This window comes from Stenotrophomonas indicatrix (assembly GCF_050573115.1).
Classification (GTDB): domain Bacteria; phylum Pseudomonadota; class Gammaproteobacteria; order Xanthomonadales; family Xanthomonadaceae; genus Stenotrophomonas; species Stenotrophomonas lactitubi_A.
This window is the reverse complement of sequence record NZ_JBNYZT010000001.1, coordinates 629620-686673: the sequence shown is the minus strand read 5'-3', so window position 1 is coordinate 686673 and position 57054 is coordinate 629620. Positions and strand designations below refer to the sequence as shown.

The following is a 57054-nucleotide window of genomic DNA, read 5'->3' as shown; positions in this document are numbered from 1 at the left end:
TTGCCGTTGCACCGCTGTCGGCGTCTGCGGCAGAACGCGCCGATCTGCTGATCCGCAACGCCACGGTGGTCGATGTCGAACACGCGCGCAGCGTGCCGGGGCAGAGCGTTGTCATCCGTGGCGAGGACATCGTCGCAGTCGGCCCCGATGCGCAGGTGCGCAGCCAGTGGAGCACCAGCCGCCAGATCGACGCCAAGGGCAAGTACCTGATTCCGGGCCTGTGGGACATGCACGTGCACTTCGGCGGCGGCCCGGCGCTGGTGGAAGAGAACAAGGCGTTGCTGCCGCTGTACATCGCCCACGGCATCACCACCATCCGAGACTGCTCCGGTGACCTTCCGCAGCAGGTACTGCAGTGGCGCGGCGAAATCGCCAACGGCACGCTGTTCGGTCCGCGCCTGCTGACGTCCGGTGCGAAGATCGAAGGCATCAAGCCGGTCTGGAAGGGCACGATCGAGGTGGGCAGCAAGGCCGACGCGGACAAGGCGATCGAGCGCCTGCAGCACGACAAGGTCGACTTCGTGAAGATCACCGACAGCACGCTGACCCCGGAGCTGTTCCTGTACTCGGCCAGCGCCGCCCGCAAGGCGGGTTTCAAGGCTTCAGGCCATATTCCGATGGCGTTGACGGTGGAGCAGGCAGTGGATGCAGGCCTGGCCTCGATCGAACATCTGGACTATGCCTTCAAGGCGGGCAGCAAGGATGAAGCGCAGATCGCCGCCGATTTCGGCGCCGGGCGCATCGACCGCGCCGAAGCCAACCGCCGGCTTGACGCCAGCTTCGATCGCGAAACCGCGCTGCATGCTTATCGTGATTTCGCCAAGCGCGGCGTATTCGTGACGCCGACCCTCAACGGCGGTCGTATCCTCGACTTCCTCGACCAGGACGACCATGCCAACGATCCGTATCTGGCCTATATCGGCCCGGGCCTGCGCGCGACGTACGCCTGGCGGGTGGAGCGCGCTGCCAAGGCGACACCTGCGCAGATCGAGGCGCGCCATGCGCAGTACCACCAGGTGGCCGCAGTGCTGCCGCTGCTGCAGGAAGCAGGGGTGACGATCATCGCCGGTACCGACGCGGGCTTCCTCAATTCGTTCAACTACCCGGGTATCGGCCTGCACCAGGAGTTGCAGCTGTTCGTGAAGGAAGGCCTGAGCGCACCGCAGGCGCTGTCGGCCGCGACCCGCTCCGGCCCGGCCTGGTTCGGCCAGATGCAGCGCTATGGCGGTGTCGCCACGGGCAAGGCGGCCGATCTGGTGCTGCTGACCGCCAACCCGCTGCAGGACATCGCCGCCACCGAAAAGATCGACAGCGTGATCCTGCGTGGCGATGTGTACGATCGCGCGGCGCTGGACAGGATGCTGGCCGACACCAAGGCCAAGGTCGCTGGCTGGAATGCCGCTGCGAAGTAGAGTCACGCCCGCGTTGATGTGACCGGCAGCGCCTGGCGCGGTGCCGGCCGCATGCCATGCAGTTGCGGCAGCGCGGCCTTCATGGCGTCGATGAAGGCGCGCAGGCGAAGGGGTTGCTGTCGCGCAGCAGGGAACACAAGGTGCACCGGCAGCGGCGGCGCCTGCCAGTCCGGCAGCAGCTGCACCAATCGCCCTTCGGCCAGGTCTTCGGCCACCAGCCAGGCCGAAACCACCGCCGCGCCCAATCCAGCACGTGCGGCCTGCTGCACCACGAACAGGTTGTCGCTGAGCAGGCGTGGCGTGATGGACAGGGTGTGTGCGCGGCCTTGCGCGTCGTGCAGCAGCAGACGTTCGCGGTAGTAGGTGACCAGCGAGATCCACGGCAGTGCCTGCGCCTGTTCGGGCGTGGTGATCGAATCCGCATCGGCCAGCGAGGGTGCGGCCACCACGATGCGTGGTACTTCGGCCAGCGGCAGGGCGACCATGCGCGGTTCGTCGACCGTGCCGACCCGCACCGCGCAGTCGATGCCTTCGGCGATGAAGTCCGGGCGGCGGTCCTCAAGAATCCACTCCAGGCTCAACTGTGGATGCTGGGCCAGGAAATCGAGCATGGTCGGCAGCAGCTGCGCCTGGCCGAATGCATGCGGCACCATCACCCGCAGGCGACCGCTGAGCATCTGGGCCTGGCCGTGCAGCTCGGCCTGCAGCGCTTCCCATTCGTCCACCACCCGCTGCGCATGGCGTTGGCAGCGCTGGCCGTCCTCGGTCAGCAGCAGGCCGTGGGTGGACCGTTGCAGCAGGCGCAGGCCCAGTTGCCGCTCCAGGGCTTGCAGCCGACGGCTGACGGTGGGCTGGGTGGTGCCCAGCTGCAGGGCAGCAGCAGAAAGGCTGCCGCTGTCCACGATACGCAGGAAGGTACGCAGCAGATCCAGGCGGTCGCCACCCGAGGCAAGGTCGTTCATGCGTATGACGTATGGCAAGTATGTGGCTGAGCCTACTACAGACGCACTGCGAATATCGGCACGCTACGCTCCACTTCTTTCCCTGATGCCCCCATGTCCACCCCCTCGCTCTCAACCATCACCACTGCGCCCAGCGCTGCGCCCGCCCCATCATTGGTGCTGGCCATGGCCGCCGGCGCGGGCTTCTCGGTGGCCTCGCTCTACTACAGCCAGCCGATGCTGGGCCTGATCGCCCAGGATCTCGGTGCGGGCGAGCGCGCCGTGGGCCTGGTGCCGACCCTGACCCAGCTGGGCTACGCACTGGGCATCCTGCTGCTGGCTCCGCTGGGCGACCGCTTCGACCGGCGCAACCTGATCCTGCTGAAGTCGGTGCTGTTAGCGTTGGCCCTGGGTGCGGCGGCCTTGGCCGGCCAGTTGCCCGGGCTTCTTGTTGCCAGCCTGCTGGTGGGGCTGATGGCCACGCTGGCTCAGGACATCGTGCCGGCCGCTGCGGTGCTGGCGCCGGATGCGCAGCGCGGGCAGGTAGTGGGCCGGGTGATGACCGGCCTGCTGCTGGGCATCCTGCTGTCGCGCGTGGTCAGCGGCGTGGTGGCCGAAGCCTGGGGCTGGCGCGTGCAGTTCGGCCTCGCGGCACTCTCGGTGCTGGCGATGGGCGCGGTGATGGCACGGGCACTGCCACACTTCCCCGCGACCAGCACGCTGCGCTACCCCGCGCTGTTGGGCTCGTTGCTGGCGCTCTGGCGCGAGCAGCCGCAGTTGCGTCGCGCCGTCGCCAGCCAGTCGCTGCTGGCGGTGGGCTTCAGTGCGTTCTGGTCGACGCTGGCGCTGATGCTGCACGCACGGCTGGGTCTGGGCAGTGCTGCTGCGGGTGCGTTCGGCATTGCCGGTGCTGCCGGTGCGTTGGCTGCGCCCGTTGCTGGCCGCTTCGCCGATCGCTTGGGCAGCCCCGCGGTAGCGCGGTTGGCGATTGCGGTTGCGCTGGCAGGCTTTGCCCTGTTGTTGGCCGAGTCGTGGCTGCCGGCTGCCGCGCTGCTGCCGTTGCTGGTGGTCAGCGCGTTGCTGTTCGATTTCGGTTTCCAGTCGGCGCTGGTCGCGCACCAGACCCTGGTCTACGGCCTGGTGCCGCCGGCACGCAGCCGTCTCAACGCGTTGCTGTTCACCGGCATGTTCGTCGGCATGGCCAGCGGCGGCGCATTTGGCAGCCTGGCGTTGGCGCAGTGGGGTTGGCAGGGCGTGGCGTGGCTGGCGACGATCTGTGCCGGTGGCAGCCTGTTGATCCGCCTGCGTTGAAGGTGTGTTCGGCAGGGCTGCGCCCTGCACCCGCCGAAACAACGGCAACGGCAACGGCAACGGCAACGGCAACGGCAGAAGCTGGATTCCGTGGGAGGGCGGGGCGGTGTCGGAGTGCGGGGACGCCGCAAGTACGTCCTTGTAGGCTTGGCAGCCGCATCCATGCGGCTGACACCCCGCACTCCGACACCGCCCCACCTTTGACAGTTTTCCGGTGTCTGATGGATCCATCCCATGCTGGATGAATCTCCATCGAAATCTAATATTTCGACAATTGAACGAAGAGCATCCACGCATGGCGTGGATCTACGTGTCGACCAAGGTCGACACCTACCAAGAGCAGGTGATGTCACCCGGGCAGATCGCGGAGATCTGTCGAAGGCGGGGTGGGTCCGGTGGCAGGGGCGTGAGCCGCATGGATGCGGCGACCGAGCTTACATGGACGTACTTGCAGCGGCCCCTGCCACCGGATCCACCCTGCCATCCCGCAGCAAACCCGCTGTTGCTGTTGCAGTTGCAGTTGCCGTTGCTTCGGCCGTTGATTCGGCGGGTGCCGGGCGCAGCCCGGCCGAACCCCCTTCAATCCTGACCGGTGTCATCCAGGCTGATGATTCCGCGGCGCAGTGCCTGGGTGACCGCGTGGGTCCGGTCGCCAACGCCCAGCTTGTCCATCAGGCTTTTCATGTGCGCCTTCACCGTCTGCTCGGAAATCTGCATGCGTTCGCCGATGCGTTTGTTCGACAGGCCGCCGGCCACGTGGCGCAATACTTCGGTTTCGCGCGGCGACAACCGGTCTTCCACCACATGCGCGGCGATGCTGGCTGCCACTTCCGCTGGTATCGGTGCGCGACGACCGCTGGCCACCGTGCGGATGGTGTCCACCAGTTCGTGGCGCAGCGTGTCCTTCAACAGATAGGCGCTGGCGCCGGCCTGCAGGGCACGCACCGCACGCACATCGCCGCGGTAGGTCGTCAGCACGATGATGCGTGCACGGGGATCAAGCGCGCGGATCCGCACGATCGCTTCCACGCCGTCCATGCGTGGCATCTGCAGGTCCATCAGCACCACATCCGGTTGCAGCTGCTGGTAGCGGGCAAGCGCTTCTTCGCCATCTGCGGCTTCGCCGAGCAGACGCAGGTCTGCGTGCGTGCTCAGCAGTGCCGCCAGGCCATCGCGCAGCAGGGGATGGTCATCAACCACCAGCACGCCGATGGGAGGAAGGGATTCAGTCATGGGTGGGTCTGCTCCAGGGCCAGCGCCAGCGCGATGGGCGGCGGTGATACAGGCGACGGGCCGGCACGGACAGCGCAACTTCGGTGCCCAGGCCCGGTCGGGTCCACAACTGCAGTTCCGCGCCCAGCCGCTGTGCGCGCTCGCGCATGCCCTGCATGCCCCAATGACCGCGGCCGGCATCCTCGTCGGCAATGCCGACACCATCATCGCGTACGTGCAGCAGGAAGCAGCGGGTGCCGTAGGACAGTTCCACTTCGATGGCACTGGCCTGCGCATGCCGCAACGCGTTGCGGATCGCCTCGCGTCCGATCAGGAACACTTCTTCGGCGGCATCGGTCTGCAGGGGCGGGGGACTGCCTTCCACGGTCAGGCGCAGCGGGTTGGTGCCATGGCCCGCGTACTCGGCGTGCACATCGGCCAGCGCCGAGGCGAGGTCGCGACCGGCGAACGGTCCGTCGCGGAGTGCGTTGACCCGTTCCCGGCCTTCGGCAAGATTCTGCTCGGCCAACTGCATCGCCGCCTCCAGCTGGGTGCGCACCGGTTCAGGCGTCTGCGCGGACTGGCTGATGGCGTGCAGCCGCAGGATTAGCCCCTGGCTGCCCTGCAGCAGGGTGTCGTGCAGGTCGCGGGCGATGCGTTCGCGCTCGCCGTTGCGCTCCTGCAGGCGCGCGCGGAACAGCATCGCGAGCTGGCCACTGCGGATGCGGATGGCCAGCATCAGCACGGCCAGCACCAGCACCACGCACAACAGCTTGAACCAGATGCTCTGCAGGAACGTGGGCGCGATCCGGAAGTTGCGAATGGCTGGCGCGCGGCTCCAGATGCCGTCCTCATTGGCAGCCTCCACCTCGAAACGGTAATGACCCGGCGCCAGATTGGTGTAGTAGGCGCGCGTGCTGCCACCAGCGTCCTGCCAGCCGTCGTCCACGCCGGACAGGCGGTAGCGGTAGCGATTGCGCTCGGGCCGCGCCAGCGACAGCGCGACATAGTCGATCTGCAGCTGGGAGGTTCCGGCCGGCAGGCGCAAGCCTTCTTGCAACGGCGTCTGGGTGGTGCCATACAGCACGTCGCCGATGCGCACCCCGGGCGCCATGCTGTTGATGTGCGGCTGCAGGGTGTCCAGCCACGCCAGGCCCTGGTTGGTGGCCAGCCACAGCAGGCCGTCGGCGGCCAGTACGGCGGTCGGGATGGGGCCGCTTTGCAGAGCAATGCCGGGCATGCCATCGACGGCATCGAACAGGCGCGGAGCAACCGGCTGGCCGTCGCGCAGTGCGCTGCGCAGGGTAGCGACTTCAAGCCGCACCAGGCCGCGGCTGCCGTTGAGCCAGAGTCGCCCCTGCGCATCGGCGACCATGCCGGTAATGCCTTCGAGGATGCCGGTGGTGTTGGTGCGTACGGGCAGGAACCGGCCGTTGCCGAGGCGCGCGGCCAGGCCCGCCTCACCGGCAACCAGCAGTAGATCGTCATGCTGCAGCAGCGCGGTTATCGGGCCGACTGACAGCCCCTGTGCCGCGCCGAACGTGGTGATCGATGCGCCATCCAGGCGGCGCAGCGTGCCGTCGGAATAACCAAGCAGCAGCGCGCCGTTGCTGGCAAGCGCCAGCGACGAGCAGGCCTGTTCGGGCAGCCGCGTCTCGCGTCGCCAGCGGTCATCCGCGTACTGCAGCACCGCCTGCTCGCCGGCGCAGACCCAAGCCTGGTCATCATCGGCAAACAGCAGGGCATGCAGGGGCTGGCCGGTGAACGGTGCGGGCAGTGGAATGCGCGTGGTGTGCCCGTCCACCGTGCGTGCGAGGTTGATCCAGTCGAACTGCCAGACCGGCGTGGGCACCCGCTGCGCGGCGGCCTGCAACTGCGCCGCGCTTTCGGAAAGCAGCGGGCGCTGCAGGTCGAACAGCTTGAGGTCTTCGCCATAGCCGTACACGCGGCCATCGCTGCCGCGTACCAGCGAGCGGTAAGGATCGCTGGGGCCGACGGCCAGCGTCTGCACGCTGCGGGCGCGGAAGCGGTTGAGGCCTAGATTGGTGCCGACCCACAGGTTGCCTTCGCGGTCGGCGATGACCGGCACCGCCGAGGTCGCGGTGAGGCCCTGCGGTGTGTCGAAGCGCTCGATGCGCATGGCCTGCTGGCCATCGAAGGTGACGCGGGCGACGCCACCGTGCGGGCTCAGCGTGGCCCACAGTGCGCCATCGGCGGTGAACTGCAGCCGCGCGGCGACCAGGTCCGGCATGCGCCGCGCTTCACGTTCGCTGGGGGGCAGCAGCCCCTGCGCGTTGGCCAGTGGCGAGGTGCCGCGGATACGGTCAGCCAGCCAGATCTCGCCTTGCGGGCTTTCCACCAGGGTCGCCATCTGCGAGACGGCGATGCCGGTGTTTTCAAATGCGGTCTTTCCCGCCGGGCGCTTCCAGATGTGCAGGTCGGCCAGCACCCAGAAGGTGCCGTGGCTGTCCTGCAGCAGCCATTGCACACGACGTTGTGGCACGCCTTCATCGGCAGACGGAGCCTGCCAGCGTTGCCCGTCGAACCAGCGCAGGCCACCATTGACTGCGGCCCACAGGCGTCCGTTGTGGTCATGCGCGAAGCGCGGGGCCACGCCCACCGGCACGCCCTGTGCTCGCCCGAAACTGCGCAGCCGCTGCGGCGAGAACTGGCTGATGCCGGCCTGGAAATAGCCGATCCACAGGCCGTCGCCCTCGCCGTCGAGGCCGAGCGTGACCATGTTGGTGGAGGGGAAGCTGGCGCCCGCCGGTGCCGCCTGGCGTTCGAAACGACGACCGTCGAAGCGGTACAGGCCCGAGCCGGTCGCCAGCCACAGCATGCCTTCACGATCCTGGGCGATGTCCCAGATATCGCCGGGTGCCCCTTGGCCCACCCGCCACGCGGTGTGCTGGTAGCCGGGCATGCCGTCGCTGATCACCGGATGCTGTGCAGCGAGCACGGGCAGGGCGATCAGCAACAGCAGGCACGACAGCAGCGCCGGCAGGCGACGCGGGAGAGGGAAGATGTGGCCACGCATGACGCGCATTCTGGCAGGTGCGGGGCAGGCGCAGGTGACCCGAATGGGGTAGGCGCGATGCAGCCGGGTCGGCTATCACGCCGACATGGAAGATGGAGCCCGGCGATGCAGCGCTTGTATGTGATGTTTCCCGATCGCGGCCCGGGCCTGGGATTGTTGTGGCTGAGAGTGTGCGTGGCCAGCGCGCTGTTGCTGCCAAGCACTGCTGCAGGCGGGATCTGGTGGCTGTGCCTGGCAGCAACGGGCTTGCTGTTGCCCGGCCTGTTCACGCCGTTGGCGGTCGCGCTGGCGGTGCCGGGGCTCTTTTGGCAGGGCGCGGCGTTGCCATGGTCGCTGCTGCCGTTGGCACTGTTGCTACTGGGGCCGGGCGCCTATTCGCTGGACGCGCGCCTGTTCGGCCGGCGACGGTTGCGACGGCCGCCTCCCCCGATCGGGTGAGTGTTGACCTCGACCGTTGGGGGTAGGGCGCCAACGGCTGGCGCCGCACCATGGGCCACCCCCGCTGCGGCGCCCGAACATGGCTACCGTCCTTTCGCCCGCCGAGCCCACGCCCACGCTGGCGCCCCAGCAGTCGGCCGGCCTGCAGCGCGCGCTGCGCTACATCGATGAGCACCTGTCGCAGCCGCTGCGTGTCACCGAACTGGCCGAAGCCGCCTGCGTGAGCCGTTTCCATCTGGTGCGCCTGTTCCGTAGTGGCACCGGTGCCAGCCCGCTGCGTTACGTGCGTCGACGGCGCATTGAACGTGCGCGGCAGCTGCTGGCGACCCACGGGCAGTCGATGACCTGCCTGGCCCAGCATCTGGGTTTTTTCGACCAAAGCCATTTCGTCCGCAGCTTTCGCGCTGAGACCGGCTGCAGCCCCGGCCAGTATCTGGCCGGCGATGCGGCGCTCGCGCTTCCCCTTGTTGTTTCCTCCACTGGAGTCCACCCATGAGCCTCGCCACCGCCACCCCCGCCAACGCACTGCTGTCACCCATCGACCACGCCCTGATCCTGATCGACTACCAGTCGCAGATGGCGTTCGCCACCCACACCATCGACATCTCCGCGCTGCGCAACAACGTGTCGTTGATCAGCAAGGGTGCAAAGGGCTTCAACGTGCCGGTGCTGCTGACCACGGTGGCCGAGAAGTCGTTCTCCGGCCCGATGTTCCCGGAGCTGCCGGCGATCTTCCCGGGCCAGATGGTGTTCGATCGCACGTCGATGAACACCTGGGAAGACCAGCCGGTGATCGATGAGGTGAACCGTATCGGCAAGCGTCGGCTGGTGTTGGCCGGGCTGTGGACCAGCGTCTGCATCGTCGGCCCGACGCTGTCGGCGCTGGAGCAGGGGTTCGAGGTCTATGTGATCACCGATGCCTGCGGCGATGTGAGCGAAGAGGCGCACGAACGCGCGATCACCCGCATGGTGCAGGCCGGCGCAGTGCCGATCACCAGCGTGCAGTACCTGCTGGAACTGCAGCGCGACTGGGCGCGCGGTGAAACCTACGACCTGACCACCGGCATCGCCCGCGACCATGCGGGCGGCTATGGCGTCGGCATCCAGTACGCCAAGACCATGTTCGGCGCGCAGGAAGGCGGGCACTGAGCGTGCGCGATGGCCATGGCCTCGACCTGGCCTTGCTGATCCTGCGGGTAGCGGCGGGAGGATTCCTGCTGCCGCACGCGCTGGGAAAACTGTTCGGCTGGTTCAACGGGCCTGGCCTGGCGGGTTTTGCCGACGAACTGCGTGGCTTCGGTCTGCCTGCGGCGGCCCCGTTGCCATTGCTGCTGGCGCTGCTGCAGGTGGTGGCCGGCACCGCCGTGATGCTGGGCTGGCAGGCCCGGATCGCCGCGCTTGTCGCTGCTGCGTTCATCGCCTTCACCGCATTGCTGGCGCTGCCAAAAGGGTGGTTCTGGATGCGCGGTGGTGCCGAATATCCGTTCTTGTGGACGCTGGCATTGCTGGCCATCGCCCTGGCCGGGCCCGGCGCGTGGGCGGTGGATGGCCTGGTTCTTTCTGGAGACATCGCATGAGCAACGAACCTCTCGATCCTGGCCGCCGCACCGTGGTGCTGGCCACCGGTGCCGCGCTGGCGCTGGGCCTGGCTGGCGGCACCGCCGCGGCCATCCAATCCCCTTCCAAGGAGCGTCGCATGAGCACGCTGGTCATCCGCAACGCACGCATCACCACCCTCGATCCGCAGCAACCGCATGCGCAGGCATTGGCCGTGCAGGAGGGGCGTATCGTCGCTGTCGGCAGCGATGAACAGATCATGCGTGACTGGGGCAACGAAGCCACTCTGATCGATGCCCAGGGACGGCGCCTGGTTCCGGGCCTCAATGACAGTCACACCCACCTGATCCGCGGCGGCTTGAACTACAACCTGGAGCTGCGCTGGGACGGCGTGCGCTCGCTGGCCGATGCGATGGCCATGCTGAAGGCGCAGGTGGACCGCACGCCCGCACCGCAGTGGGTGCGGGTGGTAGGGGGATTCACCGCCACCCAGTTCACCGAGAAGCGCCTGCCGACCCTGCAGGAACTGAACGACATCGCCCCGGATACGCCGGTGTTCCTGCTGCACCTGTACGACCGCGCGCTGCTCAACCGCGCCGCGCTGCGTGCCTGCGGCTATACCAAGGAAACGCCTGATCCGCCCGGTGGGCAGATCGTGCGTGATTCGCTGGGCAACCCGACCGGCCTGCTGCTGGCCAAGCCGAATGCACTGATCCTGTATGCGACCCTGGCCAAGGGGCCGAAACTGCCGATCGAATACCAGGCCAATTCAACCCGCCATTTCATGCGCGAGTTGAACCGCCTGGGCATCACCTCGGTGATCGACGCCGGCGGTGGCTTCCAGAACTACCCCGAGGACTACCAGGTCATCGAACAGCTGCACCGCGACCAGCAGCTGACCGTGCGCATCGCCTACAACTTGTTCACCCAGAACAAGGGCAGCGAGGTCAGCGATTTCCGCGGCTGGAGCGAAATGCTGCAGCCACGCCAGGGCGACGACCTGCTGCGCCACAATGGTGCCGGCGAGATGCTGGTGTTCTCCGCAGCCGACTTCGAACTGTTCAACGAGCCGCGCCCGGAACTGCCGCCGGAGCTGGAGCCGGAACTGCACGACGTGGTGAAGCTGCTGGTGGAGAAGCGCTGGCCGTTCCGCATCCACGCGACCTACGACGAGAGCATCAGCCGCATTCTCGACGTCTACGAACAGGTCAACCGCGAGGTGCCGTTCGATGGCCTGCACTGGTTCATCGACCACGCCGAGACCATCACCCCGCGCAACATCGAGCGTATCCGCGCATTGAACGGCGGCATCGCCGTGCAGCACCGCATGGCCTACCAGGGTGAGGCCTTCGTGCAGCGCTATGGCGTGCAGGCGGCGCGGCACACGCCACCGGTGAAGCGGATGCTGGCCGAGGGTGTGCCGGTCGGTGCCGGTACCGACGCCACGCGCGTGGCCAGCTACAACCCCTGGGTGGCGCTGTCGTGGCTGGTGACCGGGCGCACCGTCGGTGGCCTGGCCTTGTACGGTGATGAAAACCTGCTGGAACGTGAGCAGGCTTTGCGCCTGTGGACGCAGGGCAGTGCCTGGTTCTCCGGCGACGAAGCGGTGAAGGGCACGCTGAAGGCAGGCCAGCTGGCCGACTTCATCCTGTTGTCGGCCGACTTCTTCCGTGTCGACGAGCAGCAGATCGCCGACATCACCAGCTTGTTGACCGTGGTGGGTGGCCGCATCGTGCATGGCGACGGCGACTACGCCGGATTGGCGCCGCAGCTGCCTCCAGCGATGCCGGACTGGTCGCCGGTGAACCGGTTCGGTGGCTACCACGTCGGCGGCGCCGCCACCGGCCTGGCGGCGGCCCATCATCACCATCATGGCGCCGCCTGCAGCACCCATGGTGCGCACGGCCATGCGGCCCGCCATGCCGCGCCAACCGATGATCTGACCGCGTTCTGGGGCGCGATGGGATGTTCGTGCTTCGCGTTCTGACCCTGGCATCACTGGCATTGCCGTCGTTGGCACTGGCCTGCGACGGTGGCGCCTGTACCGCAGTTGGCGATGGCCAGTTGCAGTGGGATGCATCGCTGCGCTTGCGTGGCATGTACTACGACCCGACCCGGTTCGGCGTTGGTGGCGGCGAGGATGGCTACGGCCTGCTGCGTGCGCTGGCGTCGGCGACCTTCGCCCGCGATGACTGGCAGGCGAAGCTGCAGCTGGGTGCACATGCCGAGCGCGGCAAGGCCGGCGGTCCAGGGCGTACCGATCGCGGTGCGTTGGACGTACAGCAGGCGTACTGGCGCTGGGCTGCTGGTGGCATGCACGTGCAGCTGGGCAGGCAGGAAGCGGGCTATGGCAGCTCGCGCCTGCTGTCGGTGCGCGATGGGCCGAACATCCGCTTGGCGTTTGATGGTGCACGGGTAGGTTGGCAGGGCCGGCTGGGCGCGCTGGACCTGATGGCGCTGCGCCCGGTGGAGAACCGCGCGGGTGCGTTCGATGACCGCGGTGAGCGCGGTGCACACCTGATCGGCGTGTATGCCACGACGGCGAAGGGTGCAGGCAGCAGCCAGTGGGATCTCTATCTGCTGGACTATCGTCGCGAGGGCGCGCGCTTCGCCGCAGGCAGCGGTACCGAGCGGCGGCAGACCCTGGGCGCGCGCTGGTTCGGTCAGTCCGGTGCGCTGGACTGGAATACCGAACTGGTGATGCAGGGCGGTGAACTGCGGGCAGAGACCGGCGATCTGGATATCCGCGCATGGACCCTCGCCACCGATACCGGCTGGCGCTGGGTAGCGCTGCCGCTGCAACCACGCGTGGGCCTGAAGGCCGATATCGCCAGCGGCGATGGCGATCCGCGAGATGGTCGACTCAGTACGTTCAATGCGTTGTTTCCCAAGTCCGCCTATTTCAGCGAAGCCAGCCTGTTGGCACCGGCCAACCTGATGGATCTGCAGCCGACACTGACGCTGCGCCTGCATGACGCGGTGACCACCGAGCTGGGTGTACAGCTGGCCTGGAAGCAGCGGCGCGCCGATGCGGTCTACACCACGCCGGCACCGTTGGCAGCGCTGCCCGGCAGTGCCGGAGGCGCACGCCGCATCGGTACCCAATACAAATCCGAAACCCGCTGGCAGGTCAATGACCGCTGGCAATGGCAGCTGCAGCTGGCCTGGGTCGACGCGGGCCCTGCACTGAAGCAGGCCGGTGGCCAGGACACGCTGTTCGCCTCAATCGTTGGAGCATGGCAATGGTGAACGCATCCGCGTCACAACACTCCCCACAGGCCGATGGCGCCTGGTCGCCGCTGAAGATCCGCATGTTCCGTTCGATCTGGCTGGCGATCCTGGCCAGCAACATCGGCACCTGGGTCAACGACGTGGCTGCGGCCTGGGTGATGGCCGAACGCACCGGCTCGGCACTGATGGTGGCGCTGGTGCAGTCGGCCACCACCGTGCCGATCGTGCTGCTGGCGCTGGCTGCCGGCACCCTGGCCGACATCGTCGACCGCCGCAGGTACCTGCTGTTCACCCAGGGCTGGATGCTGTTGGTGGCTGCAGTGACGGCGGTGCTTACGGCGATGGACCTGCTGACGCCGCAGCTGCTGGTGCTGCTGACCTTCTGCATGGGCTGCGGCGCGGCGATGGCGATGCCGGCGCAGGCCGCGATCGTCTCCGAGCTGGTGCCGCAACCGATGCTGGCGTCGGCGGTGGCACTCAATTCCATCGGCATCAACATCGCCCGTTCGATCGGTCCAGCCATCGGCGGCGTGATCGTGGCCCAGCTTGGTGCGGTGTGGGCCTTCGGGTTCAACGCCATCACTTTTGCAGCAATGCTGTTCGTGGTGTGGGGCTGGAAGCGCGATCCGAAGGCATCCAGCCTGCCTCCGGAAGGATTCGGTGCTGGCCTGAAGGCCGGCCTGCGCTATGCAAGCCGCGCCGGACGCCTGCAGGCGGTACTGATCAAATCGGCCGGCTTCTTCTTCTTTGCCGCAGCGATGAACGCGATGCTGCCGGTGGTGGTGCGCGGGCAGATGCACGGTGGGGCGGGGCAGTACGGCGTGCTGCTGGGCTGCATCGGCATTGGCGCGGTGGGCGGTGCACTGCTGCTGCCGAAGCTGCGGGCCAGGCTCGACCGCGACCTGCTGGTGCTGCTGGCCACCCTGTCGCTGGCTGCAAGCCTGGCCGGTCTGGCGCTGACCCGCAGCTGGTACGTGTTGCCGCCGGTGATGCTGGTCAATGGCTTTGCGTGGATCACCGTGTTGTCTTCGTTGCAGATTGCGGCGCAGACCGCGGTGCCGGCCTGGGTGAGGGCGCGGGCGCTTGCCCTGTACATCATGGTGTTCTCGGCCGGCATGGCAGCGGGTGGCCTGAGCTGGGGCGCCCTGGCGCAACGCACATCGCCGGAACTGGCATTGCTGGTGGCCGCAGCAGGCGCGGTCATCGGCGGCCTGCTGGTGTGGCGCGTGCGTATTGCCGGCGCCGAGGATCTGAACCTGAGTCCTGCCGGCCACTGGCCAGCGCCGGAGCTGTCGGTGCCGGTGTCGAATGATCGTGGACCGGTGCTGGTGACCATCGAATATCGCATCGATGCCGCCGACCGTGCCGCGTTCCAGGCGCAGATGCGCACGCTGGGGACGATCCGTCGACGCGATGGCGCCGTGGTCTGGGGCGTGGTCGAGGATGTGGCGACCCCGGGCACCCATCTTGAATATTTCGTGGCGGCGTCGTGGTTGGAGCACTTGCGCCAGCACGAGCGCATCACCGCCGACGACAAGGCGATCCAGGAGGCGCTGCGCGCGCTGCATCGCGGTGAGCGCGCCCCGGTGGTGCGTCATTTCGTCGGCGGCCATGATCCGCTGCCGGCGGCAGCGCCCCATCACCACAGCGACATCTGATGGCCCCGTGGTAGAGCCGGCCGCTGGCCGGCTGATCGCGACTTTGATCGAGGTTGATGGGGTTGCCGGCCAGCGGCCGGCACTACCGCAGGCACGGCGGCGCCGGAGCGCCGCCGCGATACGTCATTTACGTGCGAACGCCAGCAGGTCGGCGTTGAACTGATCCGCATGGGTAAGGGTGAGGCCGTGCGGTGCACCGGCATACACCTTCAGTTCGGCGTCCTTGATGATCTGCGAGGACAGCTTGGCCGAGGCGTCGAACGGTACGATCTGGTCGTCATCGCCGTGCACGACCAGGGCTGGCACGTCGATCTTCTTCAGGTCTTCGGTGTAGTCCACTTCCGAGAATTCGTGGATGCAGTCGTACTGGCCCTTCACGCCGCCCAGCATGCCCTGCAGCCAGAACGAATCACGCATGCCTTGGGTGACGCTGTTGCCATCACGATTGGCGCCGAAGAACGGCGTGGCCAGATCCTTGAAGAACTGCGACCGGTCGCCACCGGTGCCCTTGCGGATGCCGTCGAAGACCTCCAGCGGAGTGCCGGCCGGATTGCTGGCGGTCTTCAGCATCAACGGTGGAACCGCGCCGACCAGCACCACCTTGGCCACGCGCGTGCTGCCGTGGCGGCCGATGTAGTGAGCCACTTCGCCACCGCCGGTGGAATGGCCGACCAGGATCGCGTCCTTCACGTCCAGCGCATCCAGAACGGCAGCGAGGTCGTCGGCGTAGGTGTCCATGTTGTTGCCGTCCCAGGTCTGGCTGGAGCGGCCATGGCTGCGGCGATCGTGGGCGATCACCCTGTAGCCGTTCTGGCCCATGAACAGCATCTGCGGGTCCCAGGCGTCGGACGACAGCGGCCAGCCATGGGCGAATACGACGGGCTGACCGGTGCCCCAGTCCTTGTAGAAGATGCGTGCGCCATCGTTGACGGTCACGAAATTGCTCATTGCAGGTTCCTTGGCGGAAGGGAGGGAAGACGCCTGCGGGTTCGCCGGCGCCTGCGGCAGTACAGCGCAGGATGGGCTGAGTGCATTGCACGGCTGTGGCGGATTGACGGGTTCGTTGCGTTGACGCGACTCGCTCTGGCGGCAGCTCGGTGCTGATGGCAACCATGGCCATCGGACGCGCGAGGGCCAGTCATGAAGATGCCGATGTGGGGAGTGCTGCCCGGACTGCTGTTGGCGGCTGTCGCGGCGGCGCAGACCAACGTCTACAAATGCACCGATGGCGAGCATCCGGTCTACCAGCAGACGCCCTGCCAGGGGCGGGCGGAGTGGCGCTGGGAAGTGCCCAGTGCCGAGTCGAAGGCGCGCGGGCCGTTACCTTCGGCCGTGCCGCCTGCCCGCAGCGCAACCACGCGGACGCCACGGCGCGGGCGCGCGCAGGGCGCGCTGATATCGATCACGGCCGACCCGCAAGCGTGCGAGCGGGCGCGCCAGCAGCAGGTGAAGACGCTGGCCAAGCCGCGCAGGCTCGACTACCTGCAGCGCAGGCAGCTGGATGACGCGGTACGCGAGGCCTGTCGTTGAGCACAATGAAAAACGGCACCCGAAGGTGCCGTTCTGGTCTGCAGCCGGGTAAGCCTCAGCGGCCGTCGCTGGCGGCGGCCGGCGCCGCTGCTGCATCCGGCTTGGGCAGGCTCAGCTCCGGGTTGCCCTGCTCGGCCTGCAGGATCTGGATCCGGCGCTGCAGCGCATCGAGTTGGCTGTTGGTGCTCTGCACGTCGGTGCTCAGGCTGACCGCCTGCTGCTGGGCCTGCTGCAGCGCTGCGCTGACCTGCGCCGACTGCGCCTGCTGCTGTTCCATTTCCTGCTGCAGGGTGCGCAGGCGTTCTTCGTTGTAGGCCACCAGGCGCTCGGTGTAGCGCTTGCCGGCTTCCAGCCGGGTGGTGTCGATGTAGACCTGCGCCAGCTGTTCGGACTGTTGCGCGAAGGTGCGGTAGACACGCTCGGCGTTGTCGACGGCATCGGTCTTGATCACCCGCCAGAAGTTCTTCTCCTGGAACAGGGCCACGTAGTAGGTCAGGGTATTGGCGTTGAACAGCAGGCTGGCGCCGTAGTTGCCGTTGTAGGTAGTACGCAGCTCGGTAAGCTGCTGCGCATCCATCAACTGCTTGAGTTCGTCGACGGTGTTGCGTACCACCGGTGCGGTCTTGGCCGGCTCGACGGTGGCAGTGCGATCGCCACGTGCGGCCAGCGCCGACGGCGCTACCACGATCATGGCCACGGCCAGCAGTGCTGCGCCGCGCGGATACCGGGCGAAGACGGTGCCCCCTGAAGTTTCTCGCATGTCTAGACCATCCACGGATGTAGTGTGGGTTGAGTTGAAAGTGGTTCCCCGCCGCGAGTCTAGCATGGGCGCGGACGTCGCCAACCGGCGCCCGCGCGGCTCAGAAGACCAGCTGCGCCGAGCTGCACTGGATCGACTGCATGCTGACATCGGTGCGGCCCAGTTCCAGCCCGAGCAGGCTGGCCAGGGTGTTGGTCAGCAGGGTGCCGACGCTGTTGAGCACCGGCTTGAGCGCGGCCAGTACGGGGTTCAGCAGCGCGCACAGCAGTCCGCTGCAGGTCACGTTGTTGCCCGGTGTGGTTACCCCGCCGCCGTTCTGACCGTCGAGGAATCCGGCCGGGGCGGTCTGGATGTAGGACGCCAGGTTGGTGCGGACGCAGCCGTTGTAGTCGATCAGGTTGCCCAGCAGGCTGTCGCAGCGGTTGATCAGCAGGCCGCCGACCAGCGAGCCGAGCAGGCCGTCGAGCAACCCAAGGCCCTGGCCGGTCACGGTGGTGCGATAGCCCGTCCACACCGAGCCATCTTCCCAGCAGGTGGTCAGGCCAAGCAGGCAGGGCTTGGGTACACCTTTGGTGACTGTCCAGTTGCCCAGCGGTGCGAGGTTGCGTGACGGATCGCCATCGCGCAGCAACGGAATCACCTGGTCCACGTTGTAGCGCCCGCCGCTGGGGAAGGCGGCCTGCAGGTAACGGTCGGCCAATGCCTTGGCGGTGTCATTGGCGTTCATGCCCTGCTTGGGCGAACTGAGCATGCCTGACAGCACGCGCAGCAGTTCGTTGACCAGATCGGACACGGCGGTGCCGACGGCCAGCGGGTTGATCCGGGTGGAGCCGGTCTGGCCGGCGGCCAGGGTCAGGCTCTGCGTGCTGGTCAGCGCCGGCAGTGTGATCTTGTCATTGATCAAGGGCTGCCCCAGCAGCTTCAACAACTGCTCGTTCTGCAGGGTCGCGTCACAGACGTTGCTCTTGGAGAAGCGATCGGCCGCGTTGACCTTGCCGACGCAGGCTCGCAGCACCGAGGAATCGACCTGGACGGTGGCCGTGGGCGGCGTCGCCCCGCACTGGATGCTGGTCAAGGTCCCCATCGCATTGGCTACATCCACGTGCAGTGGCAGATGCAGGCGGGTACCCAGCAGGTTCAACAGCGGACCGATCGCGAACAGGCGGTCGCTGTCCACGTCCACCATCAGCCGCACCTGCGCGTTGTACGCACGTGCGCCGACACCACCGATGGCGATCGACGGCGGCTCCACCACGCCGGCCTTGACGTCGATGCCCAGCAGGTTCAAGCCCTGCACCTGCACGCCATTGCCATCGTTGGCGATGGAGATCGCGGCGGTGACAAGATCCAGCACGTTGACCCGCGATTCCAGCGCGCTGCCGATGGTGCCGTCCGGCGAAATCACCTGCGCGAACAGACCACCGCCACCGTTCTGGCTGCCCAGCAGAATATTGAGCTGGTTGATGTCCAGCCGGGTGCCGACCAGGTTGGACAGCGCCTGTAGCTGCACGCCGACAGTGGTATCGCGACCAACGACAGTGGCGGTGGCATTGACCAGCTGTGCCAGCGAAATACGGTTGATCGACAGCAGCCGGTTGAAGTCGGCCACGCTGAGGTCAGCGGTGACCGGGATGCCCAGTGCGGCCAGCAGCCCTGATGGAGTGATGGTGGCCTGGGCCAGACCGTCGTAGGACAGCACCGTCGCGTTGGTGACGTCCAGGCCGACCAGGCGAAGGGTTGCCATCAAGGGTGAGTTGCCATTGGTACGCAGCAGCTGCGAACCCACCGCGAACACCGCCGTGGGTTCCGAGCGCTTGGCCACCGCCTGCACGCGCAGAGTGGGCAACGTGCGGTTCTGGCCGAAGAACGGCAGCACGCCGCGTTCGGCAATGACGCGCACCGCGTTGCGCGGATTGCTGGCGTCCACGCTCGGGCTGAAGTGGTCTGCCGTTCCGCGGCTGGCATTCCAGTTGCCACACTGGATCTGCACCTGCCCGCGGAAGCGGTTCTGCGCGAGCGCGTTCTGCCGGGCGGCGCTGTTGTCGGCATTGTTGGCGCTGCACAGGTCCAGCCGTTGTGCGCCTGCCAGCGCGGCCAGATCGACCACTTTCTGTGCATCGCGCTTGGCCCAGAACAGGAAGCCGATTTCGATCAGGCCGAGCATTGCCAGCAACGCGATCATCACCAGCATCATGGTGACCGACATGCCGCCGCGCGGGCGACTGAAGCTGATATGGCGTGCTCGGTTCATGGCAGACCTCAGCGTCCGGATCGGGAGGATCCTGCAGACTTGGCGACGTCGGTTTCAAAGAACTGCGGGATGTCGTACTGGAAGCTCTTCAGGTAACGCGCGTAGCTGGATGTGGCCTGGTCGCCGAGGATCGGCAGGCGCGCGCCAGCTACCTCGCCGGAGGCCTGCAGGCGGAACAGGCTGCGTGTGGTGTCGCCGATCTGTGAGGTGTTGGGCCGCAGCTGCGTGCCGCCGAAATCAGGCGTGGCTGCAGCGGATGCAGGGGCTGCAGGGGCTGCGGGGTCTGCGGCGGTCGCAGCGGCCGGCAGCGGCGATACGTCCACGGTGGCCAACGGCTCGCTGTGCAGGGGCGCGGCTGCCGGCGCGGGCGCAGCGCCGCCCAGCATCTGCCCGGTCAACGGTTGCTGCGGCGTCTGCGCCTGCACAACCGCAGCGAAAGACAAGCCGGCAAGCATCGGCAGCAGGCAGCGGATCAGCGGCGTCGAGGTCATGGCGTGTTCCCGGTGGGATGGTCGGTAGTGCCGAAGCGTTCCAGCATCGAGGGCGGCAGTCGTGGTGAATCGCGTTCGTCACGGCCATCACGGCGTGGTTCAGCGGCCAGGCGCGGGCCTGTGGTGGCGGGGCTGACGGGTGCGGAGGCAACCGGTCGTGTCGCTGCCGCCGCTGCCGCCGTGGTAGCTGCCTGGCGTTGCTGCAGCCGTGCGCGGATCTGCTGTGCCTGTTGCTCGACGCTGCGGCGCGTTTCCTCGCTGAAGCTGGCCTGCTGGGCCAGTCGTTCGACGGTGGCCGTGTCGCCGCGCAGCAGCGCCCACAGGGCGAGATTGGCGGTGGCCTTGGCGTTGCCCGGCGACAGTTCCAGCGCCTTGGCCAACGGCTCGCGTGCTTGTTCGAAGCGACCGGCGCGCAGCCGTGCATAGCCCAGGTCGCCCAGATAATCGGTGTTCAGCGGGTTCAACTGGGTGGCACGTGCGAGTGCCTGCTCGCCGCCGTCGTCATCATCACGGAGGGCGGCGATCAGGCCGATGCCGTGCGCGGCGGCCGCAGCCTGGGGGCCATTGCCGAGGTCGCGGTACAACGCCAGCGCCGCATCGATCTGGCCGGTCTGGCGCAGTGCATCGGCGTGCAGCAGTCGCAGCGCCGGGGTATCGCCGTAGCGCTGGCGGAAGGCATCCACGTGCGCCAGCGAAGCGTACCAGGCGCCCTGCAGCTGCATGCGCTGGATCAGCTCCAGATAGGCGTTGCGGCTGTCCTGTGGGGCCGGCGTCGGCTCGGCCAGGCTCGGCGCACGCAGGTACTTCGGCGTGGTGGAGCTGCAGCCGGCAGCGGCGGCAACCAGGGCGAGCAGCAGGCAGGTGGGGCGCAGGACAGGCATGAAGGTCATCCCATTTTCGACAAGGTAGTGGCCAGCGCGACCAGCGCCGGTCCGGCCAGCACCAGCATGAGTGCCGGCAGCAGGGTCAGCATCATGACCACGGTCATCTTCACCGAGAGCTTTCCGACTTTTTCCTTCAGCGCGTTGCGGCGCTGCTCGCGCAGGCGGATGCTGAACTGGCGCAGCGGTTCCTGCACGGCGCCGCCATGCGCGTGCACCTGCAGGATCAACTGCACGAGGCTGGACAGGTCGTCGTCGCCGTACACATCGCTCAGCCGCCGCAGTGATTGCGCGCGCGTGCGTCCGTGGGTGTAGGACACATTTGCTTCCTGGATTTCCCCGCCAAGTACCGGCAGTGCGTCGCGCAGCTTGTCGCCCAGTGTCTGCAGGCTCTGATCCATGCTGAAGCCCACGCCCTGCAGCAGGCGCAGCAGGTCGATCAACAGCGGTAGTTCATTGTTCACGGCACGCCGCCGCCGCTTGACCCAGGCGCTGAGCGCGAACTTCGGCAGCAGCAGGCCGGCAGCGAGCGCGCCGATCACCACCATGATCCTGGACAGTCCCGTGGCATCGCTGATCGCCAGCGCGATACCCAGCACCAGCACCGCCAGCAGCAGGCGCAGGCCCAGGTAGATGGCGGTGCCGCGTCGGGTGTTCCAGCCAGCCAAGTCCAACAGCAGGCGATCTTCACCAGCCAGCAGGGCCGTTTCCAGGCGGCCGCCGCTCAGTCCACGACCGAACTGCTCCAGCCAGCCGAGTGAATCCTTCCGCGCATCGGCAGCGCCGTCTTCGTTTTCGCGAGGGCGCAGCGCCGTTTTCAATGTTGCCGCGCTGCGGTCCTCGCGATGCCCGCGCACCCAGCTGCCGAGCCCCAACAGGGCCACGCCGGCAGCCAACACCAGCAGGGCGGCCACGAACCAGATGCTGGCGCTCATTGGATGCCTCCTGCGTGGGTGGGAATGGTCACAGCGATTTGGCCAGGCGGTACAGCAGGAAGGCGCCGGTCAATTCCATGCACAGGGCGATCAGCAGAATCTTGTGGCCCAGCGGATCGTGCAGCACCGGCTGGAAGAACTCGGGGCTGGAGATCGCCATCAACACCGCGCTGGCCGGTGGCAGCAAGCCCAGTACCCACGCCGACATGCGGGTCTCCGACGTGGTCGCGGCCAGCTCCTGCTGCGCCTGTTCCAGGTCTCGCATGAAGTCGCCCATGCGCTGCAGGATCTGGTCGGCACGGCCGCCGATGCGCACGCTCACGCCCATCACCACCGCCAGCACCTTCAGCACGTCCATGCGATAAGGCTGTGCGGCCAGGTTGAGCGCGCGGTCCAGGTCCATGCCGCCACGGGCGTAGCGCACGGTGGTGTCGAGCAGGCCACGCAGCGGTGCGTTGGTCTGCATCGAGGCGACCTGGAAGGCGGCCTGCAGGCTGTTGCCGAGCGCGGTCAGGCGCACCAGGTTGTCGAGGAAGTCCGGAAGCTGGTGCAGCAGCTGCGCCTGCAGTTTGCCGGTGCGGCGCATCAGCCACAGCCAGCAGCCCAGCAGGTACAGCAGCAGGGTCAGCGGGAACATCCAGGCGGTGCCCAGGCGCAGCACCGCGAATGCGGACAGGGCGATGCCTGGCAGCAGCATCAGCAGTGGCAGCTTCCAGCCCGGCGTCAGGCCGGCCCGTTGCAGCAGTCCGTCCCAGGGTAGGGTGCGTCGGCCCGGCGGAGGCAGTGGTGCCTGCCGCGCCGCGTCGGAGGTTGCGGTGGCAGGGCCGGTGCCGCGCGCCAGCTGCTGCTCGGCATGCTGCAGGGACGCTTGGCGCTGTTCGCGGGTGCTGGCTGTGCCCCACAACCACACGGCCAGCGCCAGCAGCACCGACACGATGCTCAGCACACCCAGCAGCAGGCCGGTACTCATGCTCAGAAATCTCCGTAGAGGGATTCGCGCAGCAACTGCCGGAACGGCTCCAGCTTGTGCGAATGCGGCTGGAAGCCGAGTCCGATCCAGCGGTCGGTTTCCTTGCCGCTGCCATCGATCTGCACTTCGTGGCGGAACATCTCCTGGGTGGTGATCAGGTTGTCGCTGACGCCGGTGATTTCGGTGATCGACACCAGCACGCGGCGGCCGCTGCCCAGCCGCGAGATCTGCACGATGAAGTCGATGGCGCTGGCGATCTGCCGGCGCAGGCTGTCTTCGCTGCCCTGGAAGCCGGCGAATCCGGCCAGCATCTCGATGCGGTACAGGCAGTCGCGCGGCGAGTTGGCGTGGATGGTGGCCATCGATCCGTCATGGCCGGTGTTCATCGCCTGCAGCATCTCCAGCACCTCGGCGCCACGCACCTCGCCGACCACGATGCGGTCGGGGCGCATGCGCAGGCTGTTGCGTACCAGGTCGCGGATGCTGACCGCGCCCTGGCCCTCGGCGCCACCGATGCGGCTCTCCAGGCGCACCACGTGCGGGTGGTTGAGCGAGAGCTCGGCGGTGTCTTCCACGGTGATGACGCGTTCGTTGGCCGGCACATAGCTGGCCAGCGCATTGAGCAGCGAGGTCTTGCCCGAGCTGGTGCCGCCGGAGACCAGGATGTTGCAGCGGCCCAGCACCATCGCCTTCAGCAGCGCCTGCATCGGTGCATCGAAGGTGCCCTTGGCCAGCAGCTCGTCGGGGGTGAAGGGGTCCTTGCGGAACTTGCGGATGGACACCATCGGTCCGTCCACCGCCAACGGCGAGATGATCGCGTTGAGGCGACCGCCATTGGGCAGGCGCGCATCGACCATCGGATTGGAATCATCCAGGCGGCGGCCGAGCGGGGCGATGATGCGGCGCAGGATGCGCAGCAGGTGGGTGTCGTCGGTGAAGCGCTGTGGCGCGCGTTTGAGCTGCCCGCCCTGGGAGACATGCACATCCTTGAAGCCATTGATCAGGATGTCTTCGATGGTGGGGTCATGCAGCAGGTCATCGAGCGGGCCGAACCCGGTCAGCTCCTTGACCAGGCCTTCGGCCACCACCTGCATTTCTTCCTCGTTGATGGGGATGCGCCATTCCTGGATGAAACTGACCGTCTGCACCTCTACCCAGCGGGCGATGGTGTCAGGGGCCCAGGAATCGATGTCGATGCGCTCGTCTTCGATGCTGTTGAGCAGGTGCTCGTGCGCGGCCGACAGCACCTTCTGGTACTGCTCGGTCTGTGCGAACGGCAGGCTGCCCGGTGCATGTTCCGGCACCGAGTTGCGGGCGACAACGTGCGGGAACGGGGTCACTTTGTCTTCCATTGCGATCCACCCAGGGCAAGGGCAAGTCTTTCCCGCAGGCCATGCGTCTGGACCGGGCAGGCAGCCGGATCCAGGCGTTGCACCAGCGGGGCGAGGGCACGCAGGTACGGGTCGCGCGGCGCATCCTGCAGCAGCAGATGACCATGGCTGGCAGCCGTGCGTACCCGTGGCCGCTCGGGCAGGGTGGCCAGCAGCGGCAGCTCGAAGCGGCGCGCGATCTGTTCGGGGCTCATGCCACTGTTGTCGTCGTGGCGGTTGATCAGCAGCTGCAGCCGCTTCTCGCGATCGCGCTGGCCGGAAAGGTGCTTCAGGGCGTGATCCAGCGAGACGAGGGTAGCGATGGATGCGTCAGCCACCAGCCAGATTTCGTCGGCCTGGTCCAGCAACAGCGGCGGCAACTGCCGTAGCGGGCAGCCGCCGGCATCGCACAGCACGCTGGCAAACACGCTGCGCAGGCGCTGCAGCAACGCGCCAGGATCGGACGGTGGCAGTGCGTCGCTGCCGCTGGCGCGGTCGAGCAGGACCAGGCCGCTGGGATGCCGGGCCATCGCCGTGCGCGCCAGGGTGGCGTCGATGCGGCTGGCATTGCGCAATGCGTCTTCGTAATGGAAGCGGCTGTCGAGGTTGAGGTACAGGGCGAGGTCGCCGGCGGGCTGCGCCACCTCCATCAGCAGTCCGTCCTGCACGGCCGCATCGCCCTGGGCCAGCGTGTGGGTCTGTTGTGCGAGCACCGACAGATGTGCAGCCAAGGTGCTGGTGCCGACGCCGGCGCGCACGCCCAGCAGCACGATCAGCCGCGCCTTGTGTGCCTGCTGCGGGCTTGCGGCGGGGCGCGGGGACAGTGCGCGGCGCAGGGCGGCTTCGATGCCGGTGTTGTCGCTGTCCAGGTCCAGCACATCGCGCAGGCCGGCGCGCAGCGCCATCACCACGCCTTCCACCTGGCCGGCGCTGGTGGCGCCGACGGCCACCAGGGTCAGTTCGGGTTGGGTCTGCTGCAACTGCTGGGCCAGTACCGTAGATGCCGATGCATGCTCCGGACGGAAATCCAGCAGTACCAGGTTCTGCGGGCCGCGCTGCAGGTCCTGTGCCGAGGTCGGCTCGCCGCTGTCCTGCCAATGCAGTGCCGTGGCCGGCGGCAGTTTGGCAGCCAGGCGTGGCAGCAGTTCACGGTCGATCCCGTACAGGACCAGGTTCATCGGTGGTCCTTGCGGGTGCAGCGGCAGGGCAGTGGCGTAGGGCATGGGCGTGGTACCGGAGACGTCATGTGGGTCAGCGCGAGAAGCCGGGCACCGGGTCGCGGCTGATCGGGCCAAGCAGCCACGCACCCCATTCGGGCATGTTCGGCTTGGCCTCGCGATCGCCGGGCAGCGGCAGTTCGGTATTGCGGGCAATCGGCTGTACCAACCGCGGCGTGACGATGATCACCAGTTCCTTGTCCTGGCGCTTGTAGTCGAAGTTGCGGAAGAACGTGCCGATGATCGGCAGGTCGCCGAGCAGGGGAATCTTGTTGACCGTCGACGCCACGGTGGAACTGACCAGACCACCGATGACGAAGCTCTCACCATCGCCAAGCTCGACGGTGGTGTCGGCGCGGCGGGTGGTGATTGAAGGAATCTGCACGCCGTTCAGCGCGATCGAGTTGGTGTAGTCCAGGTCGCTGGCTTCCGGTGCAACCTTCAGCGCAATGCGGTTCGGTGATAGCACGGTGGGGGTAACGGTGAGGCCGATGCCGAAGGGCTTGTAGGTAACCGTGGTCGTGCCGAGCCCCTGCGGCTCCAGGATCGGCAGTTCGCCACCGGCCAGGAAGCTGGCGCTCTGCCCGGACAGCGCAACGAGGGTCGGCTCGGCCAGCACGCGCGCCATTCCGTTGGCCTGCAGCAGGTCCACGTCGGCATTCCACAGGCCCTTGGTCGAACCAAACACCAGCCGGAACGCCGAGGAAATCGGTGATTCGCTTTCGTTGCTGGACTCGCCTTCCTTCATGCCCGGCAGGATGCCGGTGTTGCCTGGCAGCTGCCCACCCGGTCGGGCGAATCCATAGGCGAAACCACCGTTGCGGTTCTGGAAGTTGATGCCGATCTGCTTCAGCGCCGTCTTGTTGAATTCGACCACCTTGACCTCGACCTGCACCACGCCGCCGCTGCTGATGGTGGATGCGTCGGCCAGGCTGCCATCCTTGCCCAGCGCCATCACCGCGGTCTTCTGTTCCTGCATGTGCGCCAGCACGCTGTCGCTGCTTCCCTGCAGGAGCCCCTGGTGGTCCTGTTGGGTGAACACCAGCCCGTTGGAACCGGTATCGGCAGCGCCTTGCACGGCACTCTGCACGCGCACCTGTACACGCTGCGGTTCGCTCTGTTTGCGGTGCCACAGCAGCAGGGTGGTGGTGCCCGGGGCTTTGCCGACCAGCAGTGCCTGACGCGCGCCCCGCAGCATCACGATGTCAGCCACGCCAGGGTCGGCGATGGCAACCCGTTCCAGGTCGGCCGGCAGTGTCCATGGCCGCTGCTCGCGGGTCTGCAGCAGCAGATCGTCGGCAGCCACGCTCGCACCCGGTGCCAGCAGCACCAGCAGCAGGGCCAGCCAGCGCTGGCGGACAGAGGGGCGTAGGCAGTAGCGACGTTCAGTCATGTGCGCTCTCGGCAAGTGTCAAAGGGAGCCACGGGGGGCGGCAGTGTCGCCGCGGATGATTTCGATGCCCGCCGGTCGCGGTGTCGAGCGGCGCTGCACCGGTGCACGCGCCGGCGTTTCGTGAGCGTTGCGCTGCACGCTGCTGCCGCGGCCCGCCAGTGCGTCGCCGTCCAGGCCGGCATAGGCGTTGTTCTCCGGCCGCTGCAGGGCCTGCTGCTGTTCGTTGTCCAGGCCGCGCACCGGGTCCAGTACGCCGCGCGCCTGCGGGAACAGCGCCAGGTCCGGCAGGCCGGTATCGGCGGGATTGCGCAGGGCCAGGAACAGCTTGCCCTGCTGCGCGCCGAGCAGCAGGCGGTTGGCATCGGCCACCGGTACCGCCAGCACCGCGGTGCGTGCCGGCTGTGTGGCATCGCTGCCGTTTCCGTTGCTGTGGGCGCTGCTGGAACCATTGGTGATATCGGCAGCGCGTGAGTCGTTGCTGGCCGTGGCCGGTGCCTCACCCTGGGCAGTGCTGGGTGCCACCGCAATATCCTGCTGGCCGTAGCTGAGCACGCGCAGGCGCGACAGCAGCAAACGGGTCTGTGCGATGTCCTGCTGGCCGTTGTAGCTGGTAGCAGCGCTGCGCAGGTTGAGGAAGACGTCGACGAAATCGCCGGGCAGGATGCGGTTGCCTGCCGCGACCAGTTCATCGACCGGCACCGCCAGTGCCCGTTCGCCCGGCCGCAGCTGCAGCGAGAAGCCCTGCGCGAGCAGGCTGGCGCCGATCGCGCTGCCCTCGCTGATGTCCTGCACCGGCACTTTGCCAACCACCGCTGCCAGGTCGGCCACCGCCCCCGGCACTTCTGCGGTGCGTTGTGTCAGCCGCACGCCATTGGCGCTGATCGGCTCGCCGGCAGGCAGCCGCGCGGTGGCTTCAACGACACTGAAGGTCTGCGCATCGGCCTTTACGATCGTGCTCGGATTGTCCGCCGAGGCCGCAGGCTTGCGTCCGATCACGAAGGCCACCACGGCGAGCAGCACGGCGAGCGCGATCAGAGCGATGGCGGCGATGCGGGTCAACTTGAGCATGGAAATCGTCTCCTGTACCGATCGTCAGTTGCTGCCAAGGTCCAGCTGAGCGACCGCGACGCTGCGAATAGGGGCGCCCATCACCCAGCCATAGAGCGTGGCGGTGCCGGGCAGGAAGGGGTGGGAGTTGTAGTCGTAGCTCACGGTTACGGTCATGCATTGCACCGTCGCCAGGCCGGCGCAGGGCGCCTGTGCCGACACCACGATGGCGCCGGAGCCGCCAGCGCTGCAGTCCGGGTTCTGCCTGGAAAACTGCAACAGCCATTGCATGGAGCGGCGTGCCGCCAGGCAGGCTGCGGTGCGCCGCTCACCGGCGCTGCCATAGCGCAGCGAAGCGCGCGCGCCTTCGGCCGAAGCCGTGGCGAGGGTCTGCTGCGCGGCCATGATCAGCACGCCGGAAAAGGTGAACAGCAACAGCGGCACCAGGCCGAGCAGCAGCATCAGCGCGAACTCGATGCTGGCAACGCCGCGTTGGCGGCGACGCGCGAACGCTTTCATGCCAGGCCTCCATAAGTAGTTGCCAACACCCAGCCAATCGCCGCGAAGGCCAGGTAGGCTGCGTAGGGAATACCTTGTCGACCCTGCCGCGCGGCCTGCAGTTCGCGCAGGGCAGGGTGGCCATTCCAGTGCGTGCTGGCGCGATCTACCTGCATCTGCAGGCGCAGCGGCAGGTGGCCGGCCAACTGCCGTCCGATGATCACCAGCATGGCGTGGGCACCTGCGGCCAGGCTGGCAAGCACCCATACCGGCAGCAATGCCTTCCAGCCCAGCAGCAGGCCGAGCACAGCGAAGAACTTCACATCGCCGGCGCCCATCCAGCGCACCGCGTAGAACGGCAGCAGCGCCAGCAGGCCAAGTGCCGCGCCCAGCAGGTGTGGCGCCCAGGTCGTGCGCGTTGCATTGAACTGGTTGGCGATGATCAGGGGCACGGCGATCGCGCACGCCGCCAGCAGCCAGGTGTTGGGCACGCGGCGGGCATACAGATCGCTGATCGCGATCCGCAGGCACACTCCCATGGCCAGCAATCCCAGCAGTGTCATCGCACACCCTCTTCGTCCGTCATTGGACAGCTGCAGACCCCTTCATCGCCCACCGCGGTCGCCATCGAAGCGACCGCAGGTGCTGCACCCCACGGCTAGGTGGTGGTGGCGTCGGTGGCGATGGCCTGCAGGCGGGTGAACAACGTGGTGAAGAATGCGGTGATCTGGGTTCTGCCCACCACGATCAGGATGCCGGCGATCACGGCGGCCAGCAGCCCGTATTCGAGCGCGGTCACGCCATCTTCTTCTTTAAGGAACTTGCGGATCGATGCGTTCATGACGGTTGTCTCCCTCTACCTGTCAGTTACTGCAGGACACCTGCATGGGCGGTGGCCCGGCTCCGCCGGGACCGTCCTTAGGCCTCTGCCATCCTGGCGGAGGAGGCACGGCGGGCAATCCCGCTGTGCTCAAGCAGGGTGATCATTCCCGGGCAGGGCAGCGGCCGCGCAACCGCGACCGCACGGCACCGGGCCGGTGGTCGAAACGGTATTTCGCAAGTGCATGGTCATGCTGTCCCCCTGGGTGTGGCCGCTATCTGCGTGCCCGATCACCGTGTATTCGACTTTGCCTGAATGGCGGTTCCCTGCAACCGGAACCTATATGCAAATTCGGCAGATTCGGTGAATTGCTGAATATTCAGGCGCGGATCTGTGACGCAAATCCGTTCCTGCGCAAAACGATTCATGGTCGTGCAGATAATGTGAGGTCAATCAGCGCGCATGCGAAAACCGTGCCATTCGCACATACATTTTCTTCACGCAGTCGATAATCCGACGGTGTCGAAACATCCTGTTTACGGCTGCGGATTATCGGGCATACTCGCATTCAAGGTTTTGCATTTTCAGGGGTGGACGCACGTACTTCGCAGCGGCCATCACGGCAACGGACGATGCTCTTGGAAACGGCGTGCGCCCTGTCAGGCAGTGGGGGCGGGGTCGTGCAGCAGACCAAAACGGGGGGACGACACTGTCATGGTCGATGGTGGGGTGGAAGACAACGACGACGGCGATCTCAGGTCGATCGACCTGGCCACGCTGAGCGGCGTGCTCCGCGTGTGCGATGTGGAGCTGTTGCTGCTTGATGGCAATGGTCCGCGCGCGGCATTCGCTTCGCGCGTTCATGAGGAAGCCCTGTTCTGCAGTATCACCTGCGGCTTCCATTGTCGCGGCCGATTCATGCTGCCCCCGGACTGGGCGATGCTCGGTTACCTGCACACCACCGATGATGCAATGAGCTGGTGCCATGGCGTGCCGCTGATGCCGGGCATGGCGCTGGCCGTGATGCCTGAAGGCATCAGTGAATTCACGCTCAGCCCCGGTACGCAGATGACGCTGATGCTGGTGCCGGTCGCCCGCGTGCAGCGCAAGTTGACCGAACTGAGCCTGCGCAGTACACCGCCGGCGGGGCAGGCACTTTCGCTGTTCAACCTTGGCGATGATGCAATGCCTCTGGTCCGCCATTACCAGCAACTGCATGCACAGTTGGGGCAGGGCGGCGCGCTGCAAGCGGAAGAAACCGAGCGTCTGCTGCATGAGCATATCCAGGCGCTGCTCGGTGCCGGCCCAGCCGACCGGCCGAGCTGCAGTCGTGCCCGCCGCACGCACTACCTGATCGCGCAGCGGGCGGAGAACTTCATGCGCCTCAACCTGCGGCGCAATATCTACATGAATGAAATCTGCGACGCAGCCGGCGTCAGCGAACGCGGCCTGCGCTATGCGTTCGAGGATCTGTTCGGCACCTCGCCAAATCGCTATCTGTCGATGTTGCGGCTCTGCGCAGCCTGCCGCAGCCTGTCGATGGCCGATTCCAACCGGCGCTCGGTCAAGGCCATCGCCCTCAGCTGCGGTCTGTGGGATCTGTCGCGCTTTGCCGACAACTACCGCAAGGTATTTGGCGAACTGCCGCGCGACACCCTGATGCGCGCGCCCGCACAGCTCGGCCAACCCGCCTGAGGGTATCGGCCGGGCTGCCGCCCGGCTCCCGCAGAGGCAACGGCAACGGCCGAAAGCCAAAGCCGGTTTCCTGTGGCATGGCGGGGTGGGTCCGGTTGCGGGGGACGCCGTAAACCCATCCATGGGGGCTTGGCCGCGGCATCCATGCCGCGGACACCCCCGCAACCGGACCCACCCCGCCTTCGACAGTTTCCCGCGCGCTTTAGATGTAGCGCCGGACCATGCCCGGCCGAGGGAAAGTCAGATCATCAATTTCGATTTAGATCGAAATAATCACTGAAAATCAAAGATCGATCATGTCGACAGTGAATGCACGACGGCAGATCCAACCGTCATAGGGAAACTGTCACAGGTGGGGCGGTGTGGGCTTGCAGGACCGTTGGCGCCATGGATGGCGCCATCGAGCCCCCATGGATGGGTTTACGGCGTGTCCTGCAAGCCCACACCGCCCCGCCAACCGACAGAAAACCCAGAGCCGGCTATTGCTTTGGCTTTGGCCTTGGTTTTCGCCTCTGCGGGTGCCGGGCGCAGCCCGGCCAGCCCTCCCTGCCGGTTTTGCATATGCGGCTGCCGAATCCGGCCGTGGATTTGCCGGAATGCGCGATTGCCCTGCCGGAATGAAGTGCTCAGCCCTCCCTGAAAGGCGCGAAATGTCAGTCACCTGCCTAACGGCAAGTCCACTGACATTCAAGTTGTCCGCCTACGGGGGAAATGCTCATGAACCGCATCTACCGGCGTGTATGGAACCGCCAGCTCAATGCTCTGGTTGTGGCCTCGGAACTGGCCACCGGCGATAGCGGTGGTACCGCACCGCGCGACCGTCGCGCCAGCCTCCTGGTGCCCAGCACCCTGGCCCTGGCACTGCTGTGCGTGCTGGCCAGCGGGCCTGCGGCGGCAACAGAGTCCAGCCAATCGCTGCGCGATCTGCAGGCATTGGCAGCCAAGTACACCCAGCCGATGCCGGTGAAGGTCGATGCCGAAGTGGCGCTGGCAGCGGCCGCACGACAGGCCCAGGCAAACCCGGCGATCAGTGCGAACGCACGCGTCGGCCTGCAGCTGAGCACGACCTCGCTGCCGATCGTGCGCGACGTCCTGCCGGCAACCGTGCAGGTCAAGCTGGCGGCCGGCGCCACACCGAATCAAGTGCCGGCACCGGCCCTGGCTGCCGACGTACGCGCCAACATCGGTGTTGGCAGTGTTGCTGCCACCCGTGTCGATGCCGCGCTCGCCGCGAACGTCGCACCGGCTGCGCAGGCACCGTTGGGCCTGTCTGCCAACGCGGCAGCAAAAGCCAACGTCGGCATCGCCGGTACGCCGGTTGCCAGCGTTGATGGCGGCACCCACGTTGCCACCGCAGTGAGTGCAACGCCGTCCGGGCTGAAGGCAGCCGTGGATGGCAAGGTCGATTCGCACCTGGTCGTGGCCGGCAACCACATCGAAGGACAAGGCCAGGCCGGTGCCACCGCTACGGTCGCACTGCCCGCCAAGGAAGAACTGCCGGGCGATACCGATGACCGCGCGATCACTGCCGCGTTCGATGCCGGTGTGGCGGGCAAGGTGCGCGTGCAGGGCAAGGATGGCGAGGAACTCGTCGCCGATCGCAACCTCAAGCTGGCCGGCACGGCAACCGTTGGCGTGCAGAACAGCGCGCTGGGTCTGGGCGGCCTGCTCAACGGCGTCGGCACTGCGCTGAACGGCGTCGGCAATGCGGTGGGCAGCCTGCTCAATGGCGATCTGTCCGGCACCGTCAACAACCTCGGCGGCGCCGTCGGTGGCCTGGTCGGCAATACCCTGGGCAGCCTCGGCCTGACCTCGCCGTCGGCCATTCCGCCGACCAGCCCGAAGGCGCCGGCCGCTTCCGACCCGAATGCGGGTCTGGTGATCGGCACCGGTGGCCTGGTGGGCGGTGTCACCGAACTGCTCGGTCCGACCACCGCCAGCCTGTTCGGCGGTACCGGCTACCTGTCCAACGGCAACCTCAAGCTCAGCACCGCCAACGTCATGCAGACCTATTCCACGGTCAACGTGCTCGGCCTGCCGGTGGTCAATGCCACGCCGGTCGGCACCACGCTCAATGGACTGGGCGGCGCGGTCACCGGCGGCAGCTCGCACCTGACCCTGATCGGCGGCGTCACCTCCGACAGCTACATCTACAACATCAACAACGGCAATCCCGGTGGCCTGCTGGGCCTGCTGCTGCCCAAGGATTCGCCGGCCTGGGCGGCCAAGTGCCTGGACATCGCGCTGGCCGACATCTCCTGCTGGGCGGTCAATGCCGCGCAGGACTACCAGGTGCTGATGGGCGATGGCGCCTATGCCAACGGTTCGAAAGAAGTGGTGATCGGCGCCAACGCCCGCCATGAACTGCCGAAAGTGGATGCCAATGTCGCCTTCCCCGGTGCGGGCGCCAATGATCCGAGCGATCCGACCGGTGTTCCCACCGCCGACTATGCAGCACGCATGGGCCACTCGGTGGTGGTCGGCGACAGTGCCAGCGGCACCGCCAACGGGCAGACACTCCTCGGCGCAGAGAGCACCTCCAACCAGGCCAATTCGGTGGCGCTGGGCTACCGCTCGGCTGCACTGCGCGGCGCCCAGGCCAGTTACAGCGCCTACGGTCTGACCACCGCACAGGTGTCGGCCGGCGAAGTGTCGGTGGGTACCGCCGGTGGCGGCGAGCGGCAGATCACCAACCTGGCGGCCGGCAGCGCCAACACCGATGCGGTCAACGTGGCCCAGCTGAAGGGCGCGATCAGCCAGATCGATGCGGTCGGTGCGGCGGCGGTCACCTATGACCTGGATGGTGCAGGCGACCCCAACTATCGCCGTGTCACCCTCGGCAATGGCACCGGCACCACCACGCTCGGCAACCTGGCCGCCGGCGCGGTCAACGCCACCAGCAGTGAAGCAGTCAACGGTGCGCAGCTGTTCGCCAGCAACGACACCATGGCGAAGTTCTTTGGTGGACGCGCAGCATTCGATCCGCTCACCAGCACTTTCACCGCACCGCTGTTCGAGATCAGCACCATCTCCACCGGTGGCGCCGTGGCCTCGGGGCTGTATGACAACGTCACCGACGCCTTCGATGCCGTGGACGGCTCGCTGGTCAACCTCAACACTCAGATCAACGACATCCGGAACACCGGCACCAAGTATCTGCGGGTGAATTCGACCGGTGCTGAAGCTGTGGCCAGCGGCGCTGAATCCATCGCCGTCGGCGCCGGTGCCAGCGCAACCGCCGCCAACAGCATCGCCGTCGGTGCCGGCAGCTTGGCTGATCGGGCCAACAGCGTGTCGATCGGTGCCGCAGGCGCCGAACGCCAGGTCACCAACGTCGCCGCCGGTACCGCCAGCACCGATGCGGTCAATCTGGGGCAGTTGCAGGCCTCGGAAGGGGGCGCGCTGCGCTACGACGTCAACGGTGACGGCAGCATCAACTACGGCAGCGCCACGCTTGGCCGGACCGGCACGGCCACCACGCTGCGCAACCTCGGCCCGGGCCAGATCAGCGTGGCCAGCAGCGAAGCGATCAACGGCGCGCAGCTGTTCGCGGCCAACCAGACCGTAGCCACCCACCTGGGTGGCGGCGCTGCGGTGGATGCCAATGGCGTGGTCACCGCGCCGACCTACACGCTCAACAACGTCGCCGCCAATGGCACCGTCAGCCAGGGCAGCTACAACGACGTCGGCACGGCCTTCGATGCGGTCAGCAATTCGCTGGCCAATGTTGCCGACCAGACCGATGACCTGGACAAGCGCGCAGTGAAGTACGACGTGGATGGGAGTGGCAACGTGGTCGATACCGTGACCCTCAGTGGTACCGGCGGTGCACCGGTGAAAGTCACCAACGTGGCTGCTGGCAGCATCCTGGCGGGCAGCAGCGATGCCATCACTGGCGACCAGCTGTTCAGCACCCACCAGACCGTGGCCAGCTACTTCGGTGGCAGCACCGTGTACAACGGCAGCACCGGGCTGTGGACCGCGCCGACCTTCAACATCTCCACCATCGCCACCGATGGCACCATCACCGGCAACGACTACAGCAACGTCACCGCGGCGTTCTCCGCAGTGGATGGCTCGCTGCGGGTGCTCAACCAGCGCATCAGCAACGGTGGCGGCAGCCCGTACCTGGCGGTCAACTCCACCGCCGCAGCGGCTACGGCCACCGGCGCCGAAGCACTGGCGGTCGGCCCGCAGGCCAGTGCCGCTGGCGCGGGCAGTGTGGCGGTCGGCAACGGCGCCAATGCCAGCGCTGGCAACAGTGTTGCGCTGGGTGCCGGTTCGGTGGCCAGCGTCGGCGCGCAGACCGGCTATACCGGCGCCTACGGCCAGACCGGTGCCAGCAACTCGTCCGGTGAAGTCGCTGTGGGCAGCAGCGGCAGCGAGCGCAAGATCACCCACGTGGCCGATGGCTCCGACGACCACGACGCGACAAACGTCGGCCAGCTGAAGAATGGCGTGAACTACGCCATCGATCAGTCCAAGTCCTACACCGACCAGAAGATCCAGAACATCACCAACGTCGCCGGCAGCTTCCGTGCCAACAACAGCAACAACCTGGCTGATCCGTCCGCCAGCGGTGCCAACTCCGCCGCAGGCGGTGCCGGCTCCACCGCGGCCGGGGCGAACTCGACCGCACTGGGCAATGGTTCGCAGGCGCAGGCCGACAACTCGGTGGCGCTGGGTGCAGGCTCGGTCGCCAACCGCGCCAATACGGTGTCGGTGGGTGCAGCCGGTGCCGAACGCCAGGTGGTCAACGTGGCCGATGGCTCGCAGGCAACCGATGCGGTCAACGTGCGCCAGCTGCAGGCTTCGCAGCAGGGCACGATCCGCTATGACACCACCACCAACGGCGCCACCAACTACAACAGCGTGACCCTGGGCAGCACCAGCAGTGGCCCGACCACGGTGCGCAACGTCGCCGCCGGCACCGCCGGTACCGACGCGGTCAATGTCGACCAGCTGAAGTCGGGCATGGCGCAGACGCTGGACTGGTCCAAGGCCTACACCGATGAGCGCATGGGCGGCTTCGAACGCGACCTGCGCAAGACCGACAACCGTGCTTCGGCCGGTATCGCCTCGGCGATGGCAACCGCGTCGCTGCCGCAGCCCAGCGAAGCCGGCCGCAACATGGCCTCGATCGCCGCCGGCAGCTACAACGGCGAGTCCGGCGTGGCCCTGGGCATCTCCGGTGTGTCCGAGGGCGGGCGCTGGATCTACAAGTTCAGTGGTTCCACCAACAGCCGTGGCGAGGCCGGTGTGGCCGTCGGTGCCGGCATCCAGTGGTGATCGCCCGCGCCGGGTCGCACTTGCGGCCCGGCGCAGCGGGCAACGTTTACAGGGGGAATGACATGAAATCGCATCGCATCGCTCGCAGTGGCCGCGTCGCCGCCACGCTGGGCCTGATCCTGGCCGCAGGACTGCTGGTTGCCTGCCGCAGCCACGCACCGGCCGCCGACGGTCCCGCCGGCAGTACTGCCGTCACCTTCCCGGAGGCGAGCAAGGCATCGCTGAAGGAAGGCATCTATCCCGATATCGCCGACCTGCGCCGGTTCGCGCCGGGCATGAGCAAGCGCCAGCTGTATACGCTGCTCGGCACCCCGCACTTCAATGAAGGCATGTGGGGCGTGCGCGAGTGGAACTACCTGTTCAACTTCCGCACCGCACAGGGCGCCGAATACTTCACCTGCCAGTTCCAGGTGCGCTTCGACAACAAGGGCGTCGCCCAGGGTGGCTACTGGAAGCCTGAATCCTGCGCAGCGGTACTCGACCCGCCGCGTCCACCGCCGCCGCCGCCACCGCCGGCGCCCTTGCCGGAGCAGCCGCTGCGACTGGCTGCCGATGCGCTGTTCGGTTTCGACAGTGCGGTGCTCAGTGCCACCGGCCAGCAGGCAGTGCAGGGTGTGCTGGCGCAGGTGCGTGAGGCCAGCCAGGTGCAGTCGATCCAGGTGGTCGGCTACACCGACCGCATCGGCAGCGCTGCCTACAACCAGACGCTGTCGCAGCGGCGTGCCGAGGCGGTGCGCATGGCCCTGGTCCAGGGCGGCGTATCAGCGGCGAGCATCAGTGCCGAAGGTCGGGGCGCAGCGGAACCGCTGGTGCAGTGCGCCCAGCGCAACCGGCGCGAACTGATCGCCTGCCTGGCGCCCAACCGCCGGGTGCAGATCGCCGGCGTGGCCCGAGCGCACTGAATCCCCGTGCCGGGGCATGCCCCGGCATCCCGAGTCCCCCCTGTTCTGCCGGCAGGACGTGGAAACGTCTCCCCCGTTTTCCACGCCTGCCGGTGGGCAGGTTTCTTCCCTGGTGCACCTGATGAATGCCCAATTCCTGCCCTTGTCCATGAAGACGGAAGCCACTCTCAGCGTGTACGGCCAGCTCGGCAACCATGCGGTCGTGCGCATTCCCGGGCGCCGACTGCCGGGCCTGATCCTGCAGGCCGACACCGTTGCCGGCTTCCTCACCCAGCTGCAGGAGGCGCAGGCCTGCCTGCGCAGCGGCCGCGCGCAGCGCGCCGATGCCGAGCTGGACATGCTGGTCGACATGCTCGAGCAGTGGTACGCGCTGATCGAATCGCGCCTGGCCGATGCAGGCGAGGCGCTGTAGAGAAAAAAGGGACGGAGGGGATTACGTTGTTTCCCGCACAACCGGGGTATGAACGACGTAATCCCCTCCGTCCCCTTTTCTGTTGCTAGGCGTGGGCGCGGATCATCCAGCAGGCGGCCTCCACCCGCACGCGATCCTCTTCGATGAAGGGTGCGAACGCGGCCAGCGCCTGTTGCAGCAGCGCATCGGCGCGTTCGGCCGGCAGCGCACGCAGGGCCAGGCCCACGGGCCCGAGCTGGCCGACGTAGCTGGTCAACGCATCACGGGTGAGGAAACAGGTCAGGTCCAGCGGCGATACGTCCACGTTCTGCCATCCGGCACTCTGCAGCAGCTGGCGCACCCGCTCGCCATCAGCGAGGGCGAACTGTCCTGGCGCACCGGGTGCTCGCGTTGGCAGCGCCAGCTGGTCTGCAAGAGCGCGTTCGGCCGTGGTCATGAACGGATTTTCCTGTGCGCTGCGCCAGGCGATGAAGCGCAGGCCTGCACCGGCTCGGGCGGCACGGTGCAGGTTGGCGAAGGCGGCCTGCGTGTCCTCGAAGAACATCACCCCGAACCGCGACTGGATCCAGTCGTAGCGCGCTGTCGCGAAGGCATGGCGCTGCGCGTCGGCAACGATGAAGTCGATGTCGCGCCCCATCGCGACGGCACGCTGGCGGGCGAGGGCGAGCATCGGTGCGGAGATGTCGACGCCGGTGCAATGCGCATCAGGACGCGCCGTGGCGGCGGTCAGCGTGCTGGCGCCGGTGCCACAGCCGATGTCCAGCAGTTCCGTGACGGTAGCCGGCAGTTCGTCGCGCAGGGCATCGGCCATCGGTTGGAACAAGCTGTCCAGTATGGCCTGCTGCGCAACCCAGTTCTCGCCAGCGGGGCCATTCCAGAGCGTGTTCTGATCGAGCGGGAGTGAATCGGCCATGGGCTTGCCTTGCGCGGGGAGTGCGACCATGGTGGCGCTTGAAGCCCACTTGAGGTCAAGCACGATGCAGGAACTGGATATCGGTGAGGTGGTCCGCCGCAGTGGCGTACCGGCCTCGACCCTGCGCTACTACGAGCAGCTGGGCCTGGTGCAGGTGCTGGGGCGGCGCGGCCTGCGCCGGCAATACCACGAACAGGTGCTGGAACGACTGGCATTGATCGGCTTGGGGCAATCTGCGGGTCTGTCGCTGCAGCAGATCGGCGCGGCGATGCCGCAGGGGGCAGGGCTTGCTTTGGACCGCACGACATTGCTGGCCCAGGCCGACGCGCTGCAGCGCCAGATCCGCGAGCTGCAGCGGGTGCAGGATCGGTTGCGGCGGGCTGCGGCCTGTCCACACGCCGAGGATGCGCGGCGCTGCGCCTCGTTCCGCAGACTGCTGCGCGCGCAGCAGCGCCTGGCGCATGCATGAGCGGTAGATCCACGCCATGCGTGGATGAACTACCGACATGCGTTCAATCGCGGGTGCTGACTTCCCACGTGGCGTGCAGCACGCCAGGCACCTGCTCCATCCGCGCCAGCACCACGTCCAGCTCGTCGGCGCTGACCGCCGTGCTGACCAGGACTGCGATCACGTCGGTAGGCGCATCGGTGTGCTCGACCAGCTGTACGTCGCCAACGGGGTACTGCGCTGCTTCCAGTGCATCCACCAGGCGCTCGCGCACGCGCGGCACCGCGTCGGCATCCACGCTCAGGCGCACTTCGTAGGTCGCCTCGCTGGCGGCTTCGTTGATCGGGATGCGGTTGATCGCGTTCACCAGCGGGCGCAGCAGGGTATTGCCGGCAATGATCAGGACGGTCAGCAGCACGCCTTCGGCCAGCATGTCCGCGCCGGTGCAGCTGCCCACGGCCGCCGAGCACCACAGCGTCGCGGCGGTGTTCAGGCCGCGCACGTTCATGCCTTCCTTCATGATCACGCCGGCGCCGAGGAAGCCGACGCCCGAGACCACGTACGAGATCACCCGTACCGCCTCGGCGCTGCCGGCGATACGCATGCCCAGATCAACGAAGGCGGCGGCGCCGACAGCCACCAGCACGTTGGTGCGCAGGCCGGCGGTGCGCTGCCGGTACTGGCGCTCGGCGCCGATCAGGGTGCCGAGCACGAACGCCGCCAGCAGGCTGACCACGGTGTCGGCGAAGGGACCGGACTGGAAGGTTTCAATGAAGCGCATGGCCGCAGTCTACCTCCCGCAGGTGACAGTAGATCCACGCCATCCGTGGATGGGTTGTGGGGTGCCGGGACATCGTCCACGCATGGCGTGGACCTACCAGTCGACGCGCGGTCGGCGGCCTGGCTGTGCAGTAGAGCCACGCCATGCGTGGATGGGTGGGGGGGCCGGGGACATCATCCACGCATGGCGTGGATCTACTCGTCGACGCGCTCGCCCATCATTTCTCGCTGGCGCTTGTCCAGTTCTTCCGCATAGCGCTTGCGCACGAATGCTTCGGACACCACGCCCAGTACCTGGCCGTCGTCGTCCACCACCGCCAGCTCGTCGGCCTGGGTCTGGTCGAACCGCTGCATCACGCTCACCACGTCCGCGTTGGCGGCAAGGGCCACATCGCGGTTCTCGGCGAACGTCCCCACCACGTCCTCGGGCTTTACGCCGTCACCGAACAGGCGTGGGATCTGCACGATGCCGGCGTAGTGGCCTTCACTGTCGATCAGGATCACCCGGCTGCCCGAGCCCAGCGGGAATCGCTGGCGGAAGGCGGCGGCATCGAGGTCGGCCGGGGCAGTCGCTACGCCTTTGCGCATCATCCGCCCGGCATTGAGGTTGTGCACCCAGCCGATGTCACGCGCACTCTTGATGGTTTCCCCGCGCAGATGCATGCGCCAGGTCGAGAATGAGTAGCCGAACCATTGCCGCACCAGGGTGCTGGACACCAGTACCGCGCTCATCACCACGCTGGTCAGCAGGAAATCGTGGGTGCCTTCCAGCACCAGCATGGCCATGGTCATCGGCGCGCCAACCACGGCCGCGGCCAGTGCGGCCATGCCCGCCAGCGCCGCCGACGTGGCGTCGACCACCGGCACGCCAGTGGCCATCGCCAGCAGCCCGGCAAACAGCGTGCCGACCAGGGTGCCCATGAACAGCGAGGCGAAGAACAGGCCGCCGCGGAAGCCGAAACCCAGCGAAATGCCCGACGCCAGGCATTTGAGGGTCAGCAGTCCGCCGATCCAGATCAGCGGCAGATGGGTGGTCAGGTCCAAGTGCAGCGCGCCGTGGCCGGATGACAGCACCTGCGGGCTGGCCAGCGCCAGCGGAATCAACAGCAGACCGCCCACCACAGGGCGCCCCCACAGCGGCAACGGGCTGCGCTTGACCGTGCCCTCGATGGAGGCGATCAGGCGCATCACCGCGATGCCGACCATGGCACAGCAGCAGCCGAGCAGGCCGTAGATCGCATAATCGGCTGCGCGCACGTCGATGGTGGATGCCGCCGGCAGCAGGTAGGCGTCCACGCCGGCCTGGTCGGCAACAAAGGCGCCGGCCAGCGCCGCAACCGCAACCGGCGCCAGTGCGGCCGGGGTGTAGGCACCGATGACGATCTCAAAGGCATAGAACGCCCCCGCAAGCGGTGCGCCGAAGGCCGCGGCGATCGCACCGGCCGCGCCGGCCCCCACCAGGATGCGCACGTCGTTGCGGCGCAGGCGCATCACCCGCCCCAGCTGCGAGCCGCTGCCGGCACCCATCTGCGTGTACGACGCTTCCAGTCCGACCGACGCGCCGCAGCCGTTGGAGACCAGGGTCTGGGTCAACACGATCAGGTTGTCACGCATCGACATGCGGCCGCCGTGCAACGCATTGGCTTCCACGGCGTCCAGCAGGGGGCGTTTGAGGCGCGTTGCAGCAAGGCTGACCAGGCCCACCACCAGGCCGCCCAGCGGCAGTACCAGCAGCGCGGTCCAGGTCAGCGCGGGCAGCGAGCTCAGGCGCATGCCCTCGTCCAGCCCATACAGCGCCGTCTGCAGGGTGCGTGCCAGCCCCGCCTGCAACAGGGTCAGGCCGCCGGCGATCAGCCCGACCAACAGGGCCAGGGCGATGAACCACAGGTCGCTGCCGCGAAGGCGCAACCGCAGGCCCTGGAAGGCCAGATGCAGGCGCGATGGCGAAGCGGTGGAGGACATGGTGGCCGCATGATACGCCGCCACCGTGAGCGCCACCGTTACCGCATCAGGCGACTTCCACGCTTAGAAGCGGTAGCGGCCCTGCACGTAGAACGTGCGCGGTGCGGCCACCATGCGCCCGGCGTTGCCATCCACGTTGCGGGTGTACCAGCGCTTGTCGGCCATATTGTTCACGCCCACCGCGACCTCGCTGTCGGCCAGCCAGGGCAGCTGCCAGGCGGCCTGCGCGTTCCACAGGCGTACACCCGGCACACGGCCCACGCGGGCATCGGCGGTTTCATTCCAGGTGTTGGCGGCATCGGAGAACTGGCCGCTCTGGTGGGTGCTGGACACGTTGAAGGTCCAATCGGCCAGCGCATAACGGGCGCCGACACTGTCGGTATCGCGTGAGTAGAACGGCACATCCAGGCCGCGGTTGTCGCCGGACTGCTGGATGGCCTTGGTCCAGGTGTAGTTCGCGTACAGCTCCAGTCCGGCCAGCGCGCTGCTTTCGGCGAAGCGGTATTCGATCGCGCTTTCCACACCCTTGTGGTCGGTGGCGCCGATGTTCTGGAACGTAGGCGGGGTGATGCCCGGAATCTGCAGGATCTGGTTGTCGAAGCGCATCTTGAATACGGTCACTTCCGCGCGCAGCGCGCCATCCTGCCAGCGCGCACCCAGCTCGGTGGTCCTGGCGATTTCCGGGTTCAGCGGGTTGGTCGCGCTCTGCGAGTTGAGCTGGATGTTCTGCACCGGCCCGAACGAGGTGGTGTAGTTGCCGAACACGGTCAGCTGCGGGGTCAGCAGATAGGCGACGTTGAGCGAGGGCAGGGCCTTGTCGTTGCGGCTGCTGAAGGTTGCGCCACCACCGGCCTGCTGGCGGTCCATGTCGATCCACTCCATGCGCACGCCGGGGGTGATCCGCCACTGGCCGATGGCGATGCGGTCATCAACGTAGAACGAGTGCGCATCGGTGGCGTTGTCGAAGCGGGTGGTGGCGCCGGCCGCACCGGTACGGCGGGTCACGGTGTAGCTGCGGTCGTTGCCGCGCTCGCGCAGGAAGCGGTAGCCAGCGGTGATGTCGTGCACGCTGCTACCCCAGTGCAGGCGCTGGGTGTAGCGCGGTTCGATGCCGAGCACGCGGTAGTCGCGCGGCTGCACGGTGATCTGCGTGTTGGCGGCATTGATCAGCGAGCTGGCGCGATTGCTCTCGTTGTAATACGCCAGCACCTCGAACTCGCTGTTCTCCGACAGCGTGTTGGTGTAGCCCAGGTCGATGCCGGTGCGATGACCCTTCCAGAAGTCGGTCGGCCGGGTGTTCTGGAACGGGTCGGCTTCGTACTGGGCGCGGGTCAGGCCGCCCGGAGTCAGCGAACGCACGTTGTAATACGAGAGTTTGGCGCGCAGTTCCTGTTGCGCATCGATGGCATAGGCGAACTTCAGTGCCAGGTCGTCGAAACGGTCATCACTGCCTTGGCGCCAGCCGCGGCCGTCCTGCCCGGAATACAGCAGGGCCATGCCCAGACCGTTGTCGGCGGTGCCGCCGAGGAAGGCGTTGTACTGCGTGCTGTCGCCGCCGCCGTGGTCGTAGGCGCTGTAGCGCACGCCGGCCTCGCCGTGCAGCCCAGCCGCGGTCGGAATCGCACGCGTGCTGAAATTGATGATGCCGCCGACATTCTGCGGCCCGTAGCGCACCGCGCCGCCGCCACGCACCACGTCGATCGACTCGATGTTGGCCAGGCTGGCCGGGGCAAACGACAGCTGCGGCTGGCCGTACGGCGCAACCGCGAGCGGCACGCCGTCCAGCAGGACGGTCGAGCGCGGCGAGTAGCGACCGGTCAGGCCACGCACGCCGATGTTGAGCGACACAGAGCTGCCGGCGGTGCCGGAGTTGTCGGTGACCTGCACGCCGGGAATGCGGCGCATGGCATCGCCCAGGCTGGCAGCGCCGCTGGCCTCGATGTGCTGGCGGTCAACCACGGTACGTGCGCCGGCGAAACTCTTGACGCTGTCGTGCAGGCCGGTGCCCAGCCAGCTGCCCGATACCTGGATGCTGTCGAGCGTGGTGGCGCTGTCCTGCGCGAGGGCGCCGGCAGCCGGGATCAGGCACAGGGCGAGGGCGGCGGCCAAGGGCAGGCGGGCCGGTTGCAGGGCAGGAATGGGCATCGTTGCGGGCAGTGGAAGGGCGTAAATGAGAATTATTGCTGATTCCATTCGCCATTGGAATCGGCACACGGTTCAGCGCTTTGACCCGGTGGTAAAGTTATTGATTGCCTCCTGACCCGCTGAGATCTGCCATGTCTACTGCTGCTTTCTACCCCGTCGGAACCCCTGGCCAGCCGTGGGGCGTGGCGGAACGGGAGCAGTGGCGTGCGCGCCAGCAGCGCCTGCGCCGTTACGACGAGGAAGTGCTGCCGCGCGTCGATGCCTTGGCCGAGCGCTTCGACAAGGTGGCCTACGGCCAGCTCGACTATGCAGGCGAGACCTACACCCTGTTCGCCCTGCGCAGCCGCGACTGGAACCCGGCACTGCCGGCCGCGCTGGTGACCGGCGGTGTGCACGGCTACGAGACCAGTGGCGTGCTGGGCGCGCTGGAATTCCTCGAAAAGCATGCCGCCAACTATGCCGGCAAGGCCAACCTTCTGGTCGCGCCGTGCGTGAACCCGTGGGGCTTCGAGCGCATCAACCGTTGGAACTTCGATGCGATCGACCCGAACCGCAACTTCCGCGCGGACGGCCCGGCCCGCGAGTCGACGGCGCTGATCGAACTGATCGCACCGTTGAAGGGCCAGTTCGTGCTGCACATCGACCTGCACGAAACCACCGACAGCGACGAGAGCGAGTTCCGTCCCGCACTCGCCGCGCGCGACGGCAAGCCGTTCGAGCCGGGCCTGATTCCCGATGGCTTTTACCTGGTGGACGACAGCGAGAATCCGCAGCCGGCCTTCCAGCAGGCCGTGGTTGCCGAAGTGGAGAAGGTCACCCATATCGCACCGGCCGACGACAAGGGCGAGATCATCGGTTCGCCGGTGGTCGCGCACGGCGTGATCGAGTATGCGCTGGTGCCGCTGGGCCTGTGCGCCGGCATCACCGGGGCGAAGTACACCACCACCACCGAGGTCTACCCGGACAGCCCGCGCGCGACGCCGCAGCAGTGCAACGACGCGCAGGTGGCAGCGGTGTGCTCGGCGCTGGACTACGCGCTCGCCCATCGTTGATCGGTAGTGCCGGCCGCTGGCCGGCAACCACGGGACAAGGGGATGCCGGCCAGCGGCCGGCACTACCTCACCCCAATGCCTCGGCCCACCACAACGCCGCCGGCCCCGGCGGCGTATCGCGGCGCCACACTAGGTCGCTGTGGATGCGGCGCGGCCAGCCAGGCACGCGCAGTTCCAGCAGGCGGCCACGGTCGTAGCGCTGCACCAGCGCACGTGGCAGCTCGGCCCAGCCGATGCCGTCCTCGGCCATCTCCATCACCATCAGGTAGTCCGACGCGGTCCATGCCGGGCCGCTGATCGGCGGTGCGTGGTCGACCTGCGCGCTCAGCCGCACCTGCCGATGCCGGGCCAGTTGCGCCGCCGCGCGCACGCCGGCCTGCGCCAGCGGGTGGTCGCTGGCCACGTACACCGCCAGTTCGCTGTGGTGGGCCAGGGGCTGGGCCACCAGCGCATCGGGGTACTGCGCCTGGCGCGGCAGCAGTCCCAGCCCGGCGCGGCCAGCATCCACCAGTTCCAGCACGTCCCGTCCTTCGGCATCCAGCCATTCCAGTTCGATCTCGGGAAATGCCTCGGCAAACCGCTGCAGCACACGTTGCGCTGGATCGAGCTGGTAGACATCGGAGAACACCACGGTCAGGCGTGGCTCCACCGGCGCCGCTAGGCGCACGCTCAGCTGCTGCAGGCGCGCGTCGGCGGCGAGGATTTCCTGCGCGTGGCCCAGCACCTGCCGACCAGCGTCGGTCAGCTGTGGATAGCGGCCGCTGCGGTCGAACAGGACCATGCCCAGGTCCGCCTCCAGATGGGCGATGGCGGTACTGACCGTGGACTGGGTCTTGCGCAGCCGGCGCGCGGCCGCCGAGAACGAGCCCAGCGCGGCGGCCTCGACGAAGGCCTGCAGGGATTCGGGAGAATAGGGCATTGATCCATCGCTCCTGTCGATGGAATCCATTTTGATACCACCGTAAAAGGCGATGATACTGGCCGCCGTCGCCCCTGTCTGCGGGGGCGTTCCGGATCATCCACGCACGGCGTGGATCTATTGATGACGGGGCGCGGTCCCCGTCCCGCAAGGAGCTTCACATGTCCCGTACTGTTCCCGCCCGTGGCGCCTTCGTCGCCTGGGCCTGCCTGACCGTGGCGATCGTCGCCGAAGTGGTCGGCACGTCCTTCATGGCCCATGCCGCCCGCGATGGCGGCTGGACCGGCTACCTGGTGATGGCCGCCGCGCTGGCGCTGTCCTATTACTTCCTGGCGTTGTCGGTGCGCCGCATCGCCGTCGGCGTGGCCTATGCGGTGTGGGAAGGCCTCGGCCTGACCCTGCTGACCGTGGTCGGCATCAGCGTGTTCGGTGAGAGCCTGTCGCTGCAGCAGCTGGCTGGTCTGGTGCTGGCGGTGATCGGCATCGTCTGCGTCACCCTCGGGGAGGCGCACTGATGAACATGATGGCCCTGTTTTTCGTGATCTGCTCTGCGCTGATCGATGTGGCCGCCAACATGATGGTGGCCAAGTCCGATGGCTTCCGCCGCTGGCGCTGGGGAGTCGGCGCCATCGTGCTGGTCTGGATCGCCTTTGCCCTGCTCGGTCAGGCCGTGCGCTACATGGATCTGGCCACCGCCTACGCGATGTGGGGCGCGATCGGCGTGATCGGTACCGCTACCTGCGGCCGCCTGCTGTTCGGCAACCGCCTGCGCCCGATTGGTTGGATCGGCATTGGCCTGGTCACTGTGGCGGTGTTGCTGCTCAGTACGGCGTGAGCCCGGACCCCAACGCGGTCAGCCCCTTCACCTGCAGCTGTTCTGCAGCATGATGGCGGTCAGAGCGCGGACCAGGCTAGCGCGCTGGAGCACCCCCCTTCAAGGCTCCATCGATCAAGCGTGCGCGTCGTGAGCCGGGCTTGGACAGGACGTACTGTCTGCAGGCTTCATCGAACGCCTTTGCCGCATTCCACTGCGGATGCTCCTCGCCAGACAACTTCTCGAATCTGCTCAGCAGCGTTGGAACGACGAATCTCATATCGTCTGCGTCCATCGTTTCAAGCTGTTGGAGGTACGAGGCGACAGTAGTTGGCAACTTGAGAACGGATGCATATGCAAAGCCAGTCAGGGCCAGGTTGTGCATTCTGGTGTCTTTCTCGTCTGCTCCGCTCTGCGCGTTCCCCGAAACCAGGAGATTCATCGACCCCAAGGCCTCAAGAACCGCTGGATGAAAGCCGTTGGCAGTAAATGGATTGGACCTGGTCTGCTTCAGCGCCTTCTTGAAGATGGATAACGCGTTGGTGCTGTGGGTGCTGTTGCCGCCAACCAGTTCCAAGGTCTGTAGCGAATGGCTCAGCAGGCTCGGGTCGGCAAGTCCGGCGGATGCTTCGCAGATGCGGATGCACTCCTTCAGGGCGTCCTCATCGCTCCAGTCGATATCCCATATGTGGTCGTTTCGCGCTGCCGCGGAGTCGAACTGCAACTCATATCGAGTCTCATCCGTCATTCCGCTGGCAAGCATCGCTTCTATTTCCTCCGTGGGCATGACGCCGCTTCGGAGCAAAACATCGATCTGGTCGAAGAATGCACTGTTTTCGTCGATCAGCAGCGTGGCACACGCATTCTTGAAATGATCATCACGCTTGATGCTTCCCGTTCCATCGAGCTCGATGCTGCGCAGGGATCCCACAGACCCCAACGCTCGCAGATGTGCACCCAACATGAGGGTGAGCGCTGCAAGAAACGCGCGAAGCGTCTTGCTGTCCTGCCTTGCTCCCCACTTTCCGGCATCTAACCAATCGACCTCGGTCGCGATCTTTCTGATCGCCCGGATGTTGGTGATTCCGCAACTCTCGATCAGTGGGGTGAGTGGGGTAGCGAGCGGATGTCTGGCGAGGGCAATCGCTGCAGATTCCTTTGGGCTGGGTGACAGGGTCAGCTCGCGGTCGATCACCTTCTCGCGGATGTCCATCCATCTGGGAAAGTCGGTCAATCTTTCGCTGTTCATTACCAAGATAACGCGGCATGAACTCAGCTCCAGCAGTTCGTCGAGAAAGCCGGCAATCTCGTCAACTGAAAGATCCGCATGCTTTCGTTCAATGTCGTCGAGTATGATGATCTTGCCCCGGACAGCGCTCCTGAAGGCCATAAGGGCAAGATCACTGGCAATGGCGGCACCGGAATACAATCGTTCAATAGCGGTGGCGTAAACGTCGCGATCTGCTTTTGTCCTTTTCGCCAGCCAGCCGCGGATTCCACCTTGGGCGGCGATCATGTTGTCCAGGATGCTCAGCTTCAGGCTGCTGATGCTCTTCACACCAAAGAGCGAGGCAAACGCCGCGTCTCGCCAGTTGGCAAGCAGCGTCTCACGCACGCAGTGTGTCTTTCCTGTTCCCCAGGGCCCCGATATTGAAATAGTACGTACCGCGTCCTTGGCCAGCAGTGATCTCAACTGATCGGCCAGACGCTCATGTGTGAGTGCGGCTGCCGATCTACTGTCGCGCCGTGCGTCCCTGCCTGCCATAGATCGGTCCTTGCCAGCTAGTTGGAAATGGCAAGATTAGCAGTGGTCGCAGGCCCGCAGGCAATCCGGTTGGGGGCCCGATTGCGGAAGCCCGCTTCCTGGCCGACACTTGGACATTCCCGCAACGGAGTGCCCGCATGTTCAGTCACGTCACCGTCGGAACCAACGACATGGAGATCTCCCGTCGCTTCTACGATGCCTTGTTCACCGCCGTCGGCGCCCGCACAGGCGTGTTCGATGACGAGGGCAAGCTGGTCTACATCAAGGATGGGCGCATGTTCATGGTCATTCCGCCCATCGATGGCCAGGCGGCATGCCACGCCAACGGTGGCACCATCGGCTTTGCGCTGGCAGACCCACAGGCGGTGCATGCCTGGCAGGAAGCGGGCGTGGCCCATGGCGGTACTGCGGTGGAAGACCCGGCTGGCGTGCGGCAGAAGGCAGGGCGCCAGTTGTACCTGGCCTACCTGCGTGATCCAGACGGCAACAAGCTGTGCGCCGTGCATGTGATGCAGTAAGGCCGGAGCGGCGCGCGCGCCGTACAGGCGCGCGAGTAACACGGATGGGGGCAGGATCATGCCTGCGCGGTGCCACGACTTCATCCTCTGTCCACTGCGATTCAGCCAGAATCCGCCGGCTTACTCTTTGATCGATCCGGAGATGGCTGCCCATGGAAGCACTGGAGCCTCAACATCAGCCGGTGCGAACCCTGCGGCCCGTCTTCGCCTTCGCGGCGATCGTTGTCGTTGCCTTCGCACTGTTCGTCAGCCTGTTCCCACTCGGCGCCGGTCGCCTGCTGGTCAAGGCACAGGACTGGGCCGCGCTCAACGTCGGCTGGTACTACCTGCTGGCGATGACCCTGTACCTGGTGTTCGTGGTCGGTGTGGCGTTGTCCAAGTACGGCGGCATCAAGCTCGGTGCCGACCATGACGAACCGGAGTTCAGCTACCTCTCCTGGGCCGGCATGCTGTTCGCTGCAGGCATCAGCATCACCCTGTTCTTCTTCTGCGTTTCCGAACCACTGACCCACTACCTGCAGCCGCCACAAGGTGACGGCGCAGCGGGCGAGGCCGGTGCACGCCAGGCCATGCAGCTGCTGTTCCTGCACTGGGGCCTGCATGGCTGGGGCGTATTCGCGCTGGCGGCGATGGCGATGGCCTATTTCGCCTACCGGCACAACCTGCCATTGGCCTTGCGCTCGGCGCTGTATCCCCTGATCGGCAAGCGCATCAACGGCCCCATCGGTTACACCGTCGATGCCTTGGGCATCGTCGCCACCGTGTTCGGCATCGGTGCGGACATGGGCTTCGGCGTGCTGCATCTCAACGCCGGCCTGTCACACCTGTTCAATGTGCCGCACTCCAACCTGGTGCAGATCCTGCTGGTGGTGGCGATGATGGGCGCGGCCGTCGCGGTGGCTGTGTCCGGGGTGGAGAAGGGCGTGCGCTGGATGGCCAACATCAACATGCTGCTGGCGATCGCGCTGGTGCTGTTCATGCTCTGCGCCGGCCCCACCCAGTACCTGCTCAGCACGCTGATGCAGAACCTGGGTGATTACCTGGGCAGCGTGGTGGGCAAGAGTTTCGATGTGTACGCCTATGGTGGCCGTCCGGAATGGCTGGGCGGCTGGACGGTGTTCTACTGGGCCTGGTGGATCGGCTGGGCGCCGTTCGTCGGCTTGTTCATCGCGCGCATCTCGCGCGGCCGCACCATCCGCGAATTCGTGTTCGGTGTGTTGCTGATTCCGCTGGGTTTCACCCTGGCGTGGCTGTCGATCTTCGGCAACAGCGCGCTGGATCAGGTGCTGCACCATGGCCAGCAGCAGTTGGCGCAGTTGGCGGTGGATGATCCACCGACGGTGTTGTATTCGTTGCTGGATGGCTACCCGTGGAGCAAGGCGGTGATCGGGGTGACTGTGCTGGTCAGCTTCATCTTCTTCGTGACGTCGGCCGATTCCGGGGCGGTGGTGCTGTCCACGCTGTCCTCGCATGGTGGTGCGCCGGAGGACGATGGCCCACGCTGGCTGCGTGTGTTCTGGGGCACGGTGATCGCGGTGCTGACCGCTGGCCTGCTGCTGGCTGGCAGCATCGATGCCTTGAAATCAGCGGTGGTGCTGGCCTCGTTGCCGTTCTCGGCGGTGCTGCTGTTGATGATGTGGGGCCTGACCCGTGCTTTCAGTGACGAGTCGCACCGCAAGCGCGCGCAGCAGTTCAGGCCATCGCCGCTGATCGGCGATGATCGCCACCACCAGGGCTGGCGCCAGCGCCTGACCCAGGCCATGAACTTCCCGGTACGCGACCAGGTGTACCGCTTCATGGATGACACGGTGAAGCCGGCGATGGAGGCGGTGGCCGAGCAGCTGGGTGAGCAGGGCTGGGACGTGCAGACGCGCTTCGAGGCGGGCGACATGGAGCTGTCGGTCAACCACGGCGAGCAGCAGGACTTCCTGTACCGGGTGATCCTCAGTGGCTACCTGACCCCGTCCTTCGCCGCGCAGCAGCTGCGCAACCAGCGCTACTACCGCGCCGAAGTACATCTGTACGAGGGCAGCCAGGATTACGACCTGGTCGGCTACAACCGCAAGCAGATCATCAACGACATCATCAGCCAGTACGAACGGCACCTGCAGTTCCTGCACCTGAGCCGTTGATGCGTGACCGCCGGGCATTGCCCGGCGGTTCGGTGGTAGTGCCGGCCGCTGGCCGGCAACGCGAACGGGACGGCGGCATGCCCGCCGCCCCGTTGCACATCAGAACCGGTAACGCGCGCCCAGCGAAACGAACTGACCGCGCAGGTTGTACTGGCTGATGTCGAAGCCGCTGGAGCCGCCGGCCGGATCGAACGGCGGGTCCTTGTCGGTCAGGTTCAGCACCGACAGTGACAGCGTGGTCTTCGGAATGCCCTCGTAGGCCACGTACAGGTCCAGCTGGTGATACGGCTTGACCCGGTCGCGCAGGCCCGGATTGCTGGTGGCGGTGGCCACGCGCTGGTCATAGCCGCTCACGTACTGCAGGCTCAGCGTGCTGCTCCAGTCACCCACCGCCCAGTTCAATGAGGTGGTGCCGCGCGTGCGTGGCAGGGCGCCATGGCGGTTGTTGCCGGCGCCGTCATAGGGCGCCTGTCCAGCCACCAGCGGCTGCTTGAAGCTGAGCAGGTGGGTCCAGCTGCCGGCCACGGTGAAGTTGCCCCAGCCATCGGTGCGGAAGGTACGGTTGGCTTCCAGGTCGATGCCCGAGGTGGTCAGCTCGCCCTGGTTGGCGTACTGGTTGGTGATGATCTGGATGCGGCCCTGTGCATCGCGCTGCACGCGGCCGGGGAACAGGTCCGGGTTGTTGACGATGAACTGCGCGCTGTCCGGCTTGACCAGGTTGTCCTGCTCGATGCGGTACCAGTCCAGGCCGATGCTGGAATCGGCATCGGGTGACCACACGGCACCGACATTGAGGTTGCGCGAGCGTTCGGCCTTCAAGTCCGGATTGCCGGTGCGCAGGTTGGTCACGCCACGGCTGCCGCCCGGCTGCAGCGGATCGTACGGATCGACCACCGAACCGTAGCTGATGGTCTGCCCCGGTGCGATCTCCGGCAGCGACGGTGCACGGAAGCCACGCGAGAACGAGCCGCGCAGCAGCAGGCTGTCCAGCGGCTGCCAGCGCAGCGCGAACTTCGGCGAGAACGCCTTGCCGAAATCATCGTAGTGGTCACCGCGACCGGCGACCTGCAGCTCCAGCGTGCGATGCAGCGGCACGCTGAACTCGGCATAGGCCGCACTGACCTGGCGTTCGCCGTCGACGATGTTGATCGCCGGGCGCAGCTCGGTACCGGACAGCACCTGCGCACTGGTGCGCGCGTCCAGCGATTCCTTGCGGAATTCCGCGCCCCAGGCGAAGCCGATCGCACCGGCCGGCAGTTCCCACAACGAGGTCGATGCCTTGATGTTGAGCGAGTGCAGCTTGTACCAGCCTGGACGTTTGGTCTGCAGGCGCAGATCGTCCAGTGCGCCCGGCGTGCTGGACGGGTCGAGGAAGTTGTAGCTGCCATCGCGCAGGATCTGCTGGAAGGCGTAGCGGTCCACGAAGTTGTCCACGTACTCGCGCTGCGCGCTCTGCGAGGTCAGTGCGGCCACTTCCCAGTCCCAGCGTTCGCCGGTGCCACGCACGCCGGCCAGGGCGCGGTAGAACACCTGGGTGTTGTCCTTCAGGCGCGGGCCGAGATCGAAGAAGGTGTATTCGAACGGCAGCGGCGCGCTGCCCGGATTGTTCGGATGGCCGACCGGCAGCACCGCGGCGATATCGGTCAACGTACCGGTGGCGGGATTGTAGGCACGCAGGCCCGGGCCGACCGTCAGCGGCGCACTGAAGATCTGGTCGGCCTTGTTGTGGCTGTACAGCACATCAGCGAAGGCTTCGACGCTGTCGTTGAAGCGGTAGGTCGCGCTCAACGACGCCTGCAGGCGCTCGGCGCCGGGCTGCAGGGTCTTGAACGGCTGCGCGTTGAAGGCGCAGGCCTGGCCGGGCAGGGTGCTGCCGAAGTCACTGTAGGGACGCAGCTCGCTGCCATCGGGGCAGGGCGAGAACGGCTGCGGCGCACGTGGATTGGACAGCCAGTTGCCACCGGCCGTGGACCAGCCGGCGAGGCGGCCACCGGGCTTGTCGCGGAAATCGCCGTCGCGGGTGTACGCGCGCTGGTCAGCATCGAGGCGGTCGCGCTTGAGCAGGTCCAGCCCGAACAGCACGTTCCAGCCCTGCTGCTCGAGGTCACCGAAGCCGGCCAGCAGGTTGGCCTTGCGCTCGTTCAAACCGCCGTGGGTGGCGGTGCCGAAGCCACCGCCAACTTCCACGCCCTGGAAATCACGGCGCAGGATGATGTTGATGACACCGGCGATGGCGTCCGAGCCGTACACCGCCGAGGCGCCATCCTTGAGCACTTCTATGCGCTCGACCGCGCTGATCGGCAGCGCGTTGAGGTCGACGAAGGTGTCCTGGGTGTTGAGCGCGAAGCCGAAGTTGGCCACGCGGTAGCCATTGACCAGCACCAGCGTGTTCTTCGGCGACAGGCCACGCAGGCCGATCGACGCCGAGCCTGCAGCGAAGCTGCCGGTGTACTGCTCGTCGAAGCTGTTGCCGGCGTTGGCCGACAGGTTGCGCAGCACGTCGGTAAGGGTGGAGCGGCCGGTCTGCAGGATCTGCTCGCGGGTGACGATCTGCACCGGGTTGGGGCCGGCGGTGTCGCTGCGCTTGATGTTCGAGCCGGTCACCAGCACGGTGCCGAGGGTGGTGCTGACCTTGCCGGTGTCGGCGATTTCAGCGGCGCCGGCAGTGCCAGCGACGAGGGCCAGCGCGACCGCGCTGGAAAGCAGGGTGGTGCGATACATGGAAGCGACTACGCCAAACGGGGGAGGAGTCGTCAGTACCGCACGCGGGTCCGTGCGCCTTCCAATGACGAAAGCGCATTCAGTTATACATCACAGGTTCTTAACGAAACTGCTGTCCTTTGCTTCGGTGGGTGCAGCAGGGCTCTCCAGGTGGGTGCGGACCGTTGGTCCGCACTCCTCTTCAGGGTCAGAGCCCTTTCCTTGTGGAAAGGGATCCGACCCGGAGACCATCAAGGACGCAGCAGCACCTTGCCATTGCGGCCCGAGCCCGCACCGGCCGTTGCTGCCTGGGCGATGTCGTCCAGCGCGAAGATCCGCTCCACCGGCAAGGTAAGCTCACCGCCGGCCGCACGCTTCAGCAACTCGCCAACCAGCCTGCGCTTGTCTTCCACCGCCATCGCCTGGCTGACCTTGCTGCCCCAGAAGCCCTTCACCGTGGCCTCCTTGTAGATCAGGCCACCGGCGGGAATGCGCATCGGCTCGCCGCTCATCACGCCGAACGAGACCAGGGTGCCGTGGTGGCCGAGCAGGTCGACCAGGTCGCCGCTGGCATCGCCACCGATGGAATCGACCGCAGCCGCAGCCTGCGCTTCGCCGGTGACTTCGTGCACGCGGTCTTTCCAGCCGTCCACCGACGTATCGAACACGTGATCGATGCCGAGCGCCTGCAGCTGCGCCACCGCTTCCGCGTTGCGCACCAGGTTGGCCACATGCACACCGCGCGCCTTTGCCAGCATCGCCAGCGATTTGCCGACGGCACCGTTGGCGGTGTTCTGCACGATCCACTGGCCCTGCTCAACGTGCAGGAACTCCAGCAGCATCAGCGCGCTCAGCGGCATCGCGATCAGCTGTGCGGCCACCTCGTCGGGGATCGACTCCGGCATCGGGATCACCATCCGCGCCGGCGCGATGAACGCTTCTGCCCAGGTGCCATGCACCGAGGCGGCGGCAACACGCTGGCCGATCTGCAGGCCATCGACGCCCTCGCCGAGCGCATCGACCACGCCCAGTGCTTCGCTGCCACCGATCGCCGGCAACGTCGGCTTGTAGCCGTACAGGCCACGCACGGTCAGCAGGTCGTGATTGTGGATCGAGGCCAGCACGGTGCGGATGCGCACCTCGCCGGGGCCGGGTTCGGGCAGTGCGGCGTCGGCAACGACAAGGACGTCGGCCGGGTTGCCGAAGGAGGAGTACTGGGCAGCGCGCATGAGCGGTGTTCCGGAAAAGTTGATGTGATACCGAACTGGGGACGTGTGCGGCGTCAACAAGGTGATGGAGGTGCAACACGGCATCCTGCGACCGATGGTCGCGACATGACGTGATTACTGCATCTTGTGTTGACGGCTCGGAACATCCCCACTATGTTGTGGCTGTCACTCCCGGTCAGCCGCCGCCGCCGGACATGCAGCAAACGTCCCGCGGCCCGCCCCTGAAGGCTTGCCGTGTCGACGCGGCCGCCACCGTGCGGACGCAGGTCGCCCCCACGGCCCGGATACCGGCCGCAGGCGCAGGCAGATGCCGACGACCTACGTTCCTGCACCCTGGCACTTCACCCGTTCGCTCCGCGCGCCGGTATCGCGTGCAGGGCCGCCATGGCATCGGGCGCCGACGCGCGTACGAGCCTGGAGTTCCACCACCATGACCGACAGTACCTTCCGCGTGGCCGACCTGGCCGGCGCCGGCGACGCCATGCGCGCCAGCGGCGAGCGCGTTCCGACCTGGATCACCAAGGAAGCCGGCAATCGTCGCCTGCCGTACGATGCGGCACGCCTGCTGCGCAGCATCGACACCATCCACGCCGAGCTGCCGCAGCTGGATGTGGCCGACTACCGCCGCGTGGTGCTGGCGATGGTCGAGCGCAAGCCCAGCATCAGTGCCGATGATCTGGTGGATCTGCTGATCCGCGAAGCGGAGTCGCGCGTCGATCTTGTCGCACCCGAGTGGGAACAGTTCGCCGCACGCCTGTACCTGCGCCGGCTGTACAAGCGCGCCAGCCGCAACCGCTTCTACGACGTCAGCCTGAAGTACGGCTCCTTCGTGGGCCTGCAGGAAAGCCTGGCCGACCGCGGCGTCTACAGCAACGACATCCTGCGCTGCTATTCGAAGGAAGAGCTGCAGCAGGCCGGTGAGATGATCGACCCCGAGCGCGACCGGCTGTTCGCCTACAACGGCCTGTACCTGCTGGCCACGCGCTATCTGGCCACTGATCGCAGCCGCGAGGTGTATGAGCTGCCGCAGGAACGCTGGCTGACCATCGCCCTGTACCTGATGCAGAACGAGGGCGGGTCGGGTGAGAGCGGCCGCGTGCGCCGCATGCAGCTGGTGGGCGAGGCCTACTGGGCACTGTCCAACCTGTACATGACGGTGGCCACGCCAACCCTGGCCAACGCTGGCAAGGTGGGTGGTCAGCTGTCGAGCTGCTTCATCGATACCGTCGATGACAGCCTGCAGGGCATCTATGACTCCAACACCGATATTGCCCGCGTGTCCAAGCACGGCGGCGGTGTGGGTGCGTACCTGGGGTACGTGCGCAGCAGTGGCGCGCCGATCCGCGGCGTACCCAACTCGTCCGGCGGCGTCGTGCCGTGGATCAAGCAGCTCAACAACACCGCGGTGTCGGTCGATCAGCTCGGCCAGCGCAAGGGCGCGGTGGCGGTGTACCTGGACATCTGGCATCGCGACATCGAAGCCTTCATGGACCTGCGCCTGAACAACGGCGACCAGCGTCTGCGTGCGCACGATGTGTTCACCGCGATCTGTGTGCCCGATCTGTTCATGGAGGCGGTCGAGCGCCGTGCCGACTGGTACCTGTTCGATCCGCACGAGGTGAAGCAGGCCAAGGGCTGGTACCTGCAGGATTTCTACGACGAGAAGCGTGGCCAGGGCAGCTTCCGCGACCGCTACGCCGAACTGGTGGCCGACGAACGCATCAGCCGTCGCACGGTGAAGGCGATCGACCTGTTCAAGCGGATCATGCTCAGCCAGCTGGAAACCGGCAATCCGTTCCTGTTCTACCGCGACGAAGTGAACCGGAAGAACCCGAACAAGCACGCGGGCATGGTCTATTCCAGCAACCTGTGCACCGAGATCCTGCAGAACATGAGCCCGACGCGGATGATCCAGGAGATCGTCAGCGGCGACCAGATCGTCACCACCCGTCGTGCCGGTGACTTCGTGGTCTGCAACCTGTCATCGATCAACCTCGGTCGAGCCATCACCGCCCCCGAGGATCTGCTGGCCACGGATGTGCTGGAGCGGTTGATTCCGATCCAGGTGCGCATGCTCGACAACGTGATTGACCTCAATGCGCTGCCGGTGCCGCAGGCCACCATCACCAACCGCAAGTACCGCGCCATCGGCCTGGGCACGTTCGGCTGGCACCACCTGCTGGCACAGCAGGCGATCCACTGGGAATCGCCCGAGGCCGAGGAACTCTCCGATCGCCTGTTCGAACGCATCAACTTCCTGACCATCCAGGCCAGTGCGCAGTTGGCCAAGGAGAAGGGCAGCTACCCGATGTTCGTCGGCAGCGACTGGCACAACGGCAACTATTTCCGTGACCGCGATTACAGCGGCGCGGCCTGGGACAGTCTTGCGCGTGAGGTGGCGAGCAACGGCCTGCGCAAC

46 protein-coding genes (2 of these 46 cut by a window edge) are annotated in these 57054 nt (G+C 66.7%); 21 read left to right on the top strand and 25 right to left on the bottom strand.

The annotated features are described in order from the left end of the window. Window positions 1-1412 carry the 3' portion of an amidohydrolase family protein gene (locus ACQ5SA_RS03020; RefSeq protein ID WP_499312593.1) on the top strand. The gene continues 37 nt to the left of window position 1, outside the view, so 1412 of the gene's 1449 nt are visible here — the last part of the coding sequence; its start codon lies off the left edge, out of view; its stop codon occupies window positions 1410-1412. Between the two features lie 2 nt (window positions 1413-1414). Here the strand turns inward: ACQ5SA_RS03020 and ACQ5SA_RS03015 are convergent, their stop codons facing one another. Next, window positions 1415-2374 (bottom strand): LysR family transcriptional regulator, encoded by a 960-nt coding sequence (locus tag ACQ5SA_RS03015; protein ID WP_499312591.1) that lies wholly within the window; start codon window positions 2372-2374, stop codon window positions 1415-1417. Window positions 2375-2467: 93 nt separating this feature from the next. Between ACQ5SA_RS03015 and ACQ5SA_RS03010 the strand changes: the two genes are divergently transcribed. Then, entirely contained in the window at window positions 2468-3664 is a 1197-nt protein-coding gene (locus ACQ5SA_RS03010; protein ID WP_499312589.1) for an MFS transporter, read from the top strand. 579 nt (window positions 3665-4243) lie between these two features. On the opposite strand, the gene ACQ5SA_RS03005 is transcribed toward ACQ5SA_RS03010, so the two are convergent. Further along, window positions 4244-4897 (bottom strand): response regulator, encoded by a 654-nt coding sequence (locus ACQ5SA_RS03005; RefSeq protein ID WP_089235934.1) that lies wholly within the window; start codon window positions 4895-4897, stop codon window positions 4244-4246. Beyond that, window positions 4890-7922, bottom strand: coding sequence for a sensor histidine kinase (locus ACQ5SA_RS03000; RefSeq protein ID WP_499312587.1), 3033 nt, complete (start codon window positions 7920-7922; stop codon window positions 4890-4892). Before ACQ5SA_RS03000 ends, ACQ5SA_RS03005 begins: the two co-directional genes overlap by 8 nt. Before the next feature lie 96 nt (window positions 7923-8018). Here ACQ5SA_RS03000 and ACQ5SA_RS02995 point away from each other — a divergent pair, with 96 nt between their 5' ends. The 7 genes from ACQ5SA_RS02995 (at window position 8019) to ACQ5SA_RS02965 (ending at window position 14797) form a co-directional block, all read left to right on the top strand. Beyond that, window positions 8019-8351 (top strand): hypothetical protein, encoded by a 333-nt coding sequence (locus ACQ5SA_RS02995; RefSeq protein WP_499312585.1) that lies wholly within the window; start codon window positions 8019-8021, stop codon window positions 8349-8351. A gap of 79 nt (window positions 8352-8430) precedes the next feature. Continuing rightward, window positions 8431-8847, top strand: a complete 417-nt coding sequence (locus ACQ5SA_RS02990) for a helix-turn-helix transcriptional regulator (RefSeq protein WP_499312584.1) — start codon at window positions 8431-8433, stop codon at window positions 8845-8847. Further along, window positions 8844-9500 carry a hydrolase gene (locus ACQ5SA_RS02985; RefSeq protein WP_499312582.1) on the top strand — a complete coding sequence of 219 codons (657 nt, stop codon included), beginning with the start codon at window positions 8844-8846 and terminating at the stop codon, window positions 9498-9500. Before ACQ5SA_RS02990 ends, ACQ5SA_RS02985 begins: the two co-directional genes overlap by 4 nt. Before the next feature lie 2 nt (window positions 9501-9502). Further along, a complete protein-coding gene (locus ACQ5SA_RS02980; protein ID WP_499312581.1) occupies window positions 9503-9928 on the top strand; it encodes a DoxX family protein in 426 nt (141 codons plus the stop codon). A gap of 119 nt (window positions 9929-10047) precedes the next feature. After that, window positions 10048-11895 carry an amidohydrolase gene (locus tag ACQ5SA_RS02975; RefSeq protein ID WP_499313312.1) on the top strand — a complete coding sequence of 616 codons (1848 nt, stop codon included), beginning with the start codon at window positions 10048-10050 and terminating at the stop codon, window positions 11893-11895. Next, on the top strand, window positions 11874-13157 hold the full coding sequence (locus ACQ5SA_RS02970; RefSeq protein WP_499312579.1) for an alginate export family protein: 1284 nt from the start codon (window positions 11874-11876) through the stop codon (window positions 13155-13157). The genes ACQ5SA_RS02975 and ACQ5SA_RS02970 overlap by 22 nt, the downstream gene beginning before the upstream one ends. Beyond that, window positions 13151-14797, top strand: coding sequence for an MFS transporter (locus ACQ5SA_RS02965; protein ID WP_499312577.1), 1647 nt, complete (start codon window positions 13151-13153; stop codon window positions 14795-14797). The genes ACQ5SA_RS02970 and ACQ5SA_RS02965 overlap by 7 nt, the downstream gene beginning before the upstream one ends. 123 nt (window positions 14798-14920) lie before the next feature. Here ACQ5SA_RS02965 and ACQ5SA_RS02960 read toward each other — a convergent pair whose 3' ends face one another. Continuing rightward, complete coding sequence (locus tag ACQ5SA_RS02960; protein ID WP_499312575.1) at window positions 14921-15745, bottom strand: alpha/beta fold hydrolase; 825 nt, start codon at window positions 15743-15745, stop codon at window positions 14921-14923. 192 nt (window positions 15746-15937) lie between these two features. Here ACQ5SA_RS02960 and ACQ5SA_RS02955 point away from each other — a divergent pair, with 192 nt between their 5' ends. Continuing rightward, a complete protein-coding gene (locus ACQ5SA_RS02955; protein ID WP_499312573.1) occupies window positions 15938-16327 on the top strand; it encodes a hypothetical protein in 390 nt (129 codons plus the stop codon). Window positions 16328-16382: 55 nt separating this feature from the next. Here ACQ5SA_RS02955 and ACQ5SA_RS02950 read toward each other — a convergent pair whose 3' ends face one another. The 13 genes from ACQ5SA_RS02950 to ACQ5SA_RS02890 form a co-directional block, all read right to left on the bottom strand. Further along, window positions 16383-17087 (bottom strand): DUF2968 domain-containing protein, encoded by a 705-nt coding sequence (locus ACQ5SA_RS02950; protein WP_353098390.1) that lies wholly within the window; start codon window positions 17085-17087, stop codon window positions 16383-16385. Window positions 17088-17187: 100 nt separating this feature from the next. Further along, window positions 17188-19338 carry a TadG family pilus assembly protein gene (locus tag ACQ5SA_RS02945; protein WP_499312572.1) on the bottom strand — a complete coding sequence of 717 codons (2151 nt, stop codon included), beginning with the start codon at window positions 19336-19338 and terminating at the stop codon, window positions 17188-17190. An 8-nt stretch (window positions 19339-19346) separates the two neighbouring features. Next, the gene (locus ACQ5SA_RS02940) at window positions 19347-19829 is read right to left on the bottom strand and encodes a DUF3613 domain-containing protein (protein ID WP_499312570.1); all 483 of its coding nucleotides are present in this window, start codon (window positions 19827-19829) and stop codon (window positions 19347-19349) included. Continuing rightward, window positions 19826-20710: a tetratricopeptide repeat protein gene (locus tag ACQ5SA_RS02935; RefSeq protein WP_499312568.1), complete on the bottom strand. Its 885-nt coding sequence runs from the start codon at window positions 20708-20710 to the stop codon at window positions 19826-19828. The genes ACQ5SA_RS02940 and ACQ5SA_RS02935 overlap by 4 nt, the downstream gene beginning before the upstream one ends. Window positions 20711-20715: 5 nt before the next feature. Continuing rightward, window positions 20716-21645, bottom strand: coding sequence for a type II secretion system F family protein (locus tag ACQ5SA_RS02930; RefSeq protein ID WP_230110331.1), 930 nt, complete (start codon window positions 21643-21645; stop codon window positions 20716-20718). 28 nt (window positions 21646-21673) lie between these two features. Beyond that, window positions 21674-22615 carry a type II secretion system F family protein gene (locus tag ACQ5SA_RS02925; protein WP_499312567.1) on the bottom strand — a complete coding sequence of 314 codons (942 nt, stop codon included), beginning with the start codon at window positions 22613-22615 and terminating at the stop codon, window positions 21674-21676. 2 nt (window positions 22616-22617) lie between these two features. Then, the gene (locus tag ACQ5SA_RS02920; protein ID WP_089235920.1) at window positions 22618-23967 is read right to left on the bottom strand and encodes a TadA family conjugal transfer-associated ATPase; all 1350 of its coding nucleotides are present in this window, start codon (window positions 23965-23967) and stop codon (window positions 22618-22620) included. Beyond that, the gene (locus ACQ5SA_RS02915) at window positions 23952-25208 is read right to left on the bottom strand and encodes a CpaE/TadZ family protein (RefSeq protein WP_343245329.1); all 1257 of its coding nucleotides are present in this window, start codon (window positions 25206-25208) and stop codon (window positions 23952-23954) included. Before ACQ5SA_RS02915 ends, ACQ5SA_RS02920 begins: the two co-directional genes overlap by 16 nt. 28 nt (window positions 25209-25236) lie before the next feature. Then, window positions 25237-26595 carry a type II and III secretion system protein family protein gene (locus ACQ5SA_RS02910; protein ID WP_499312564.1) on the bottom strand — a complete coding sequence of 453 codons (1359 nt, stop codon included), beginning with the start codon at window positions 26593-26595 and terminating at the stop codon, window positions 25237-25239. Between the two features lie 18 nt (window positions 26596-26613). Further along, on the bottom strand, window positions 26614-27663 hold the full coding sequence (gene cpaB, locus ACQ5SA_RS02905; protein ID WP_499312563.1) for a Flp pilus assembly protein CpaB: 1050 nt from the start codon (window positions 27661-27663) through the stop codon (window positions 26614-26616). A gap of 24 nt (window positions 27664-27687) precedes the next feature. Further along, the gene (locus ACQ5SA_RS02900; RefSeq protein ID WP_499312560.1) at window positions 27688-28161 is read right to left on the bottom strand and encodes a TadE/TadG family type IV pilus assembly protein; all 474 of its coding nucleotides are present in this window, start codon (window positions 28159-28161) and stop codon (window positions 27688-27690) included. Beyond that, on the bottom strand, window positions 28158-28703 hold the full coding sequence (locus ACQ5SA_RS02895) for an A24 family peptidase (protein ID WP_499312557.1): 546 nt from the start codon (window positions 28701-28703) through the stop codon (window positions 28158-28160). The genes ACQ5SA_RS02900 and ACQ5SA_RS02895 overlap by 4 nt, the downstream gene beginning before the upstream one ends. 95 nt (window positions 28704-28798) lie before the next feature. Then, the gene (locus ACQ5SA_RS02890) at window positions 28799-28981 is read right to left on the bottom strand and encodes a Flp family type IVb pilin (protein ID WP_025878547.1); all 183 of its coding nucleotides are present in this window, start codon (window positions 28979-28981) and stop codon (window positions 28799-28801) included. A 693-nt stretch (window positions 28982-29674) separates the two neighbouring features. On the opposite strand from ACQ5SA_RS02890, the gene ACQ5SA_RS02885 reads away from it, so the two are divergent. The 4 genes from ACQ5SA_RS02885 to ACQ5SA_RS02870 all read left to right on the top strand — a co-directional run bounded on the left by ACQ5SA_RS02885 (window position 29675) and on the right by ACQ5SA_RS02870 (window position 37258). After that, window positions 29675-30655, top strand: a complete 981-nt coding sequence (locus ACQ5SA_RS02885; RefSeq protein ID WP_499313308.1) for an AraC family transcriptional regulator — start codon at window positions 29675-29677, stop codon at window positions 30653-30655. Between the two features lie 717 nt (window positions 30656-31372). Continuing rightward, window positions 31373-35944, top strand: a complete 4572-nt coding sequence (locus tag ACQ5SA_RS02880) for a YadA-like family protein (RefSeq protein ID WP_499312551.1) — start codon at window positions 31373-31375, stop codon at window positions 35942-35944. Window positions 35945-36006: 62 nt separating this feature from the next. Then, complete coding sequence (locus ACQ5SA_RS02875) at window positions 36007-36846, top strand: OmpA family protein (RefSeq protein WP_499312549.1); 840 nt, start codon at window positions 36007-36009, stop codon at window positions 36844-36846. A 121-nt stretch (window positions 36847-36967) separates the two neighbouring features. After that, on the top strand, window positions 36968-37258 hold the full coding sequence (locus tag ACQ5SA_RS02870) for a DUF6959 family protein (RefSeq protein ID WP_170929478.1): 291 nt from the start codon (window positions 36968-36970) through the stop codon (window positions 37256-37258). A gap of 85 nt (window positions 37259-37343) precedes the next feature. Here the strand turns inward: ACQ5SA_RS02870 and ACQ5SA_RS02865 are convergent, their stop codons facing one another. Next, window positions 37344-38171, bottom strand: a complete 828-nt coding sequence (locus ACQ5SA_RS02865; RefSeq protein WP_499312546.1) for a class I SAM-dependent methyltransferase — start codon at window positions 38169-38171, stop codon at window positions 37344-37346. Between the two features lie 64 nt (window positions 38172-38235). Between ACQ5SA_RS02865 and ACQ5SA_RS02860 the strand changes: the two genes are divergently transcribed. Beyond that, window positions 38236-38640, top strand: a complete 405-nt coding sequence (locus ACQ5SA_RS02860; protein WP_230110081.1) for a MerR family transcriptional regulator — start codon at window positions 38236-38238, stop codon at window positions 38638-38640. 43 nt (window positions 38641-38683) lie between these two features. Here ACQ5SA_RS02860 and ACQ5SA_RS02855 read toward each other — a convergent pair whose 3' ends face one another. The 3 genes from ACQ5SA_RS02855 to ACQ5SA_RS02845 form a co-directional block, all read right to left on the bottom strand. After that, entirely contained in the window at window positions 38684-39400 is a 717-nt protein-coding gene (locus tag ACQ5SA_RS02855) for an MgtC/SapB family protein (protein WP_205404385.1), read from the bottom strand. A 194-nt stretch (window positions 39401-39594) separates the two neighbouring features. Continuing rightward, the gene (locus ACQ5SA_RS02850; RefSeq protein ID WP_230109944.1) at window positions 39595-41361 is read right to left on the bottom strand and encodes a chloride channel protein; all 1767 of its coding nucleotides are present in this window, start codon (window positions 41359-41361) and stop codon (window positions 39595-39597) included. Window positions 41362-41424: 63 nt separating this feature from the next. Then, window positions 41425-43506: a TonB-dependent receptor family protein gene (locus ACQ5SA_RS02845; protein ID WP_499312540.1), complete on the bottom strand. Its 2082-nt coding sequence runs from the start codon at window positions 43504-43506 to the stop codon at window positions 41425-41427. Between the two features lie 131 nt (window positions 43507-43637). On the opposite strand from ACQ5SA_RS02845, the gene ACQ5SA_RS02840 reads away from it, so the two are divergent. Beyond that, entirely contained in the window at window positions 43638-44558 is a 921-nt protein-coding gene (locus tag ACQ5SA_RS02840; protein WP_499312538.1) for a M14 family metallopeptidase, read from the top strand. 67 nt (window positions 44559-44625) lie between these two features. Here the strand turns inward: ACQ5SA_RS02840 and ACQ5SA_RS02835 are convergent, their stop codons facing one another. After that, entirely contained in the window at window positions 44626-45477 is an 852-nt protein-coding gene (locus ACQ5SA_RS02835) for a LysR family transcriptional regulator (protein WP_033831329.1), read from the bottom strand. A gap of 161 nt (window positions 45478-45638) precedes the next feature. Between ACQ5SA_RS02835 and ACQ5SA_RS02830 the strand changes: the two genes are divergently transcribed. Both ACQ5SA_RS02830 and ACQ5SA_RS02825 read left to right on the top strand, forming a co-directional pair. Further along, the gene (locus tag ACQ5SA_RS02830) at window positions 45639-45992 is read left to right on the top strand and encodes an SMR family transporter (protein ID WP_230109947.1); all 354 of its coding nucleotides are present in this window, start codon (window positions 45639-45641) and stop codon (window positions 45990-45992) included. Continuing rightward, a complete protein-coding gene (locus ACQ5SA_RS02825; RefSeq protein ID WP_353101892.1) occupies window positions 45992-46312 on the top strand; it encodes a DMT family transporter in 321 nt (106 codons plus the stop codon). The genes ACQ5SA_RS02830 and ACQ5SA_RS02825 overlap by 1 nt, the downstream gene beginning before the upstream one ends. A 76-nt stretch (window positions 46313-46388) precedes the next feature. Here ACQ5SA_RS02825 and ACQ5SA_RS02820 read toward each other — a convergent pair whose 3' ends face one another. Then, on the bottom strand, window positions 46389-47906 hold the full coding sequence (locus ACQ5SA_RS02820) for a hypothetical protein (protein WP_499312537.1): 1518 nt from the start codon (window positions 47904-47906) through the stop codon (window positions 46389-46391). Window positions 47907-48193: 287 nt separating this feature from the next. Here ACQ5SA_RS02820 and ACQ5SA_RS02815 point away from each other — a divergent pair, with 287 nt between their 5' ends. Continuing rightward, the gene (locus ACQ5SA_RS02815) at window positions 48194-48574 is read left to right on the top strand and encodes a VOC family protein (RefSeq protein ID WP_100552740.1); all 381 of its coding nucleotides are present in this window, start codon (window positions 48194-48196) and stop codon (window positions 48572-48574) included. Between the two features lie 152 nt (window positions 48575-48726). After that, on the top strand, window positions 48727-50706 hold the full coding sequence (gene betT, locus ACQ5SA_RS02810) for a choline BCCT transporter BetT (protein ID WP_499312536.1): 1980 nt from the start codon (window positions 48727-48729) through the stop codon (window positions 50704-50706). A 99-nt stretch (window positions 50707-50805) separates the two neighbouring features. Here the strand turns inward: betT and ACQ5SA_RS02805 are convergent, their stop codons facing one another. After that, window positions 50806-53427, bottom strand: a complete 2622-nt coding sequence (locus ACQ5SA_RS02805; RefSeq protein ID WP_499312535.1) for a TonB-dependent receptor — start codon at window positions 53425-53427, stop codon at window positions 50806-50808. Between the two features lie 230 nt (window positions 53428-53657). Beyond that, window positions 53658-54635, bottom strand: coding sequence for a zinc-binding dehydrogenase (locus tag ACQ5SA_RS02800; RefSeq protein ID WP_499312533.1), 978 nt, complete (start codon window positions 54633-54635; stop codon window positions 53658-53660). Window positions 54636-55116: 481 nt separating this feature from the next. On the opposite strand from ACQ5SA_RS02800, the gene ACQ5SA_RS02795 reads away from it, so the two are divergent. Then, a protein-coding gene (locus tag ACQ5SA_RS02795; RefSeq protein WP_499313302.1) for a ribonucleoside-diphosphate reductase subunit alpha crosses the window boundary here: on the top strand, window positions 55117-57054 show its 5' portion. It continues 390 nt past the right edge of the window; 1938 of the gene's 2328 nt are visible here — the first part of the coding sequence; it begins with the start codon at window positions 55117-55119; the stop codon falls past the right edge of the window.

Excerpts from the sequence above, each read along its gene's own strand:
- ACQ5SA_RS03015 (WP_499312591.1), bottom strand. The coding sequence starts at position 2,374 with ATGAACGACCTTGCCTCGGGTGGCGACCGCCTGGATCTGCTGCGTACC.
- ACQ5SA_RS03010 (WP_499312589.1), top strand. The coding sequence starts at position 2,468 with ATGTCCACCCCCTCGCTCTCAACCATCACCACTGCGCCCAGCGCTGCG.
- ACQ5SA_RS03005 (WP_089235934.1), bottom strand. The coding sequence starts at position 4,897 with ATGACTGAATCCCTTCCTCCCATCGGCGTGCTGGTGGTTGATGACCAT.
- ACQ5SA_RS03000 (WP_499312587.1), bottom strand. The coding sequence starts at position 7,922 with ATGCGCGTCATGCGTGGCCACATCTTCCCTCTCCCGCGTCGCCTGCCG.
- ACQ5SA_RS02995 (WP_499312585.1), top strand. The coding sequence starts at position 8,019 with ATGCAGCGCTTGTATGTGATGTTTCCCGATCGCGGCCCGGGCCTGGGA.
- ACQ5SA_RS02990 (WP_499312584.1), top strand. The coding sequence starts at position 8,431 with ATGGCTACCGTCCTTTCGCCCGCCGAGCCCACGCCCACGCTGGCGCCC.
- ACQ5SA_RS02985 (WP_499312582.1), top strand. The coding sequence starts at position 8,844 with ATGAGCCTCGCCACCGCCACCCCCGCCAACGCACTGCTGTCACCCATC.
- ACQ5SA_RS02975 (WP_499313312.1), top strand. The coding sequence starts at position 10,048 with ATGAGCACGCTGGTCATCCGCAACGCACGCATCACCACCCTCGATCCG.
- ACQ5SA_RS02970 (WP_499312579.1), top strand. The coding sequence starts at position 11,874 with ATGTTCGTGCTTCGCGTTCTGACCCTGGCATCACTGGCATTGCCGTCG.
- ACQ5SA_RS02965 (WP_499312577.1), top strand. The coding sequence starts at position 13,151 with ATGGTGAACGCATCCGCGTCACAACACTCCCCACAGGCCGATGGCGCC.
- ACQ5SA_RS02960 (WP_499312575.1), bottom strand. The coding sequence starts at position 15,745 with ATGAGCAATTTCGTGACCGTCAACGATGGCGCACGCATCTTCTACAAG.
- ACQ5SA_RS02955 (WP_499312573.1), top strand. The coding sequence starts at position 15,938 with ATGAAGATGCCGATGTGGGGAGTGCTGCCCGGACTGCTGTTGGCGGCT.
- ACQ5SA_RS02950 (WP_353098390.1), bottom strand. The coding sequence starts at position 17,087 with ATGCGAGAAACTTCAGGGGGCACCGTCTTCGCCCGGTATCCGCGCGGC.
- ACQ5SA_RS02945 (WP_499312572.1), bottom strand. The coding sequence starts at position 19,338 with ATGAACCGAGCACGCCATATCAGCTTCAGTCGCCCGCGCGGCGGCATG.
- ACQ5SA_RS02940 (WP_499312570.1), bottom strand. The coding sequence starts at position 19,829 with ATGACCTCGACGCCGCTGATCCGCTGCCTGCTGCCGATGCTTGCCGGC.
- ACQ5SA_RS02935 (WP_499312568.1), bottom strand. The coding sequence starts at position 20,710 with ATGCCTGTCCTGCGCCCCACCTGCCTGCTGCTCGCCCTGGTTGCCGCC.
- ACQ5SA_RS02930 (WP_230110331.1), bottom strand. The coding sequence starts at position 21,645 with ATGAGCGCCAGCATCTGGTTCGTGGCCGCCCTGCTGGTGTTGGCTGCC.
- ACQ5SA_RS02925 (WP_499312567.1), bottom strand. The coding sequence starts at position 22,615 with ATGAGTACCGGCCTGCTGCTGGGTGTGCTGAGCATCGTGTCGGTGCTG.
- ACQ5SA_RS02920 (WP_089235920.1), bottom strand. The coding sequence starts at position 23,967 with ATGGAAGACAAAGTGACCCCGTTCCCGCACGTTGTCGCCCGCAACTCG.
- ACQ5SA_RS02915 (WP_343245329.1), bottom strand. The coding sequence starts at position 25,208 with ATGCCCTACGCCACTGCCCTGCCGCTGCACCCGCAAGGACCACCGATG.
- ACQ5SA_RS02910 (WP_499312564.1), bottom strand. The coding sequence starts at position 26,595 with ATGACTGAACGTCGCTACTGCCTACGCCCCTCTGTCCGCCAGCGCTGG.
- cpaB (WP_499312563.1), bottom strand. The coding sequence starts at position 27,663 with ATGCTCAAGTTGACCCGCATCGCCGCCATCGCTCTGATCGCGCTCGCC.
- ACQ5SA_RS02900 (WP_499312560.1), bottom strand. The coding sequence starts at position 28,161 with ATGAAAGCGTTCGCGCGTCGCCGCCAACGCGGCGTTGCCAGCATCGAG.
- ACQ5SA_RS02895 (WP_499312557.1), bottom strand. The coding sequence starts at position 28,703 with ATGACACTGCTGGGATTGCTGGCCATGGGAGTGTGCCTGCGGATCGCG.
- ACQ5SA_RS02890 (WP_025878547.1), bottom strand. The coding sequence starts at position 28,981 with ATGAACGCATCGATCCGCAAGTTCCTTAAAGAAGAAGATGGCGTGACC.
- ACQ5SA_RS02885 (WP_499313308.1), top strand. The coding sequence starts at position 29,675 with ATGGTCGATGGTGGGGTGGAAGACAACGACGACGGCGATCTCAGGTCG.
- ACQ5SA_RS02880 (WP_499312551.1), top strand. The coding sequence starts at position 31,373 with ATGAACCGCATCTACCGGCGTGTATGGAACCGCCAGCTCAATGCTCTG.
- ACQ5SA_RS02875 (WP_499312549.1), top strand. The coding sequence starts at position 36,007 with ATGAAATCGCATCGCATCGCTCGCAGTGGCCGCGTCGCCGCCACGCTG.
- ACQ5SA_RS02870 (WP_170929478.1), top strand. The coding sequence starts at position 36,968 with ATGAATGCCCAATTCCTGCCCTTGTCCATGAAGACGGAAGCCACTCTC.
- ACQ5SA_RS02865 (WP_499312546.1), bottom strand. The coding sequence starts at position 38,171 with ATGGCCGATTCACTCCCGCTCGATCAGAACACGCTCTGGAATGGCCCC.
- ACQ5SA_RS02860 (WP_230110081.1), top strand. The coding sequence starts at position 38,236 with ATGCAGGAACTGGATATCGGTGAGGTGGTCCGCCGCAGTGGCGTACCG.
- ACQ5SA_RS02855 (WP_205404385.1), bottom strand. The coding sequence starts at position 39,400 with ATGCGCTTCATTGAAACCTTCCAGTCCGGTCCCTTCGCCGACACCGTG.
- ACQ5SA_RS02850 (WP_230109944.1), bottom strand. The coding sequence starts at position 41,361 with ATGTCCTCCACCGCTTCGCCATCGCGCCTGCATCTGGCCTTCCAGGGC.
- ACQ5SA_RS02845 (WP_499312540.1), bottom strand. The coding sequence starts at position 43,506 with ATGCCCATTCCTGCCCTGCAACCGGCCCGCCTGCCCTTGGCCGCCGCC.
- ACQ5SA_RS02840 (WP_499312538.1), top strand. The coding sequence starts at position 43,638 with ATGTCTACTGCTGCTTTCTACCCCGTCGGAACCCCTGGCCAGCCGTGG.
- ACQ5SA_RS02835 (WP_033831329.1), bottom strand. The coding sequence starts at position 45,477 with ATGCCCTATTCTCCCGAATCCCTGCAGGCCTTCGTCGAGGCCGCCGCG.
- ACQ5SA_RS02830 (WP_230109947.1), top strand. The coding sequence starts at position 45,639 with ATGTCCCGTACTGTTCCCGCCCGTGGCGCCTTCGTCGCCTGGGCCTGC.
- ACQ5SA_RS02825 (WP_353101892.1), top strand. The coding sequence starts at position 45,992 with ATGAACATGATGGCCCTGTTTTTCGTGATCTGCTCTGCGCTGATCGAT.
- ACQ5SA_RS02815 (WP_100552740.1), top strand. The coding sequence starts at position 48,194 with ATGTTCAGTCACGTCACCGTCGGAACCAACGACATGGAGATCTCCCGT.
- betT (WP_499312536.1), top strand. The coding sequence starts at position 48,727 with ATGGAAGCACTGGAGCCTCAACATCAGCCGGTGCGAACCCTGCGGCCC.
- ACQ5SA_RS02805 (WP_499312535.1), bottom strand. The coding sequence starts at position 53,427 with ATGTATCGCACCACCCTGCTTTCCAGCGCGGTCGCGCTGGCCCTCGTC.
- ACQ5SA_RS02800 (WP_499312533.1), bottom strand. The coding sequence starts at position 54,635 with ATGCGCGCTGCCCAGTACTCCTCCTTCGGCAACCCGGCCGACGTCCTT.